We start from the raw sequence: 56,935 nt of genomic DNA on the forward strand, positions 1-56,935 counted from the left end.
TGACTGACCGAAGCGGATGCTCTTCGGCGCCTCAGCGGCCGAAGAGCGTCCGCGCGAGGCGCAGCATCTGCTTGCCCGCCAAGGACGGCCTGTCGAACGTCGCCATGTTGATCAGCGACTTGAACTTCAGCTTCGTCACGGCCTTGGCGTAGGCGAACTCGCGCAGCCCGTCCTCACCGTGGATGCGCCCGAACCCGGAGTCGCCGACGCCACCGAACGGCAGCCCGGGAATCGCCGCGTAGGTCAGCACGGAGTTGACCGACACCATCCCGACCCGCAGCTCGGCGGCCAGTTCCTCGCCACGCGACTTCGAGAACACGGCGGCGCCCAGCCCGTACTTCGACTGGTTCGCGAGCCGCACGCCCTCCAGCGCGTTCGGCACCCGGTTGATCACCACGGTCGGCCCGAAGGTCTCCTCCGTGACGGCCAGCGAGTCCTCCGGCACGTCGACCAGCACCACCGGCTCGACGTACGGCGGCCTGATCGAGTCCGGCCCGCCCACCAGCGCCTTGCCGCCGCGGTCCAGCGCGTCCTGCACGTGCTCGCGGATGATCTCCACCTGCGACGGCATCGTGATCGGCCCGAGGTTCGCGTTCGGCTCGCCGCCCGGCTTGAGCTTCTTCGCGCGCTTCACCACGATCTCGGTGAACTCGTCGGCGACCTCTTCGGCCACGTAGATCCGTTCCACGCCCGCGCAGGTCTGGCCGGCGTTGGACACCGCTCCCCAGATCGCCGCCTCGGCGGCGGCGGTCAGGTCGGCGTCGGAGTCGACGATCAGCGCGTCCTTGCCACCGCACTCGACCAGCACCGGCGTCAGCGACGTCGCGGCCGCGGCCATGACCTTCTTGCCGGTCCGGGTGGAACCCGTGAACGCGATCTTGTCGACACCCGAGGCGACCAGTGCCGCGCCCGTCTCGCCGAAGCCCGTGACGACCTGGAACACCGGGTACTCCGGCACGGCCTCGGTGAACGTCGACGCGAGGAACGTGCCGACGCCCGGCGTGAACTCCGACGGCTTGAACACCACGGTGTTGCCCGCGGAGAGCGCGTACGAGATGGAACCCATCGGCGTGTGCGCGGGGTAGTTCCACGGCCCGATGACGCCGATGACGCCCAACGGCCGGTACTCCAGCGTCGCGCTGTGGTTGAACATCAGCATGCCCGAGGACACCCGGCGCTTGCCCAGCACACGACCGGCGTGCCGCGAGGCCCAGTGCAGGTGGTCCATCACCAGCGCGACCTCGACGCGGGAGTCGTCCGCAGGTTTGCCCGTCTCCGAGCTGATCAACGCGATGAACTCGTCCGAGCGCTGCGAGAGGATCCTGCGCCACGCGTCGAGCTTGGTCTTGCGGCCCTCGAAACCGAGGCCCGCCCACCACGCGGCGGCCTCGCGCGCCGAGGACACGGCGTCCTCGACCTCGGCGGCCGTGTGGATCGGGTGGTGCGCCACGACCTCACCGGTGCGCGGGTCCAGCGATGCGAACCGCCGCTGCTCGCCATCGGCCGACAGCGCGCTGTCCGAAGCGGTCTGCGTCATGAGGACTCCTCCCGGTACTCGCCAGTAACTTCGACACTAACGCGTACTCGGGGAACTTTCAGCCCCCGCCTGGTCCCGCACGGGACGGTCAGGCCTGGGGCAGTGAAGGAAGAACCGCCTTGGCGAACGCCTGCGCCGCCTGGCAGCGATCCAGTTCCTTCTCCTTCGAGCCCGCGACGATGAACTCCACGATCTCACCCGCGTCGGCCTGATCCCTCGTGCGGATCAGCACCAGCTCGCAGGTGGGGTACGCGCCGTCCCTGAACGACTGGTAACCCTTCAGCCCGCCACCGAGGTCGGTCTCGACGGACCTGCTGTCGAACTTGCCGTCCTTCGGGATGCGCGCCGTCTTGAACTCGATCTGCATCTGCGCGCTCTGCCCCGTCCACGAGCACTGGTGCAGACCGTACGGCAGCGCCCGCGGCGAGGCACCGAGCACCGGCGCGAGCACCGACTTCTCCACGATCGCGCACGGGTCGACCTCGACCGGCGAGCCCTTCGGCGGGCTGTACTTCTGCGGGTTGCCCTTGAGCTTGCGCACGGCGCCTTCGAGCACCTTGCGCCCCGGCTCGCACGCCTCATTGCCGTCGGTGCCGGTGCTCACCTGCAGTCGCACGGCCTGTGCCGGGCTCTCCTGCGTCACGGCCGAGATGAAGCACGAGGTGTTGTTCAGCTTCTGTTCGGCGCTCTTGAGGCCCGCGATCTGCTTGGTGGCCCTCTTCAGCTCGGTGGACGTCAGCGTGTAGCCGATGTCCAGCGTGAGGTTCAGCGTTTTGCCGGACTTGTCCTTCATGTAGTTGGAGCAGCGCGTGTAGGAGCTGCTCGAGTACCTCGAGGGCGTGCCGACCGTCTGCAGCAGTTCCTTCTCGATCAACGCACACGGGTTGACCAGGCGCAGCCGCTCCGCCGAGAACGCCGGATCGACCGGCTTGTTCGGCGGCGCGGTCTGCTTGACCGACGGGTCGGTCGACGTCGACGTGTCCGCACCCGCCTGCACGGTGCGGCGCGGCGAGTTGGTCTTGGCAAGACCGGGCCCGGTCGCACAGCCGGCCATCAGCAACGCGGCGGCGGCGACCACAGCGGTGGCACGAAAACGAGGCACGACGTGCACGGTAGCGACCTTTGCCCGCCTTCGTGGGCGGTACCCCGAGTTACCCCCGTGGCACATGTCACTCACAGCTACGGGAACGATTCAGAAGATCAACGCGCTGTACTGGGTGAAGACCCCGACAGAAGGAGAGACGTGCGAAACCGAATTCGCCGCGCATTCAACTGGCTCGACGCGTGGACGATCGAGGCCTTCAACCCTGTTTACCCTGGTCGTCCGCAGTCATAGCTCCTTGATCGGCTGCTTGTCCGTGTCCGCGAACTGAGGGCGCAACATCGCCCACGCCGCGAACACCGCCGACAGCGCCACCATGGCGATGCCGGCCCACAGGTTGATGTTGACCCCTTCGGCCTTCTTCAGGTCCTCGTCGGTCGTGAACCCGAACCCGATGACGACCAGTACAACGCCGTACAGGCCGAAGAGGAAAGCGATGATCAGTCGCAGGTCGAACAACCTCATGGCAGCCTCCCTCAGCCGAAGATGAAGTAGAGAACGGTCGTCAGGGCCAGCACTCCGCCACCCAGCAGGGCGGGCGAGCGGTACCAGCCCGCGTCCTCACCGGTGGTGGCGTGCGCCCTGTCCTTCTTGGGCGTGAGGCTGTAGACCAGCCCGACGAGCTCGCTGTCCGGCTTGGGCCTCGTGACCATGGTGACCGCGACGCTCACCACGATGTCGACCACGAACGCGAGACCCGCGCCGAGGAAGCTCGCGCCCTGACCGGGCAGTTCCAGCAGCTCGATGCCGAACGACGGCTCCGAGATCGCGTAGATGAAGATCGCGGTGAACGTGCCCGCGAGCAGACCGACCCACCCTGCGGTCGGCGTCATCCGCTTCCAGAACATGCCGAGGATGAACGTCGCGAACAGCGGAGCGTTGAAGAACGAGAACAGCGCCTGGATGTAGTCCATGATGTTGGACCCGCCGAGCGCCGCCGCGATGAACGCCGTGCCGATCGCGAGGACGCACGCGCCGACCGTGGCGAGACGCCCGATGCGCAGGTAGTACTCGTCCGGCTTGTCCTTCTTGATGTAGTCCTGCCACAGGTCGTACGTGAAGACGGTGTTGAACGAGCTGACGTTCGCCGCCACACCGGCCATGAAGCTCGCCAGCAGACCCGTGATCGCGATGCCGAGGATGCCGTTGGGCAGCAGGTCGCGCATCAGCAACGGCAACACGTCGTTGTAGGCCACTCCACTGCTCGTGTCGCCGGCCTTGAGCTGCGCCATCTCCGGCACGATCAACGCTGCGATGATGCCGGGGATGATGATGATCGCCGGGATCAGCGCCTTCGGGTACGCGCCGATGATCGGCGTGCGCTTGGCCGCGGACATCGACTTCGCGCTCATCGCGCGCTGCACCTCGGCGAAGTTCGTCGTCCAGTAACCGAACGACAGCACGAAGCCGAGACCGAACACCAGACCGATGACACTCCACACCGGGTGGTCGATTCCGGTGAGTTCGGTCGCGGGCCAGGCGGACAACTGCTCCTTGTCGGTCACCTTCTCGACGATGCCCTGCCAGCCGCCGACCTTGATCAGGCCGACGATCGTCAGCGGCGCCAGCGCGGCCACGATGACGAAGAACTGCAGCACCTCGTTGTAGATGGCCGCACTCAGACCGCCGAGCGTCGTGTACGCGAGGACCACGAGCGCCGCGACGCAGATGGACACCGGCAGCGGCCACCCGAGCAGCGCGTCGATGATCACCGCGAGCGCGAACAGGTTGATGCCCGCGATCAGGATCTGCGCGACGGCGAAGCTGATGGCGTTGACCAGGTGAGCCGGTTTGCCGAACCGGCGGCGCATGAACTCGGGGACACTGCGCACTTTCGAGCCGTAGTAGAACGGCATCATCACCAGACCGAGGAACACCATCGCGGGGATGGCGCCGATCCAGTAGTAGTGCACGGTCGCCATGCCGTACTGCGCGCCGTTCGCCGTCATGCCCATCAGCTCGAGCGCGCCGAGGTTCGCGGAGATGAACGCGAGCCCGGTGACCCACGCCGGGAGCGATCGCCCGGACAGCAGGAAGTCGAGACTGGAGGAGACGGATCGTCGTGCCATCACGCCGATGCCGAGAACCACCACGAAGTAGATGACGAGCAACGCGTAGTCGATCGGTCCCGCGTCAAGCCGCAGGTCCGCCTCGGCCAGCACCGACATCGACACTGCCCACCTCCAAAGACTTCAACAAAGTCGAACACAACCGACCAGGAGAGGACAGTACTCCAGGTGAGCGAGTTCCTACCCGGTGTTGATGATCACCAAACCACGAGGTGACCTGAGTCGCTGGTTGAAGTCCGGAAGCAGGGAAATCGGGTGCACAGAGCTGCTGTCGCGCCCGAGACCGATCGCATGACCGACCGGTTGCGACGAAATGAGGCACACCACCGAGACTCGAGGAGCTGAGATGTCTCTCCCGCACTCCGGAAGTTGCGACGCGTGCGGTGCGACCTGGTCGAGCAGCGCCCCTGACTCGAACTGCACCCACTGCCCTGGGCTCGCGCTGCTTGACGATCTGACGACGAGACCCTCACCGAGCTCATGGACCTGGTCGTGGAAGGCAGGCCGGTGTGGGCGATCCGGCTGGCGCACCAGGCGTCCGGACCGGACCACTCCCTCGCTGCGGCGATCACCGCGATCGGCCTCTTCCACGGGCCCTAGAACAGGCGGAACTCGTCCGGCTCGATCCCGCGCAACGCGTCGTAGTCCAGCACCACGCACCGAATTCCGCGGTCCTCGGCCAGCACCCGCGCCTGAGGCTTGATCTGCTGCGCCGCGAACACGCCCTTGACCGGCGCCAGCAGCGGGTCGCGGTTGAGCAGTTCCAGGTACCGGGTGAGCTGCTCGACGCCGTCGATGTCACCGCGCCGCTTGATCTCCACGGCGACCGACTTGCCGCCGGAGTCGCGGCACATCAGGTCGACCGGGCCGATCGGAGTCGGGAACTCGCGGCGCACCAGGGACCAGCCGTCGCCCAGGGTCGTGACGTGCTCGGCGAGCAGCTTCTGCAGGTCGGCTTCGACGCCGTCCTTCTGCAGGCCCGGTTCGGGGCCGAGCTCGTGCTTGGAGTCGTGCATGACCTCTTCGAGGGTGATGATCAGCTTCTCCCCCGCCTTGTTCTGCACGGTCCAGATGTCCGGGTCCTCGATCAGCCAGCAGGGCGGGCTCATCCAGTTCAACGGCTTGTACGCGCGGTCGTCGGAGTGGATCGACACCGAGCCGTCGGCCTTGATGAGCAGCAAGCGCTGCGCCATGGGCAGATGGGCGGTGAGTCGGCCTACGTAGTCGACCTTGCAGCGAGCGATGACGAGACGCACCGCGACAGGCTACGGGGTGTGTCCAACCACCGGGCGTTAGGTACGGTCCGTGCCGTGGAAAGCCTCGGCACCCGTCAGGTGTACGCAAACCCGTGGATGACCGTTCGCGAGGACGAGATCAAACGCGCGGACGGTTCGAACGGCATCTACGGCGTGGTCGACAAGCCCGACTTCGCGCTGATCATCCCGCTCGACGGCGAACGCGTGCGGCTCGTCGAGCAGTTCCGGTACCCGATCGGCCTGCGCCGCTGGGAGTTCCCGCAGGGCACCGCGCCGGACCGCGCCGCCTCCGACCCGCTGGAGCTGGCCCGCCGCGAGCTCCGCGAGGAGACGGGACTGCGGGCCGGCCGGATGATCGAGCTCGGCGTGCTCGACGTCGCGCCCGGGATGTCGTCGCAACGCGGCCGCGTGTTCCTGGCGACCAACCTGTCCGAGGGCTTCCACGAGCGGGAGCACGAGGAGCAGGACATGCGGTCGGCGTGGTTCCCGCGCGCCGACTTCGAGTCGATGATCTCCAAGGGCGAGATCAGCGACGCCCAGTCGATCGCGGCCTACACACTCCTGCTGCTGCACGAGCACTCCCAGCCCTAGGTGTATCTGGCCATCAGGTTGGTGCCAGTCGGCTGGTGGGTGGGTGGCCTCCGAGTGCGCTGTGGCGGCGTTGAGTGTTGTAGTGCTCGAGCCAGGGGGTAAGGGCGGCGGTGCGGTCGGTGTTGCTGGTGAAGGCCTGCCGGTAGGCCCACTCGGTTTGCAGGGTGCGGTTGAGTCGTTCGACTTTGCCGTTCTGCCAGGGGCAGTGGGGCTTGATGAACTTCTGCCGGATGCCGTGCCGGGCACAGACCTCGCGCAGTGACCAGCGGTAGGCCCAGGCGTTGTCGGTCATGAGCCGTTCGATGCGGGTGATGCCGTGGCCGGCGAAGTAGCCGATGGCCCTGGCCAGAAACCCTGCGCAGGTGGGGCCTTTCTCGTCGGGCAGGATCTCGGAGTAGGGCAGTCTGCTGTGGTCGTCGACCAGCGAGTGGACGTAGTCGAACCCGATCCGGGTGGTGCGGTCGCGGGTGGCTTCCTGCCCGGCTCGGCCGTGCACGCGCCAGCCGCCGCCGTCGGGGATGCGGCCGATCTTCTTGACGTCCATGTGGACCAGCTCGCCCGGCCGGTCCCGTTCATAGCGCACAGCGGTGGCCTTGTTCGCCCGGATCACCTGCCCGGTGATCGGGTCGAGCAAGGCCAGCCGCGGGACCTGGTGGCGGGCCAGCACCCGCGACACCGTCCGGGTCGGTACTGCCAGCTCGGCGCCGATCCAGTCCGGGCCACGCCGCTGCTCCTGCCGTAGCGCGAGGATCCGCCGCTCGAGCTCGGCGCTGGTGCGCCGCGGTGAATGGTGCGGCCGCGACGACCTGTCGCGCAGGCCGGCCTCGCCCTCGCGGTCGTATCGGCCCAGCCAGGTTCGCACACACTTGCGTGAGATCCCCATCGCGGCCGCGATATGGGCCTGCGGCCAGCCGGCCTGATACCGCTGGACGATCAACAGCCTGCCCAGGAACGTGGTCCGGGCGTTACGGTGGGACACGAGAGCCTCCGGCTGGCGTGGGTCCTAGACAAACCACACCCCAACCGGAGGCTCTCCCCACGTCAACACCTATCCGCCGCTACCAACGTCCCGGCCAGATACACCTAGTGCTGGCTGCCCTGGAAAGCCGCCCGGTAGCTCTGCGGTGAGGTCCCGGCGATCCGCTTGAACCTGTCGCGGAACGCCGTGGCCGACCCGAAGCCCACGCGGCTCGCGATCAGCTCCACCGGGTCCCTGGTCGTCTCGAGCAGGTGCTGCGCCTGCCGAACCCGCGCGCGGTGCAGCCACTGGAGCGGCGTCGTGCCGGTCTGCTCGCGGAAGCGCCGGTTCAGCGTCCGCGTGCTCATGCCCGCCTGCTTCGCCAGGTCCTCCAGCGTCAGCTCCCGCGGCGCGTTGGCCTCCATCCACAGCAGCAGGGGTTCGAGCTCCGCACCTTGAGGCGCCACGGGCGGTGTCACGATGAACTGCGCCTGCCCGCCTTCTCTCTCCAAGGGCATCACGGCGAACCGCGCCGCGTCGGCCGCCACCGCCGAGCCGTGATCGCGCCGGATCATGTGCAAGCACAGGTCCAGCCCTGCCGCGGCACCCGCGGACGTGAGGAACTGCCCGTTGTCGACGTAGAGCACGTCCGGGTCGACCTCCAGCGCCGGGAACCGCGCCGCCAGCTCCTCGGCTCCCAGCCAGTGCGTGGTCACCCGCAACCCGTCGAGCAGACCGGTCGCCGCGAACACGAACGCCCCGGTGCAGATCGACGCGATCCGCGCACCCCTCGCCGCCGCCTGCCGCAGCGCGTCGACCAACGGCTTCGGGACGACCATGTCCGGGTCGTGGCCGGGAAGGACGATCGTGTCCACTTCGGACAGCAACTCCAAGCCGTGCGGGACCTTGATCTCGAAGCAGCCCGCGTCGACAGTCCTCTTCGGACCGCAGACCCGCACGCGGTACCGCCCGACCCAGTTGAACGCGTCGACCGGTGTCGCGAAGTCGAACGGGACGACGCTGTCCATCGCTACCACTGCCACCTGGTGCACGTCGTCCACCGTAGCTGGCGAGAATCCGTTGGAACATGGCATTCCAGCCAGTTCTCGACGGGTTCCGGCCCTCCTACGGTTTGATCACCGACGCGAGGAGGCGCAGTGAAAGCCCAAGTGGTGTTGTTCGACGGTTTCGACCCGTTGGACGTGATCAGCCCGTACGAAACGCTGACCGCGGGCGGGATCCGGACCGAACTGGTGGCGGTGGAGGGACCACGCGAGGTCCCCGCCGGGATGAACCTGCTGTCCCTCGACGCGACCGCCCGGCTCGACCCCGGCACCGGCCTCATCGTCGTGCCCGGCGCGGCGGCCATGCAGGAGGACGAGGTGTTCGCCCTGCTCAGCGCGGCGGCAGCCACACTCGGGCCGGTGCTCAGAGACTCGAAGGCGATCATCGCCACCGTGTGCGGGGGATCGCTACTGCTGGGCATCGCCGGCCTGATCAAAGGCCGCAACGCCACCACGAACCACCTCGGCCTGCACGCGCTGGAGTCGATGGGGGTGAACGCCGTCCGCGCCCGCATCGTCGACGACGGCGACCTGGTCACCGCCGCCGGTGTCACGTCCGGCGTCGACCTGGGTCTCTACCTCCTCGAACGCGAGGTCGGCGCCCAGCAGGCCCTGGAGGTCGAGACGCTGTTCGCCCACGAACGCCGCGGCACGGTGTGGAGCGCGGCGTGAGCAAGTTCTTCCTCTCGCTGCACGTCCTGGCCGCCATCATCGCGATCGGCCCGGTCACCGTCGCCGCCAGCATGTTCCCGAAGGCCGTGACCACGGACGGCGATCCCGAACTGCTGCACCGCATCTGCCGCGTGTACGCGCTCATCGGCATCTCGGTGCCGGTCTTCGGGTTCGCGACGGCCGGCGTGATGGGCGTGACCGGTCACCCCTGGGTGGTCGTGTCGATCGCGCTCACCACCGCCGCCGCGTTCGTGCTCGCCCTGAAGATCCTTCCCGGCCAGGAGAAGGCCATCAAGACCAAGGACATCAGGCACCTGGCCGTGTACACGGGCGTCTTCAACCTGTTGTGGGCGACCGTGACGGTGCTGATGATCCTCCGGCCGGGCTCGACGACCGGCGCCTAGCGCTGCGAGACCGGCCGCACGACGATCTCGTTGACGTCGACCTCCGCCGGCTGCGAGATCGCGTAGGCGATGGCGTCACCGATGGCGGACGCCGGCAGCGCGAGCTTGCGGAAGTCCTCCATCAGCGACGCCGCGAAGCCCTCGGTGATGGTGTCCGCCAGCTCGGACTCCGTGACACCGGGCGAGATCACGGTGACGCGCAGGTCGTCACGCTCCTGCCGCAGCCCTTCGGACAACGCCCACACCGCGTACTTCGTCGCGCAGTACACGGCGGCGGTCGGCATGACCATGTGCGCACCGATCGAGGCGACGTTCACGACGTGCCCGCCGCCGGTGAACCGGGGCAGCACGGCGGCGATGCCGTTCAGCACGCCCTTGATGTTCACGTCCACCATGCGGTCCCACTCGTCGACCTTCAGCGACTCCATGAGGGACAACGGCATCACGCCCGCGTTGTTCACCAGCACGTCGACCCGCCCGTACCGTTCCACAGCGGCGTCCACAAAGGACTTGAAGGACTCGCGGGACGTCACGTCGAGCGGCGCGTACGCACCGCCGATCTCGTCCGCCAGCGCCGCCAGCCGGTCCTCCCGCCGTGCCCCCAGGAACACCTGGTGCCCGGCCTTGGCGAGGACCCGGGCCGTCGCCTCGCCGATGCCGCTGGAAGCTCCGCTGATCACCACAACTTTTTCGCTCATGGCACCAACGATCGGCGTGCGGCGCCGCCCCTACCAGGACACCTTCTCCCCAGGAGTGGCACACCCAGGCAGAAACCCAGGCCGCGTAATAACCTCGGCACCGTGCTCGGAGAGTTCCTGAAAGCCCACCGTGCCCGCGTCGACCCTCAGGCCGCGGGCCTGCCGAGCCACACCCAGCGCAAGGTCAAGGGCCTGCGCAGGGAAGAGGTCGCGGTGCTGGCCGGCGTGAGCGCGGACTACTACGCCCGTCTCGAACAGGGCCGTGAGACCAACCCGTCGGCGCAGGTCCTCGACGCCCTGAGCCGCGCCCTCCAGCTCGACACCGACGCGCGGGCGCACATGCACCGCCTCGCCGGAGTCGTCGCGGACGAAGGCCATTCGACCGACAAGGTCAGCCCGGAACTGATGCGGCTCATCGCCGGCATGCACGACATGCCCGCGTTCGTGATGAACTCGCTGCTCGACGTCCTCGCGATGAACCCGCTGGCCGAGGCGCTCTACGAGCCGTTCACGCCCGCCGACAACGTCGCCAGGATGACGTTCCTCGACCCGGCCGCCGCGAGCTTCTACCCGCGCTGGAACTGGGTCGCGCAGAGCACCGTCGCGCACCTGCGGCAGACCGCAGACCCGAAGTCCCCGCGCCTGCGGCAGATGGTGGAGGCGCTCAGCGAGAGCTCGACGTTCCGCGAGCTCTGGGAACAGCACGAGGTGCGAGGAAAGACCCAGGACGCCAAGGAGTTCGTGCACCCGGCCGTCGGCGCGCTGAAACTGAACTACCACTCGTTCGACGTCCGCGAGGCGCCCGGCCAGTTCCTGGTGGTCTACCAGGCGGAGCCGGGCCCGAACGCGGACGCGCTGCGGCTGCTCGCGACTAGTCGGGCCACACGGGCGGCCGCTTCTCCAGGAACGACGCACGTCCCTCTTTGGCTGACGGGGACTGCGAGGTCTCGGCCATGACGGACAGCGCGATCTCGTACCCGTCGATCTCGGGCCGGTCCAGCTGCGCGTAGATCGTCCGCTTGCCGATCGCCTTCGAGGCCCTGCTGCCCCGCGTGGCGCGCGCCAGCAGGTCGTCCGTGGCGGCGTCCAGCTCGTCCGCGGGCACCGCGCGGTTGATCAGCCCCCACTCGACCGCGGTCGCCGCGTCGATCACGTCGCCGGTGAGCACGAGCTCCATCAGCCGCTTGCGCCCGATCGAGCGCGCCACCGGCACCGCGGGCGTGTGGCAGAACCACCCCGCCTTGCCGCCCGGCAACGAGAACCCGGCCGTGTCCGCCGCGACCGCGAGGTCGCACGAGGCCACGAGCTGACAGCCGGCCGCCGTCGCCAGGCCCTGCACGCGGGCGATGACCACCTGCGGTGCGGACTGGATCGTCTTCATCAGCACGGTGCACAGCTCCAGCAGCAGCCGCACACCTTCCTCGTCACGGGCGTGCACGTCCGCGAAGTCGTGCCCGGCGGAGAAGACAGGCCCGTCGGCGGCCAGCACGATGCCGGCCGCGTCCGACGTGCGTGCCTCGCGGAACGCGTCCAGCAGCTCCGTGAGGTGCTCGGCGGACAGCGCGTTGCGCTTGGCCGCGCGGTTCATCGTGATCCGGACGACGGACCCGTCCCGCGAAACGTCAACCATTCCGCGACACTAAGGCCCTACGGGAGGGAGCGCACCTCTCGGATCACGGTGACGATCTCGTCCATGATCTCGGTCAGCTCGTAGTCCTTGGGCGTGAACACCCGCGCCACGCCACGCTCGCGCAGCTTCCGGGCGTCGTCCGGCGGGATGATGCCGCCGACGATGACGGGGATGTCCCCGGCACCGGCCGCGCGCAGGCCGTCGACCACGGCGGGCACGACCTCCAGGTGCGAGCCGGACAGGATCGAGAGGCCCACGACGTGCACGTCCTCCTGCACGGCGGCAGAGACGATCTGCGACGGTGTGAGGCGGATGCCCTGATAGACGACCTCGAAACCGACGTCGCGGGCGCGCACGGCGACCTGCTCGGCGCCGTTGGAGTGGCCGTCGAGACCCGGCTTGCCGACGAGCATGCGCAGACGTTCGCCCATTTCCTCGCCGGTCGACCGCACCCGTTCGCGCACACGTGCGATCTCCGAGCCCGCTTCACCGGAAGCCGACGCACCGGAAACGCCTGTGGGAGCACGGTATTCGCCGAACGTCTCCCGCAACGCCTGCGACCACTCGCCGGTCGTCACGCCGGCACGCGCGCACGCCAGCGTCACCTCGACGAGGTTCCGGTCGGTCTTCGCGGCCTCGCGCAGGGCGTCCAGGGACGCCTCGACCGCGGCGTTGTCGCGGTTGGCGCGCCACTGCCTGATCGCCTCGACGGCCTGCGCCTCGACGACCGGGTCGATGGTCTCGATCGAGTTCGCGCCCTCGGCCTGCAACGGTGACGGCTCGGTCGTGTCGAACTTGTTGACGCCCACCACGACGTCCTCGCCCGCCTCGACGCGGCGGCGGCGATCCGCCAGTGAGGACACGAGGTTCGACTTCATGTAGCCGGACTCGACGGCCGCGACGGCGCCACCCATCGCCTGCACGCGGTCGATCTCCTCGCGAGCGCCGGCCAGGATGTCGTTGACCTTGGCCTCGATGACCGGCGAGCCGTCGAAGATGTCCTCGTACTCCAGCAGGTCGGTCTCGTAAGCGAGCACCTGCTGCATGCGCAACGCCCACTGCTGGTCCCATGGGCGCGGCAGGCCGAGTGCCTCGTTCCACGCGGGGAGCTGGATGGCGCGCGCACGGGCGTTGCGGGACAACGAGACCGCGAGCATCTCCAGCACGATGCGCTGGACGTTGTTCTCCGGCTGCGCCTCGGTGAGCCCCAGGGAGTTGACCTGCACGCCGTAGCGGAACCGGCGGTGCTTCGGGTTCTGAACGCCGTAGCGCTCCAGCGTGATCTCGTCCCACAGCTGGGCGAACGCGCGCATCTTGCACATCTCCTCGATGAACCGCACACCGGCGTTCACGAAGAAGGAGATGCGGGCGACGACCTCACCGAACTTCTCCTGCGGCACCTGACCGGAGTCGCGCACCGAGTCGAGAACGGCGATCGCCGTGCACATCGCGTACGCGACCTCCTGCGCCGGCGTCGCGCCGACCTCCTGGAGGTGGTAGCTGCAGATGTTGATCGGGTTCCACTTCGGCACGTTCGACACGGTCCACGCGACCATGTCGGTGATCAGCCGCAGCGACGGCCCCGGCGGGAACACGTAGGTGCCGCGGGACAGGTACTCCTTGATGATGTCGTTCTGCGTCGTGCCGGCGAGCGCCGACGGGTCCGCGCCCTGCTCCTCGGCCACGGTGACGTACATGGCGAGCAGCCACATGGCCGTCGCGTTGATCGTCATCGACGTGTTGGCGCCGGCGAGCGGGATCTGGTCGAAGAGCTGCCGCATGTCGCCGATGTGGCTGACGGGCACGCCGACCTTGCCGACCTCGCCCTTCGCGAGCTCGTCGTCGGGGTCGTAGCCGGTCTGCGTCGGCAGGTCGAACGCCACCGAGAGCCCGGTCTGGCCCTTCGACAGGTTGCGGCGGTAGAGCGCGTTGGAAGCCGTGGCCGAGGAGTGACCCGCGTACGTGCGCATCACCCAGGGCCGGTCACGCTCACGGTCAGCTGGGTACGGCACAGCAACCTCCCACGTCGTCGTTCTCCGGAGCGTACTGGCCGGTAACCATTGCCGCGCGTGCGATTGCTCACTGAATCGTGACCACTGGGAGCATGATGAAGAGGTGACGGGCTTCTACCAGACCGGGATCGTCTTCGCGGTTCTCGGCTTGCTGGCTCTGGTGCTGAGGTACTTCGCGGGCAACGACAAACGGCCCGTGCCGGATCTGGACGGCACGGACTTCGGGTTGCTGAGCGAGGTCGCGGTCGTGCCCACGGAGGAGGCCGCAAACGTTCTCGTGCAGAAGCTGAAGCGGAACGGAGTGCGTGCCACGCGTTCGCGACACGCGCCTTACCAGGTGATGGTGTTCCCGGCGGACGTCCCGAACGCGCGGCTCGTGCTCAAGAGCTGACGCGCTCCACGTTGGCACCCAGCTTGCGGAGGTTCTCCACGAACCCCGGGTACCCGCGCTCGATGTGGAAGATCTCGTAGACCTCGGTGGCCCCGTCCGCGCACAGACCGGCGAGGACGAGCCCCGCACCCGCGCGGATGTCCGACGCCCACACCGGCGCGCTGGACAGCTTCTCGATGCCGCGGATCACGGCGTGGTGGCCGTCCGTGCGCGCGTCGGCGCCGAGCCTGATCATCTCGTCGATGAACCGGAACCGTGACTCGAACAGGTTCTCGGTGATCATCGAGGTGCCCTCGGAGACCGTGGACAGCGCGATCGCGAACGGCTGGTTGTCCGTGGCGAAGCCGGGGTACGGCAGCGTCACGAAGTCGACCGCCTTGGGCCGCCCCTCCATGACGACGCGGAACCCCTCGTCCTCGCCCTCGTAGACGGTGACCTCGGCGCCCGCCATGCGCAGCTTCTCCAGCACCAGGTCGAGGTGGTGCGGGTTCACACCGCGCACCCGCACGTCGCCACGCGTCATGACGGCGGCGAAACCCCAGGTGGCGCCCACGATCCGGTCACCGATGACGCGGTGCTCGGTCGGCTTGAGCTCGGTGACGCCGTGGACGGTGAGGGTGGACGTGCCGGCGCCCTCGACCTTCGCGCCCATCTGGTTGAGCATCAGGCAGAGGTCGACGATCTCGGGCTCACGGGCGGCGTTGTCGATGACCGTCGTCCCGGTGGCGAGCACGGCCGCCATCAGGATGTTCTCGGTCGCGCCCATGCTCGGGAAGTCGAGCCAGATCTGCGTGCCGTGCAGCCCCTCGGCCTCGGCGACGATGCACCCGTGCTCGATCCACGTCCTCGCACCGAGCTTCTCGAGCCCGCTCTGGTGCATGTCCAGCGGCCGCGACCCGATCGCGTCACCACCGGGCAACGCCACGACGGCACGCTTGCACCGCCCGACCAGCGGCCCGAGCACGCAGATGCTCGCGCGCAGCTTGCCCATGGCCTCGGAGTCAGCCCGATGACTCAGCTCGGCGGGCGTCGTGATCCTCGCCACGTCACCTTCGAGCTGGACCTCGCACCCGAGACTCCGCAGCGCGTCCGCCATCAGCGGCACGTCGAGGATGTCCGGGCAGTTGGTGATGGTCGTGGTGCCCTCGGCCAGCAGGGCTGCGGCCATCAGTTTGAGCACGCTGTTCTTGGCGCCGACGACGTCAACGTCGCCGACCAGCCTTGCGCCACCGTGTACCCGGAAATGCTCGCTCACGCGGCAATCCTACGTACGGCTCTAAAGTGCCAGCCATGGCGGTACATCTCACCAAGATCTACACGCGGGTCGGCGACGACGGCACGACCGGACTGGGCGACTTCTCCCGCGTCCCCAAGACCTCGGCACGCATCGAGGCCTACGCGGACGTGGACGAGACGAACGCGTCCCTCGGCGTGGCCCTGGCACTCGGCCAGCTGGCACCAGACGTCTTCGACGTGGTGCGCAAGGTCCAGAACGACCTCTTCGACGTCGGAGCGGACCTCTGCACCCCGATCACCCCGGACCCGAAGTACCCACCCCTGCGCGTGACCCAGGCCTACGTGGACCGCCTGGAGACCTACTGCGACACGTTCAACGAACGCCTGGGCAAACTCGACTCGTTCATCCTGAACGGAGGCACGCCGGGAGCTGCCCTGCTGCACCAGGCACGCACCATCGCCCGCCGTGCGGAACGGCGCACGTGGTCGCTGATCGAAGAGGACGCCGAACACACCAACGTCCTCACGGCCAAGTACCTGAACCGGCTCTCGGACCTGCTGTTCATCCTGGCTCGGGTCGCTAACCCGGACGGCGACGTGCTGTGGCAGCCGGGCGAGAACGCCTGACGCACCCGCGAAGCGACCACCGCTGGAACCGGCGCCGGCTCTCGCGAGGCGACCCCTCCGCTGAAACCGGCGCCGGCCACCGCAAGGCGACCCCTCCGCCGGAACGGGAACCAGCCACCGCAACCCGACCCGCGCGGGGCCAACCGGCGCCCGCCCCCGCATGGTGACCACGCTGCCAACCTGGCGTGGCGATGCGAGTCGAGCCGTCTGAACCTAGGGCGCCGGGTTGCGATTCGGGCCCTTCAAGCCCCAATCGCAACCCCGCGCAGTTCCGTTCCGACCCCGCGCGCCCACCCTCGCAAGGGCGACCTCTCGCACGGGAACGCGAACAACCCCGCTGGGACAGGAACCACCCGCCAGCAAACGACCCGCACGCAAAACGACCCGCCGGGGAACCCCCGACGGGTCGTTCACACAATCTAAGAAGCCCAGGGAATCGATCGCCCCGGAGGCGAAGACTCGAGCCAGGACAAGAACCCGGTGAGAGCGTCCGGCCCCATGGCGATCTCGACCTCACCAGAGGCAGACCTGCATCGCAGCACGATCGCCCCGACCGGCATGGCGTAGGCCTCAGGCCCGGTGGGCTCGCGGCGGGCATCGATCTCGAGCCCGTCACGTGAGATCAGCTCGTTCGGGCCTGACCCGAGCGACAGCACCCGGAACCAGGCGAACGAGTCGCCCCGGTAGTGCCCCACGCCCAGGTGCCAGCCACGCCCGCGATCGTCGAACTTGCTGCGCAGGGCGACGTGCACACCGCCCTCGCGCAGCAGCCGGATGCGGCGCCAGGCGAAGCAGGTGATGACGATCGCCACCCCAAGAAGGATCAGGCCGGCAATCTCGGTGATCCCCACGGCTGCGGCCTCGTGCCCGGTCTCAGGCCGACTGTTCCACGGCCCGCACGCGCGCTGCCGCACGTGCGCGCTCTGCGTCGTCCGCGTCCTGCAGAGCAGTGCGCGCCTCGTTCACGTCGATCTCGCCCGCGAGCTCGGCGTCCTCGGCGAGAATCGATACGCCGGTGCCGGTCACGGAGAGGAAGCCACCGTGCACAGCGGCGGTGACAAGGCCACCGTCGGTCGTGCGCACCCGCACCACGCCACCCTCGACCAGCTGGCCGAGCACGGGCTCGTGACCGGGCAGGATGCCGATCTCGCCCTCGGTGGTCTGCGCCGAAACAGAGGTGGCCTTACCGGACCACAAACGGCGTTCAACGGCGACCAGTTCAACGGTCATCTCGGCCACGCGTATCTCCCTCGTCGTCTGGAGTCGAACTGAGTCTAAACGGTCGCCTGACGACCTTGCCGCCCCGCCCGGTGTCAGCACCTTCGACGACCGCCGAAGGGGAGACGTGCAGGACTTCGAGGGCTTCGTGGCGGTGCGGTCGCAGGCCCTGTCGCGCGCCGCCCGCTTGCTGTGCGGCGGCGACAAAAGCGACGCTGAGGACATTCTGCAGGACGTCCTCAAGACCATGTACGGCAAGTGGCGCCGAACCAGCTCCTCACCGGAAGCGTACGCGCGCACCGCGCAGGCCAACGCAGCCGCAGAGCCGGGTGAGCCCGTGACCGAAGTCTCACCGGAGCCAAACGTGTTCAGCTCCCCTAGGTGCCGTGCCAGGAACGCCACAGCGTCGCGTAGGTGCCGTCTCTGGCGACCAGTTCGTCGTGGGACCCCAACTCCACGACGCGGCCCGCGTCGACGACCGCGATCCGGTCGGCGTCGCGTGCGGTCTGCAGGCGGTGCGCGATCGCGATCACCGTGCGTCTCTCCCGCACGGCCGCGATCGCGCGTTCCGCGTGCCTGGCCGTGGCCGGGTCGAGCGAGGACGTCGCCTCGTCGAGCACCAACGTGTGCGGGTCGGCGACCTCGACGCGGGCGAGCGCCAACTGCTGGGCCTGCGCGGGATCCAGTTCGAGTCCGCCCGCGCCGAGCAGCGTGTCCAAGCCTTCCGACAACTCCTCGAACCACCCCGCGCCGACGGTGCGCAACGCTTCGAGCAACCGGCCGTCCGGAGCGTCCGGGGCCGCCATCGCCAGGTTCTCCCTGACCGTGCCGATGAACACGTGGTGTTCCTGCGTCACCAGCACGATCCGCTGCTGCCCGGCTGCCGTGAGGCCGGCGACGGGCACGCCGCCGACGAGCACCGACCCCTCCCCCGGCCGGTCGACGCCCGCGATCAAGCGGCCCAGCGTCGACTTGCCCGCACCGGAGACGCCGACGATCGCCAGCCGCTCTCCCGGCTGCACAACGAGGTCGACGCCGTGCAGGACCTCGTGGCCGTCCACATAGGAGTAATGGACTCCGCTGACCTCGATGCGGTCGCCGTCCGGTTCGCGGACGGCGGGAGCGGGTTCGACGTGGGCGCCGATCCCCTCGATCCGCGCGAACGACGCGCCGCCGCGCTGCAGGAACTCGACCCAGAACAGGATGCGGTCCATCGGCTCGACCAGCCGCCACACCCACAACACGGCGGTGACGACGACCTCGATCCGCACGCCGTCGGCCGCGTAGAAGAAGCCACCGACGAGCAGCACCAGCGCGGCCGGCAGCATGTTCACGAACGTGGTCACCGGGAACAGCACGTTCCTGAGCGCGAGCGTCCGCAGCCGCGCCCGGTACGACCGCGCGATCGTTTCGTCCGCCGCCGCCACCATCCGGGCCCTCAGGCCGTACGTCTCGATCGTCCGGCTGCCCTCGCCGACCGCCGCGGACATCTCCGCGACGTCGCCGTTGGCCTCGCTCTCCGCGAGGTACGCGTCGCGCGCACGGGCGAGGTACCAGCGCACCACCCACACCACGAACGGCATGCCCGCCAATGAGACGAGGCCGAGCACCGGGTCGAGCCAGAACACCGCCACGAACACGACCACGAGGTGCACGGCGCCCGCGAGCACCTCGGGCACGCTGTCCCGCAACGCCTGGCCGACCGTGCCGACGTCGCTCGTCACGCGGGTCAGCAGGTCGCCGGTGCTCAACCTGTCGACCACTCGGGCGGGCAACGCCAGCGTGCGCGTCACCGCCTCCTCCCGCAGCGAGGCCAGGAACCGTTCGCCGAGCCTCGCCGCCCGCAACGCGCTGTACCGCACCAGCACCAGGTGCAGCACCGCCGCACCGAGCACCCCGAGGGCGAGCTGGTCCACAGTGGACAGCGTCAGGGAACCGGCCTCCACGCCACCGACGATCTTGCCGAGCAGGTACGGCCCGACGAGCCCCGACAACGCCGAGAGCGCGGTGAGCACGAGCACTCCGGCCAGCGCACGCCGTTCGCCCCGCAGCAGCCGCGCCGCCGCCTGCCGCACCTCACGGCGGTCCGCGATCGGCAGCCTGGTCATCGGCTCTCCTCCAGGTGCACGACCTGATCCGCCTGGCCCGCCCACAACGGCGACGACGACACGACCACCGTGGTCCGGCCCGTCCGCCTCTCCCGCACCCTCTTCGCCACCGCCGCCTCGGTCACGGCGTCGAGCGCGGACGTCGGCTCCACCAGCACGAGCAGTTCCGGTTCGCTCAGCAACGCCCGCACGAGCCGCAGCCGTTGCCGCTGACCGCCGGAAACGTTGCGCCCCTGCGATTCCAGGTGTGAGTCGAGGCCGTCCGGCAACGCCTCCACGACGTCCACCGCGGCCGCCGCGTACAACGCCTCGTCCAGCTCGTGGTCGCCGTGCACCGCCACCGACACCGCCTCGCGCACGGTGCCCGCGAACAGGTAGTCGTCGTTGTCCGCCACCACCCCCGGCAACCGTTCGACGGCGGCCCTCGCCAGCGTCGCGTTCGCCGAGATGACCACGGTCAACGCGCCGGTCTTCACGTCCAGCGGCTCGGCGTCGCCGCCGTCCTCCTCACGCTGCAACCGCAGAACGTCGATGACTCGCCGCGCCGACACCAGTGCCCTGGGAATCGCGTCCGCCCCTTCCATGAAGAAGCCGACCGGCACGGTCAGCGTGGTGACGTACAGGTAGACCGCGAGCATCTCCTCGATCGAGATGGCACCGCTCACCACCATGCGCGCCACGATCCACGTGACCACGGCGAGGAACAACGCGGGCAGCCCCCACGTCAGCGCCTGCACCCAGCTCAGCCATGCCGACACCCGGTAGCCGTCTTCGAGGACCTCCCGCGACTGGGCGCGGAACCGCGCCTCGAACGCCGGCTTCCCGCCGATCCCGGACAGCACCCGCAGCCCGCCCACGATGTCGCCGGCCCGCGAACTCAGCTCGCCCTGCCGCTGCCGGTACCCGGCCTCCACGGCGTGCAGCCGGCTCAGGACGGGCCCGGTCACCACGGCGAGCACCGGCACCCCGAGCAACACCACCACGGCGACCAGCGGCGAGATCCGCACCAGCAACACCGCGGTGGCCACGTACGCGACCACGGCACCCACTCCGGGCCCGGTACTGGTCAACGCGTGCGCGATCCGCGCCGTGTCGCCGTTCTGCAGGTACGTGAGCTCCCCTGTGGACAGCTTCCGCCGCACCACCCCGCCGAGCCGGGTGACGTGCCGGACGACGATCTGCGCCGTGCGCAACGAGGCATCGGTCCGCACCAGCGTCATCGTGCGGTGCCGGGCGATGAAGACGAGGGCCAGCCCCACCGCCGTCGCGAGCAGAGCACCGCACCACCACAGCAACGCGACCCGGTCGCCGCCCCGCACACCGTCCTCGACGGCCCGCGAGATGAGGTACGGCGGCAGGATCAGCCCGCACATCGACAACGAGCCCCACCACGCCCCGGCGAGCACCCGCCCGCGCTGCACCAGCACGAGCCACCACAGGTACCGCCAGGGCGAGCGGACGTCCGGCGTCCCCGGGTCGTCGTACGGAACGTGTCGGGCCATGCACCCGACCTTGCCATCACCCGGCGGGCGCCACGACCGTTTTCGCCTTCAGCCCAATCGCACCAACGGCCGTTGCGCCCAACGCCGCTATGAACGCGAACGCGTAGAAGCCCCACGGGTGCGCCAATCCAGCCGTGAGCAACGCACCGCCGAGGAGCGGCCCGCTGATGGCACCCAGCCGCCCGATCCCAGCGGCCCAGCCGATGCCGGTCGCCCGGTTCTCCTGGTAGACCCGCCCCGCATAGGCGTAAACGAGCACCTGCGCGCTGAAGACGAAGCACCCGGCCAGCAACACGGCCACGTACACGCCCACACCCGGCAGCTTGATGCTCAGCAAGGCCAGGAACACCACGGCAGCCGCGAACCACCCGATGGCCGCGGGCCTGATCCCGATCCGGTCAGCGACCGCGCCGGCGATCAGAAGTCCCACCACCGCACCGATGTTGAGCGTGAGCAGCAACGCCAGCGCCGTCCCGAGCTCGTACCCGGCGCTGCGCATGATCTGCGGCAGCCAGGTGTTCAGCCCGTACACGAGCAACAAGCCCATGAACGACGCCACCCAGAACGCGATCGTCGCCCTCCGCAGGCCCGGCTTGAACAGCGATCCGACCGCCTCCAGAGCCGGAGCCCTGCGCGTCACCGTCTCCGGCAAGTGCTTGACCATCAACGGAATCAGCACCAACGCCGGCAGCGCCCCCACCACGAACAGCGAACGCCAGCCCAGCTGCGGGATGAGGACGATCCCCAGCAGCGCCGTGATGACCGCACCGACGTGGTACCCGGTCATGATGAGCGTGGTGGCCCGCCCGCCCTGCTGCGGCCGAGCCTCGTTGACCAGCGCGATCGCCGTGGGCAGACAGCCACCGAGGCCGAGTCCCGCGAGGAACCTGAGGATCCCGAACGTCGTCGCGTCCGGCGCGAACGCACAGGCGAGCGTGAACACGGAGAACCCGGCCACCGCGTAGATCATCACCTTGCGGCGCCCGATGACGTCGGTGATGGTCCCGATGATCAACGCGCCGAGCATCATCCCGACGAGGCCCGCCGTGGACACCGCGCTGGCGCTCGCCGTGGTGAGCAGCTTCTCCTGCAACAGCACAGGGATCACCGTCCCGAGCACCACGAGGTCAAAGCCGTCGAGCAGGACAGCGGTCCAGCACAGCGGCAACACCCATTTGTTCACGCGCTCTTCCTCCTCGCCGAGGCGCCTGGTGATGCCGAGCATCGTGCGACGTCAGGGCCCGCGATCGGGAGTGCGATTTCCATCCACCGGAAACGTCAAGTGCTCCGGACATGACGAAGGGCCGCCCCTCCACAAAGGAGGGACGGCCCTTCGAAAGTCAGCGAGCCTCAGTTACCGGCAAGCTTCTTGGCGTTGGCCTCGACGTCGTCCAGCCCGCCGCAGGAGAAGAACGCCTGCTCCGGGTAGTGGTCGAACTCGCCCTTGCACACGCGGTCGAACGCCTCGATCGTGTCCTTGATGGGCACGAAGGAGCCGGGCTGACCGGTGAACTTCTCGGCCACGATGAAGTTCTGGCCGAGGAAGCGCTCGAGACGACGCGCGCGACCGACGAGGACCTTGTCCTCCTCGGAGAGCTCGTCCATGCCGAGGATGGCGATGATGTCCTGCAGCTCCTTGTACTTCTGCAGGATTCGCTTCACCTCCTGGGCGACCCGGTAGTGCTCCTCGCCGACGATCGACGGCTCGAGGATTCGAGACGACGACGACAGCGGGTCGACGGCCGGGTAGATGCCCTTCTGGGAGATCGGACGGGAAAGCTCCGTCGTCGCGTCCAGGTGGGCGAAGGTCGTCGCCGGGGCGGGGTCGGTGTAGTCGTCCGCGGGCACGTAGATGGCCTGCAGCGAGGTGATCGACCGACCGCGCGTCGAGGTGATGCGCTCCTGGAGCTCACCCATCTCGTCGGCCAGCGTCGGCTGGTAACCCACGGCCGAAGGCATGCGGCCCAGCAGGGTCGACACCTCGGAACCGGCCTGGGTGAACCGGAAGATGTTGTCGATGAAGAGCAGCACGTCCTGGTTCTGCACGTCGCGGAAGTACTCCGCCATCGTGAGAGCGGACAGCGCGACGCGCATACGCGTGCCGGGCGGCTCGTCCATCTGACCGAAGACCAGGGCGGTGTCGCTGAGAACGCCCATCTCCTCCATTTCGAGGAGGAGGTCGGTGCCCTCACGGGTGCGCTCACCGACGCCGGCGAACACCGACGTACCGGAGAACTCACGCGCGATACGCGTGATCATCTCCTGGATGAGCACGGTCTTGCCGACACCCGCGCCGCCGAACAGGCCGATCTTGCCACCCTTGACGTACGGGGTGAGCAGGTCGATGACCTTGATGCCGGTCTCGAGGATCTCGGTCTTGCCCTCGAGCTGGTCGAAGGCGGGCGCCTTGCGGTGGATGCCCCACTGCTCGCCGTCGCGGCCGAGGCCGGGCACGTCGAGGCAGTCACCGAGGGCGTTGAAGACGTGGCCCTTGACGACGTCACCGACGGGGACCGAGATGGCCTTGCCGGTGTCGGTCACGGTCGCACCGCGCACCAGACCGTCGGTCGGCTGCATCGAGATGGTGCGGACCAGGTTGTCGCCGAGGTGCTGAGCGACCTCGAGGGTGAGCGTCTTGGCGACGGCCTCGAAGGTGATCTCGGCGTGGCAGGCGTTGAACAGCTCTGGCACGGCGCCGCGCGGGAACTCCACGTCGACGACCGCACCGATCACCCGGACCACACGGCCGGTGCGGGTGGTGGTGGCAGTAGCACTCATGTCAGTCATCACTTCCTGCGCCACCGGTAAGCGCGGAGGCGCCACCGACGATCTCGCTGATCTCCTGGGTGATCTGGGCCTGACGGGCCGAGTTCGCCGCCCGGCTGAGGTTGCGCACGAGCTCCGTCGCGTTGTCCGTCGCCGCCTTCATGGCCGTACGACGAGCCGCCGACTCCGAAGCCGCCGCCTCCAGCATGGCCGAGAACAGCCGCGTCTTCACGTACTTGGGCAGCATCGCTCCGAGCAGCGCTTCCGCACTGGGCTCGAAGTCGTACACCGCGCGCGGGCCCTTGGGGGTCTCACCGGTGTACTCGACGTCCATCGGCGCGATCCGCCTGGCGGTCGGCGTCTGGCTCAGCATGGACTTGAACTCCGTGTACACGACGTGGATCTCGTCCACGCCCTGCGCACCGTTCTCCGTGCCCTCCAGGAACGCCTCCACCAGCGCGTCACCGGCCTCGACGGCGTTGACGTAGTGCGGGGTCTGGGAGAACCCGCTCCACGACGCGGTGACCTCGCGACGGCGGAAGTTGTAGTACCCGATCGCCTTGCGGCCGGTCGCGTACAGCACCGGCTCCTTGCCCTCGGACTTGAGCAGCTGGATCAGCTGCTCAGCGGCCTTGAGCACGTTCGCGTTGTAACCACCGCACATGCCCTTGTCACTGGTCACGACCAGGACGGCGGCACGCTTGGGGTTCTCCCGTTCCGACAGCAGCGGGTGGTCGAGGTTCGCCGAGGCCTCGGCCAACGCGGAGAGCACGTTCGTGATCTCGTCCGCGTAGGGACGCGAGGCCGCGACCCTGGTCTGCGCCTTGGCGAGGCGAGACGTGGCGATGAGCTCGTACGCCTTCGTGATCTTCTTGGTCGAGTTGACCGTTCGGATCCGCTGGCGGAGCTCCCGAATCTGTGCGCCCATGGCTCAGATCACTTCTTGGTGGGCTCGGGCTTGTGGAGCTTCACCGATTCCTGGGCGACCTTGTCGGCGTCCATCGCCTTCTCGGGCGCCTCGTTGACGATCGTCGTGCCGTCCGAAGCGGTGAACTGCTTCTTGAACTCGGCAACGGCGGCGGCAACGCGCTTCTGCGAGTCCTCGGGGAACTTCTTGGTCTCGACGATGCTGCTCAGCACGTCCGCGTGGTTGCGGCGCAGCGAGTCCTTGAAGTCCGCGACGAACCGGCGGATGTCGGCGACGGGGACGTCGTCCAGGTGACCCTTGGTCGCGGCGAAGATCTCGACGACCTGCTCCTCGACGGGCACCGGGGAGTACTGGCCCTGCTTGAGCAGCTCGACCAGACGGGCACCGCGGTCCAGCTGGGCGCGCGACGCGGCGTCGAGGTCGGACGCGAACGCGGAGAAGGCCTCCAGCTCGCGGAACTGCGACAGGTCGAGGCGCAGCGAGCCCGCGACGTCCTTCATCGCCTTGATCTGCGCGGCACCACCGACGCGGGAAACGGAGATACCCACGTTGACGGCCGGGCGGACGCCGGCGTTGAACAGGTCGGACTCGAGGAAGCACTGACCGTCGGTGATCGAGATGACGTTGGTCGGGATGTACGCCGACACGTCGTTCGCCTTGGTCTCGATGATCGGGAGACCCGTCATCGAACCGCCACCGAGCTCGTCCGAGAGCTTCGCGCAACGCTCGAGGAGACGCGAGTGCAAGTAGAAGACGTCGCCGGGGTAGGCCTCGCGGCCCGGCGGGCGGCGCAGCAGCAGCGAGATCGCGCGGTACGCCTCGGCCTGCTTGGTCAGGTCGTCGAAGATGATCAGGACGTGCTTGCCCTGGTACATCCAGTGCTGGCCGATGGCGGAGCCGGTGTACGGCGCCAGCCACTTGAAGCCGGCGGAGTCAGAAGCGGGGGCGGCGACGATCGTCGTGTACTCGAGTGCGCCCGCCTCCTCCAGCGCGGCCTTGACGCCCGCGATGGTGGAGCCCTTCTGGCCGATGGCGACGTAGACGCAGCGGACCTGCTGCTTCGGGTCGCCCGACTCCCAGGCCTTCTTCTGGTTGATGATCGTGTCGATGCAGACCGCGGTCTTGCCGGTCTTGCGGTCACCGATGATCAGCTGACGCTGGCCGCGACCGATCGGCGTCATCGCGTCGATGGCCTTGATGCCGGTCTGCATCGGCTCGGACACCGGCTGACGCTGCAGCACGGAAGCCGCCTGCAGCTCCAGGGCGCGGGTGTCGTCGGCGACGATGTCACCGAGGCCGTCGATCGGCGTGCCCAGCGGGTTGACGACACGACCGAGGAAGCCGTCGCCGACCGGCACGGACAGGACCTTGCCCGTCCGGCGGACCTCCTGGCCCTCTTCGATCTTGTCGAAGTCACCGAGGATGACCGCACCGATGTTGCGGACCTCGAGGTTCAGGGCGACGCCGAGGACGCCACCGGGGAACTCGAGCAGCTCGTTGGTCATCGTGCCCGGAAGGCCCTCGACGATGGCGATGCCGTCGTAGGTCTCGGAGACGGTACCGACCTCTTCCCGGGAGACCTCCGGGGAGTAGCTCGAGACGTACTTCTCGATCGCACTGCGGATCTCGTCCGACGAGATCGTCAGCTCCGCCATGTCGTTCCTGCTCTCACTTCTTCGTTCTTGGGAAAGGGCTCGGGGGCTAGCTGGCGAGATTGCGGCGCAGTGCCGCCAACCGGCCGGCGACGCTTCCGTCGATGATCTCGTCGCCGATCTTGATCGTGAGGCCGCCGCCCAGCGAGGGGTCGACCTCGACGTGCAGCGCGATCGGGCGCGAGTAGATCGTGGTCAGCGTCGCGGTCAAGCGGTCGACCTGCTCCGCGGTCAGCGCCACGGCGGACCGGACGTGCGCGACGGAACGCTGACGGCGCTTGGCCGCCAGGTCGGCGAGCTCGGAGAGCCCGTCCGCCACACGCACTCCACGCGGGTTGCGAACCAGCTGGCCCACCAGCGTCTTGGTGACCGGGCTGACCTTCCCCTGGATCAGGGAGTCGACCAGCGCGACCTTGCCGGAGACGTCACCGGCGGGGTCCGCCAGCAGCAGCTCGAGCTCGTTCGAACCAGCCACGATGCGGCCGAGCCGGAACAGCTCGTCCTCAGTCGAGTCCAGCTGGCCGTCGCGCTCGGCACGCACCAGCAGCGTGGTGCGGGCGAGCGACTCGACACCGTCCACGAGCTCGCGCGGGCTGGACCAGCGCGCGGTCACGACGGCGACCAGGATCTGCAGGGTCGCTTCGCTCACCTTGCCCGCGAACAGGCCGCGAACCAGCTGCTCACGACCGGCGGCCTCGGACGAGGCGTCGGCGAGCGCGCCGCGCAGCGAGCGCTGACCGATCAGCACGTCGAGCACGGCGAAGAGCTCCTCGCCGAGCTTGGCGAGGTCGTCCGTCGACGTGGTGGCGTCGGCCAGCTCCAGCAGCCGCAGTTCCGCGGCTGCCAGAGCTTCACGACTTGCGGCATGCAACGTCATCGGCAGCCTCTACTTGCTCGCGGGCGCCGCGACGGCGTCCAGCTCGTTGAGGAAGCGGTCGACGGTGCCACGGCGGCGGGAGTCGTCCTCGAGGGACTCGCCCACGACCTTGCTCGCCAGCTCGACAGCGGTGCGGCCGAGGTCGGCACGCAGCTCCGCGACGATCTGGGCGCGCTGAGCGTCCAGCTGGTGCTGGCCCTGCGCGACGATGCGCGCGGATTCGGCCTGCGCCTGCTCACGCATCTCCTCGACGATCTGCAGGCCCTCGGCCCGTGCGTCGTCGCGGATGCGCGCGGCCTCGGCGCGAGCCTCGGCCAGCTGCTCCTTGTACTGCTCGAGAGCACGCTGAGCCTCGGCCTGAGCCTGCTCGGCCTTCTCGATGCCACCCTCGATCTTGGCCGTTCGCTCCTCGTACAACGCCTCGAAGCGCGGTGAGACGAACTTCTTGATGACGAAGAGGAGGAGCAGGAACGCGACGAGACCGAGGATGATCTCCGAGGTATGCGGAATGACCGGGTTGACCGGACCCTCCGCAGCCAGGATGAGGGTGTCCATCACCGTTTCTCCTAACGCGATCAGAGGTCGGTCAGGCAGTCGCGATGAAGTACACGACGAAGCCGATCAGCGCGAGGACCTCGACGATGGCGAAGGTGGTCCACGCCAGGCCGAGCAGCACGCCGCGGGCCTCGGGCTGACGGGCGGTGCCGCTGATGACCGAGGAGAAGATCAGACCCACGCCGATGCCCGGGCCGATGGCCGCGAGGCCGTAGCCGATGGCCGCGAGACCCTGGTTCAGGTTGACGGCGTCCTGGGCGATCTGGATAGCGCTCACTGTTGCTGTTCCCTTTCCAACTCGGTCCGCGAGATTTCGCGGATCGGAGGCTTTGCGTTTCTCAGTGCTCTTCTGCCAGCGCCATGCCGATGTAGCTGGCAGACAGCAGCGCGAAGATGTAGGCCTGCAGGCACATGATCAGCGCCTCCAGGAAGGTCAGCGCGATGGCGAAGGCGAAGGACACCGGCGCCACGATGACGGTCAGGCCGCCATTCAGCAGCAGGAACTCACCGGCCAGGGTGAACACCAGCAGCAGGAGGTGACCCGCGAACATGGCAGCGAAAACTCGGATCGCCAGCGTGAGCGGGTTCAGGATGAACTTCTGGAAGAACTCGATCGGGATCAGCAGCGGGAGCACGAACCACGGCGCGCCCGGCGGAATCGTCTGGTGCTTCAAGTAGCCCACGAAGCCGTGCCGCTTGAACCCGACGAAGTGGTACACCGGGTAAACGACGAGCAACGAGACGGCGAGCGGGAATCCGATGTGCGACATCGTGGGGAACTGGACGATCGGGATGAGCCCGAACAGGTTGTTCACCAGGATGAAGGTGAAGATCGTGAGGATCAGCGGGATGAAGGGCTTGAAGTCCTTCGCGCCGATCTGCTCCCTGGCGATGTTGTTGCGCCCGAAGTCGTAAAGCGACTCGGCGGCGAACTGGAACTTGCCGGGAACGACCTTGAGGTTGCGGGTCGCCGCAATGAAGAAGACGGCGATGATCACGATGGACAGCACCAGCAGGACCATCGGCTTCGTGACCGAGCCGAAGATCGGCGGGAGGAAGAAGTCCTTCACACCGGGAGCGACGAACTCGCCCCCCGAAGCCAGCAACTTGGTCACTGTGTTCCTTCCGGTTCTCCCGGCCGGCGTTCACTCCGCCGGGGGAATCGTCACGATCTGGACTTAACGTACCTTACGGTTCGCAAGCGACTGCCAGAGGCACCCCTGCTATCGGGTGTCCCTGGTCTGCGCGGACCATAGCAGCAGGTCTAGGCGCCTTCGGAGGCGGGGACCACCATCTGACTACGGCTGCGCTTGGAGGCTCTGGCCTCCAGGAACGACGTGACGAGCACCGTCGCCACCAGGGTGATTCCCAGCGCCTTGGGTTCGAGCCACGACTGGTTGCGCAGCAGGATCACCGCGAGCAGCAACACGATCAGCTTGCCCATGAATCCACCGAGTGCGGCGACCATCACGAACATCGGATCGAGTGCCGCCGTCTTGCGCATCAACAACAGCGTGGCAAGGCTCGAACCGATCGCGATCGCACCACCGATCAATGATCCGAAGAGACCAGCGGTCCCCCAGATCACAGTTGACACGACGACGCCGAGGACAAACGTGCCGAGCGCGGCCCACGCGGCCTCGCGGAACATTTCCCCGGCGAGTCGCTGGACGGTCAGCTCGTGCGTGACGGCCTTGTCCGCGTCGCTCATGTCCCGAAGTCTAGGAACCCGCATTCCGGCACCTGCGGGCAGCCCCTCGTTAACGGTGGTTAAGCGGCCCCAAACAAGATGGCACACCAATTCTCGGCGAACTTTCAGGACTTGCTGCGGGCGTCCCTGAGCCGGGGGATCACCGAGACCACGAACGTCACGATCAGCCCGATGACGAAGCACGTGGCCACGATGATCGGGTCGAACAGCGTGAGCGCGACCGCGCCGAACGCCAGGACGCCTGCCCACAAGTAGATGAGCAGCACGGCGCGGCGCTGTGAGTGCCCGATCTCCAGCAACCGGTGGTGCAGGTGCATCTTGTCCGGGGAGAACGGGCTCTCGCCGCGCCGGGTGCGGCGGATGATCGCCATCAGCAGGTCGAGCAGCGGCACGAACAGCACGGCGGCGACCACGATCAGCGGGGAGAGCAGACCGAGCAGGTCGGCCGCGCTGCCGGTGGCCTGGTTGATCTTGCCCGACGCGCTGGTGGTGGCGGCGGCGAGCATGAGGCCGATGAGCATGGAGCCCGAGTCGCCCATGAAGATGCGCGCGGGGTTGAAGTTGTGCGGCAGGAAGCCCAGGCACGCACCCGCCAGCACCGCGGCGATCAGGGCCGGCGGGTAGGCCTCGACGGCACCCTGGCGTTCGACGAGCAGTCCGATCGAGAACGCGGCCGTCGCGGCGGCGGCGATGAGACCGATGCCGGCGGCGAGGCCGTCGAGGCCGTCGACGAAGTTCATCGCGTTGATCATGGTGACCGCGAGCAGCACGGTCAGCAGCGCGCCCTGGTTCTGGTCGAGGGAGATGGTCGCGCCGCCGTCCCACGGCACCCACGCGATCATCCACTGGAGGCCGAACAGCACGAGGATGCCCGCCGCGGTGACCTGGCCGGCGAGCTTGGTGAGCGAGTCGAGCTCGAACCTGTCGTCGATCGCACCCACGAGCACGATGACGCCGCCCGCGACCATGACGCCCCACGGGTCGTTGGAGAAGTCGAACGCCGCCCGCAGCACCGGCAACTGGTGCGCCACGAACATGCCGGCCAGCACGCCGCCGTAGATGGCGACACCACCCATGCGCGGCATCGGCTGCACGTGCACGTCGCGCTGCCGCGGGTACGCCACCGCCCCGAGCCGGAACGCCATCGCGCGCACCAGACCCACGAGCAGGAACGTCACGACGGCAGCGATCAACGCGACGAGCAGGTACTCGCGCACGGGAAGGATGAACGAGGATGCGGGCCCCACGGGCCTACCAATCAATCGGGAGTGTTCGGGGTGCTCGCCACGGTACCCGCGGCGACCATGATCAATTCTGGCAGCCGCTCACTACCGAGCGACCTCGACCTCGATGCCGAGCACCTCGTTGACGTCTTCCTTGGTGACCGCACCCTCGCGGAGGATCAGCGCGTCGGGCCCGGTGAGGTCGACGATGGTCGAGGCGACGTTCTCGCCACTAAGTCCACCGTCGAGATACACGGGCACCGCGTCCCCGAGCTGGTCACGAGCCTCCTGCGCACTGGACGCGGGCGCGTGCCCGGTCTTGTTCGCGCTGGACACGGCCATCGGCCCGACGTCGCGCAACAGCTCCAGGGCCACAGGGTGCAACGGCATGCGCAGCATGACCGTGCCGCGCGTCTGCCCCAGATCCCAAGCCAGGCTGGGCGCGTGCGGCAGCACGATGCTGAGCCCACCGGGCCAGAACGCCTCGATGAGCGCCCGCGCCTGCCGAGGCACGCTGAGGACCAGCCCGTCGATCGTGGTCCAGGACCCGACCAGCACGGGCACGGGCATGTCAGGCCCACGTCCCTTGGCGTCGAGAAGACTCCGGACGGCTTCGGCGTCGAACGCGTCGCAGCCGATCCCGTAGACGGTGTCGGTGGGAAGGACGACGAGGCGTCCGCTCCGCACCGCTCCGGCGGCGGCGGCAAGTCCCGCCGTGCGGTTGCCCGGTTCGCTGCAGTCGTAGACCGTGCTCACCTCGGTGAGCCTAGCCAGCCTCCACGGCAGGGTGACGCAAGGCCTGCCCTATCCGACTGCGGCAACCGGGCAGGGACGGCGTCGGCGTCGTCGTTGAGCCCTTCGCGACGTGACCAGCTGTCCCGGACCTGCGCGTTCGTTCTCACTTCGCGCGGCCATGACCGCCCTGACCAGGTGAAGTTTCACCCCAAACAGGGTAAGTAGTTCAACGCATCCCCCAAACGGTCGCACAACTGTATGGTCATGAGTCGACCACGGAGCGCAATGGGGAGGGTCGAGCTTCTGTGTCCGAGGAAGCAACATCATGGGGGAAGCGCGGCAGTTTTCTGCCGAAGCAGAACGTGCAGTCCGTGCTCGGCACCGGTGTCGCGGACATCGCGGCTGCCAGCAACGCGGTGGCGGCGGCCACCGGATCCGGAGCGTTCTCCGTCGATCCGGCCGTCGTCGACAGCATGGTGAAGAAGCTGCGTGAGATGAAGGACGCGCTGGCCGAGGTCTTCGACGCGAAGCGCGAACTCACGGCCGACACCAAGCTCGGTGGGGGTTACGCCCAGCAGATGAGCCAGCTCAACAAGCAGTTCGGCGAGAACGCCACACAACAGCTGGTCGACATCACCAAGGTCATCCAGTCGCTCATCGAACAGGTGGAGAAGAGTCGGGCCTCCTACCAGAACGTGGATCAATCGCAAGCCGACTCCCTCAAGAAGCTGAACGGGAAGTAATGAAGCGAACCTTGATCGCCGCCGCCATCGGTCTCACGGCGTTGTCCGCCGGGTGCACCGGTACGGCGGGCACCCCACAGCCAGGACCGAGTGGCGGAGAGACTCCCACCAACACCTCCGGCGCGGCGTCCGGACTCGCGTCCGTCAAGTCGTGCGATCTCCTCAGCGAGGCGGAAGTGAAGGGGTTCGGACTCGAATACCCAGGGGAAGCGAAGAAGCTCGGTGCCGCCGACAACTGCCGCTGGAAGGTCAGCGGCGACGGCGGTGTGAGCGTCAGCGTCCGACCCGATGCCGGCGTCAAAGACCTGAACACCAAGGGTGACAAGGACGTCGAGACGAAGATTGGCAAGTTCGACGCGATCCGCTCCGAGGGGTTCGAGGGCGCGAAGAGCACGTGCGCCATCTGGATCTCCGTCACCGACAGCTCGACCGTTTCGGTGATCGGGACGGTGGACCTGGCGCGTGAAGACACCGCCGCAGCATGTGAACGTGCCGAGAAGGCCGCAGAGAAGGTCGCGGCGAAGCTGCCGTAACGCCGTCCGAGGGGGGAAATCTCATGGCGCCCGTCAAGCCCGTCGTCCAACCGTCGACGGAGAACTACCCGGCCCAGGAACACGACCACATGCAGGGCCTGGTCAATCAGAACTACGAACCGAATGCCGCGACGGGCGTCGTCGACGTCTGGGTCCAGTTCGGCACCAAGTTCCGCGAACTCGCGCACGACTTCAACAAGATCGTCAACGAGTCCCAGGGCGGCTGGAACGGCAATGCGGCCGAAGCGGTCCGGGCTGCGCTGACCAAGGTAAGCACGTTCGCGGGCGACACGGGCTCGGCGTTCCACGCCACGGCCGGGGCCATCGCGACGCAGCGGGACGCGGCGGTGCAGGCGCACCACAGCATGCCGAAGCCCGTCGACTACAACCCGCTGCAGATCGCGGGCAAGTGGGGTGCGGCCGCGATCATCGCTCCGCCGGCGATGATCGGTGGCGCCATCGAGATGTACAACACGCACAACGAGAAGGTCGAAGCGAAGCAGGAAGCCGTGCGCGTCATGCAACAGCGTGACACCACGATGATGTCCGCCGCGCAGTCGATGCCCACCATGGAAGCGACTCCTGAGGTCACCAAGGACCAGGGCGTCACGCAGCCGAGCAGCACCACGCACTCGCAGACCCTGAACAACTCCAGCACGTTCCAGCCGCGCAGCAACAACACGGGCATGCCGGGCATCCCGTCGCAGAACGTCGGCAACAACACGACGAACCCCGCGTGGGTGGCGCCCGGACTCACTCAGCCGGGCAACCCGAACAACACGCCTGGCGGCCAGAACCGGCCTCCCGTCGGTCCGCCCGGAGCGCTTCCCCCGGGGATGCTTCCGCCCGGCGTGCGGCCGCCCGGCGGCGGTCTGCAAGGACGACCTCCCGGCGGCGGTCCAGGCATCCGTCCCGGAGGCCCCGGAGGTGGCGGTCCCGGTGGCGGCGCGGGTGGTCGCGGCGCCGGCGCGGGCGGTATGGGTCCAGGTGGCATGGGTGGTGCCGGCTCCGGGCGCGGCATGGGCAGCTTCGGTCCCGCCACCCCCGGCGGTAGCGCCGGAGTCATGGGCAACGGCCCAGGCGGAGCAGGCGCGGGAGCGGGTGCCGGTGCCGCGGGCCGTGGCGGCGCGGGTGCCGGCGGCATGGGCGCCGGGGGTGGCGCTGGTGCGGGCCAGGGCGAGGAGGACAAGGAGCACAAGTCCAACTACCTGCTCCCGACCGACGAGTTCTTCGACGACGATCGCATGGTCGCGCCGCCGGTGATCGGCGGATGAAGCAGATCGCGCAGCTCTCCCTGCCCGCGTTCGAGGTCCTCTGGGAGGACCTGCGGGCGGGGAGCGTCCCGTACCCCTTCGACGTCAGCCAGCACGGCGAGACGCTCGACGAGCGTGCCCGGATCAAGGCCGCCGTGCACGCGGACCTCGAGCGCCGGAACCTGGTCCGGCGGGGCAGGCCGGAGCCTGACCTCGAGGACGCGCTGAACCTGTTGGCGCGGCCCGAACTCCGCGTCGTCGCGCTTTGCATCCCGGACATGAACCAGCAGAGGCTCGTTCGCGCGAGCGTGGTGGCGCGCGGGGGTTACGCGGTGCTCGTGACCCAGGAGGACACGAGCATCACGCTGAAGTCGTTGCAGCCCAACGAGATCGCGACGAGCCTCGCCAACGCCATGCCGCCTGGCAGGCCGGGTCCCGGCAAGCTCGTGACGGTGCCGGCGCAGGCGTTCGAGAACCAGCCGCAGCAGGAAGGCTTCCGGCAGGCGGTTCGCTCGGCGGAGAACGACGACGTCCGCATCGCCAAGCAGATGCTGACCGGCCCCGCCATCGGCAACGGCCACTTCCTCGTGCAGCTGGGGCAGGGCCGCACCAAGCGCGACTTCCCGCCGGTCACGTGGATCGACACGAACCAGGGCCGCTACTCCAACATCGAGACCCGCAGCGGCTGGTTCACGATCAGCCCCGCCGACAACATGGGCCTCGCGCGGCACCTCGGGCAGGTTCTCGCGATGACGAGCGAGCGATGAACCCCGAACAGATGATCGCGGACCTGGAGTCCAAGGCACAGCAGCTCCAGCAACGCTCGCAGCAGATGCAGGAGCAGATCCAGCACGCCAGCAGCACCATCACCTCGCCCAACGAGGCGGTGACGGTCCAGGTCGCGCCGAACGGCGCGTTGCAGCACATCGAGTTCTCGGCCACCGCAATGCGCCTGACGCACGTGCAACTGGGCCAGCTCGTGATGCAGACCGTGCAGAGGGCCCAGATCCAGGCCGCCGAGCAGGTCGCGTCCATCGTGGAGCCCGAGTTCGGCGGTACCGAGGCGATGGACTTCCTGCGCAGCTTCATCCCGCAGCCGGAGGAAGAGGAAGCGCCGCCTCCGCCCGCGGAGGGTCAGGTCATGCGCGAGGTCTCGTGGAACGAGCCCGCGCCGAAGCCCCAACCGAAGCCGCAACGTCCGGCGGACGATGACGAGGACGGCTTCGGGAGCGTGCTCCGATGACCGGCTTCGGTGTAGATCCCGGAGAACTGCACAAGTTCGCGGAAGGTCAGTTCCGCCGGCAGAACGCCTTGGCAAGCGCGGCGAACACCGCGTCTGGGGTCAACCTCGGCGGCGAGACCTTCGGACAACTGCTCCAGTGGTTCGCCGACGATGCTCAGGACAAGGCGCGCGAGACCGTCGACAACCTCAAGAAGCTGGCTGAAGGCGTTGGACAGGCCGCAGCCGACACCAAAACCACAGCGTTGACCTACGAGACGCACGAGGACTCGAACAGAAATCGGTTCGGAGGTGAGCGGTGAACTTCTGGACCGGATGGGACTCCGACGGCAAGATCGCAGGCCCTGACAACTTCGCGGGCGCGGGTGCGCTGGAGTCCGTCGCTCAACTCGCGGACTCGGTGACGCGCGCGGGGGAAGGCGACTTCGCGGAGATCGGCCTCAACCTCGGTGCGGCAGGTCTCGACCTGCTCGGGACCTTCCTCGACCCCCTGGGTTCCCTGGCCACCGCGGGCATCGGGTGGTTGATCGAGCACGTCAGCTTCCTCCGCCAGGGGTTGGACTGGCTCGCGGGCAACGGTGACGCGATCAAGGCTGCCGTCGCCACCTGGAACCAGGTCGCCGTTCAGGTCCAAGACGTTGCCGAAGAGCAGCGCACCGCAGTCGATCGTGAGGTGCGCGGCTGGTACCAGTCAGCTGCCGACGGGTTCAAGCAGAGCCAGAGCAGGCTCGCCGACGAGATCGAAGCGATGAGCAAGACCTGCGTCGCCACCGCTCAGGAGATCGCCACCGCGGGCACGATCACCGCGGCGATCCGTGGCATGATCCGCGACCTCGTCGCCATGTTCGTCTTCGAGGTCATCCGCAACGCCGTCATCGCACTCAGCGCTTCTTACGTGTCCCTGGGCAGTTCGATCGCAGCCTTCGCAGCATGGGCAGTCGGCCGCGGCGCCGCCGTGCTGGGCAAGATCACGCAGTACCTCGCCAAGCTCATGCGGGTCATCACTCGCATCTCAGGCCGGTTGAAGGGTCTGTTCAGCGAGGTGAGCGACATGCTCAAAGGCCTGGGGCGGTTCGGAAAGGGCGGCAGAAGCACGGACGCTCCGAGCACACCACGCGTTCGTGACACCCCGGACACGACCACCACTCCCAGCCGCGCGGATGGGGTCGAGAACGCCGGCAAGCGACTCGAGGACTGGGGCAACGCCCGCCCGGCGTTGGGCGATGCCGCGACAAAGGGCAAAGAGGGCCTGCGCGAGGGCTGGGACGCGTACAAGGACGCCGGCAACACTTACAACCGCGCCTACGCCGACAAGAGGCCGAGCAATGCCGCGGTCGACGCATACGCCCCCTTCAAACCGATCACACGCGCTGATGGCGGCGTCACGCCGCATTCGGTTCCCGATGTGATGGGCGGCGGCTTCCAGACCAAGTTCGGGGCAGACGTTCTGCGCGAGACGGCCAAGCAGGACGAGTTGGAGGGGCAGTTGGGCAAGGACCCGACCCCGGAACAGAAGCGCACGTTCGAGAAGATCAAGGGCAGCCTCGACCTGTGACCACGACATCCCGCGCACCACTGTGGATCTCGCTCGCGGGACTCTGCCTGCTGCTCATGGGGCTCGGCGGGTTCGTCTTCAACGGCGCGGGTCGCTGGGCGATCGCGGGCGCGCCAGTGGTGCTCCTCAGCTGGCTCGCGCTGATGCCGTGCCTCGAGCGGCTGCGGCCGAAGAGCTCTTTGGACGCATGGGTGGGCTTCATGGCCATCTTCATCCCGCTCTTCCTTTACATGGGCGGTCATTCGCTGTGGCTCACGGTTCTGGGCGAGCGGCTCGACGCCTGTGAGGTCACCGCCGTCAGCACCCACGCGAATCGGCGGTCGCCGGACACCGTCACCAACGACGTGACCTGCGGCGACCGAAAGCTCGTCTACACGCCGAGCTGGGGTGTGGAGGCCAAGGAGAAGGGTGAACGGGTCGACCTCGTGGTCGACCGCATCGGGTTCACGCTCGACCTGGAACCGGCCAAGGTGTCGACCGGCAGGAACCTGCTGGTCCCGCTGGCCGTCGCCTGGGGCGTCGGCTCCGTCCTCCTGGTGCTCAGGGCGCCTCGAAGGGAGCCGAAGAAGAAGCGGCAGGCGACGCTGCGAAAAGACTTCATGTGACCGCGTTCGACCGGCGAGCCATACCGCAACGGCCGGACGGTCTGGGCCGCGCTCCTGACCTGGCGCTCGCCGGCGCGATCGCAGCGCCGCTTCTGGCGATGAAGGGCGACCTGACATCGCTTGTCGCCATCGCCATCGCGTTGGTCAGCGGAGGTGCCGCCTGGTTCGCGACGGAGAGCCCGTGGACGGATGCATGGTGGCCAAGAAATCGGCCCACACGCCTCGTCGATCGCCAACCTACTTCTGGAACAAGTTGAACTGCGGCTCGTCGCAGGTCACCTATCGCCGAGCCCTGGCCACTCGGCGAAGAAGACCGGCGAACGGATCGACCTGGTGATCGACTCCACCGGGCTCGCGAGGTACGCGTCACAGCATCGACCGGGGCTTTCTCCAGGTAGGCGCACACGCGGTCACGCGCGAGGCGGCGGATCCTCGTAGCGCGTGACCGCGTGCCCTCCCCGCGGAGAACATACGACCGTTCGGCCGCACGGTGACCAAACGTCGTGTTATTGGCCAGGATTTGGCCACTCCCCGCCACGAGCGGATCGGTGGCGCGTCCGGCGTGCGAGTCGTTTGCCCTCTTTCGGCGCATTGACAATGCACGTTTGCGCCGTCTTCGCCCCATTCCGATCAGGAACGACTATTGTTCCCACCGCAGAGTTCAATTAGGTGTTGTTGTTGTCTCACCATGTCCCTGACCAGCACGAACACAGAGTGCTCGATTCAATGACAGAAAGTGGACAGGACGATGTCAACTCCCGCGCCGGCGACGGGAAACGATTCTCCGAAGTTGCGCGACGACACGACCCGCTTCCTCTGCGGAGCCGCTCACCGCGACGAGGAGTTCGCGGATTCCGCCATTCGCGAGTACCTCGTGGAGGCCACTCGGTCGATTCCGCGTTCGCCGGGCGTCAACTCCGGCGCGGTGTTGCGGGAGGCGGTGGCGGCGCGTACGCGGCGCAAGGTGCGCGACGGGGTGTTGCTGGTGCTGGCGCTGGTGGTGCTGTTCGCCGCCAGCGGGACGTTGCTCACGGCGTGGCTGGTGGTCGCGTCGATCGCGGCGGTCGGGACCGGGGCGCGCCTGGCGTTCACGCGGCCGCGGCGGGTGGTCTCGCAGCGCGGGCCGGCCGTGCTCGGCTCGATCGCCAGCGTGATCGCGCTCTTGTTCGTGCTGTACAAGCTCATGGACGAGCTCGCCGCCTCCAGCGAGTACTGCAGGCCCAGGTACGAGGAGTGCGGGACGGAGAGCAGCGGCGGCGCGCTCGCGGCGTTGATCATCTCGATCGCGCTGGTCTTCGCGGTGCTGTTCGCGGATCGGGTCGTGACGTGGCTGCTGGTCACGAAGAGCTTCCGGCGCGCCGGTTTCCGCACCAGCAAGGGCGCGCAGGAGCTGTGGCGCAACGAGTGGGCGTTCCGGGGGCTTGGGCACGCGAACTACGCCGAAGCGCTCGCGCTCTACCCGGTCGAGGAGAGCGACGAGCCTGACGACGGGGACGGCGCGCAGGTGATCGTCTACCACGGCTATCGGCCGTTCGTCGGCTCCGGCACGATGTTCGAGCCGTGGTCCATGGCGCTGCCTCTCAAGCCCGCCGAGGACGAGCTCGACGCGCCGCTGCCCGGGTTCGCCCTCCAGGAGCTGTACGAACGCATCACGAGCGAGCTGGTCAAGACGGGCCGTTCGCCGTCGCTCTCGCCGGGGCATCGGCTGAGCGGTCTCAAGGCCGGCGACCGCGTCGTCATCTCCTCGGTCGAGCTGATCGACCACATCGACGACGACGAAGCCCGGATCGTGTTGCCCGACAAGGACTACTCGCCAGAGGACACCGTCAGCAGGACCGTTGTGGACGACCTGATCGCCAGGCCGATGGAGTGGATGCGCTACTTCCGCTCGTTCCAGGTCGAGACGTGGGACCGGGACGTCGTGATCTCCGCGTACCTGACGTTCGGGCTCGACGACGAGATGCTCTACGTCGAGTGGACGCCGTGCATCCTGCACCCGATCAACGCCGAGCACCGGACGATGGACGTGTTGCCGGAGCAGTCGCTGCGACCACTCGGCGAAGCGATCTTGGACCTGCTGAAGTTCCCGGCGTCGATACCGAAGCGGTTCGTCTCGGCGCTCGGCTGGATGAACCCGATCCCCCAGGCCGAGGGCACCTACGTCGCGGAACGCTACGGCGCCAGCAACAGCCTGCGCGAACTCGCGAGCAGGAGCCAGGTCGACAACTACTTCCAGCTCACCGATGTCGAGCGCTACATCAAGGTGCTGGAGTCACGGCTGCTGCGCACGCTTGGGGAGTTCCTCGAGAGCAAGGGCATCTCGGTCACCGAGTTCATGGAGCAGGCCATGCAGGTGACGAGCAACAACGTGCACATCACCGGCCCGGTGATCTCCAGCAACATCGGCACGTCGGGCAAGGCACGCACCGGGAAGACGAGCGTCGGCAAGGGAAGCTCATGAACGAACGCAACTTCGAGGTCCGGGGACCGGTGATCGGCAGCAACATCGGCACCAGTGGCCGCGCCAGGACCGGGGACGTCCACATCGGACACATCAAGGACGTGGCCACTGTGCTGCGGCTGCTCGACGAACTGCGCGAGGACCTGAACGAGGCGCAGGCGCCCACGTCCGCGATCGAGGCGGTGGACGACCTCCGCGCCGAAGCCCGCAAACCCAAGCCCAGCAGGGACGTCGCGGACCACCTGATGGACAAGCTGGCGGACCGCGGTCTGGGCGAGCAGGTGAAGGACCTCTCGAAGGCCTTCGACGCCCTGTTCTGAGCTGCTACCCGACCTTGCGGGCGGTCGCGAACCTGGGCCGTCCCGCGAGGTCGGCGTGGCCGGTCACCTCGGTGAGCACCCGGCGCGCGGCCAGCAGCGCCGGCACGGACTCCCCCTGCGTGTCGTCGTGCTCGATCCCGACCGACCCACCGGGCTTCAGCCACCGCGCGGCAGCCCGCACGACGTGCCGGATCACGTCCAGCCCGTCGGCACCCGAGAACACCGCGTGGTGCGGGTCGTGCACGCCCACCTCGGGCTGCACCGGAGTTCCCTCCGGCACGTAAGGCGGGTTGCACACCACGAGGTCCACCGCACCGTCCAGATCGGACAGCAGTGACGGGTCGGTGGCGTCACCGGAGTGCAGCCGGATCGGCGTGTCCCCGGCGGCCACGCGGGCGTCGGCGTTGCGCCGCGTCCACGACAGCGCCTGCGGGTCGATCTCCACCGCGTGCACCACCGCGTCCGGACGGGCGGCCGCGATCGACAACGCCAGCGCGCCCGTTCCCGTGCAGAGGTCCACGACAACGGGCGAAGAAACGCCGGCCAAAGACTTCAGGCCCCACTCCATCAGCAGCTCGGTCTCGGGCCGCGGCACGAACACCCCAAGCCCTACCTCGACGGAGATGGCGCCCATGGGCGCCCAGCCGAGGATGTGCTGCAACGGGATGCGCGAGGCGCGGACCAGGACGAGCTTGTGCAGCTGGTCGATCACCGACGGATCGACCAGCGGGATGAGCGGCAACCGCCCGCGCTCGACCCCGAGCACGTGCGCGGCCAAGTACTCCGCGTCGACGCGCGGACTGTCCACACCCGCCTCGGCGAGGATCTTGGCCGCCTCGGAGACGGCGAGGCGGAGCGGTTGCCGGTTCATCATCAGAGGAGAAAACTACCTCAGAAGTTGATCATGTGCCCGGCCAGGCCGTGCACCGCTTCCTTGACGGCCTCGCTCAGGGTCGGGTGCGCGTGGACGTTGCGCGCGACCTCGTGGACGGTGAGGTCCCACTGCTGCGCCAGCGTGAGCTCGGGCAGCAGCTCGGTCGCCTCGGGGCCGATGATGTGGCCGCCGAGGAGTTCGCCGTGCTTGCCGTCGCTGATCAGCTTCACGAACCCGCCGGGCTCGGCCAGGCCGTGCGCCTTGCCGTTCGCGGTGAACGGGAACTTCGAGACCTGGACGTCGAAGCCCTTCTCGCGTGCCTGCTTCTCCGTGTAGCCGAACGAGGCGATCTGCGGCTGGCAGAACGTCGCCCGCGGGATCATCACGTAGTCGAGCTCCATCGTCTCGGCACCCGCGATGGTCTCCGAGGCGATGATGCCCATGGACTCGGCGGTGTGCGCGAGCATCAGCTTCGCGGTGACGTCGCCGATGGCGAAGATGTGCGGCACGTTGGTGCGGCCGCGGCCGTCGATGTCGATCGCGCCGCGCTCGGTCAGCTTCACGCCGGTCTTCTCGAGGCCGTAGCCCTCGACGCGCGGCACGAACCCGATGGCCTGCATGACCTTGTCGGCCTCGAGGACTTCCTCGGCACCGTTCTTCGACACGGTGACGCGGACCTTGGGGCCGGACTCGTCGATCGACTCGACGCGGGTGCCCAGGCGCACGTCGACGCCCAGCTTCTTGTAGCGCTTGAAGAGCTCGGCGGACACCTCTTCGTCCTCGAGCGGCACCATGCGGTCGAGGAACTCGACGATGGTGACCTTCACGCCGTAGTTGTGCATGACGTAGGCGAACTCGACGCCGATCGCGCCCGCACCGGCGATGATGATCGACTCGGGCAGGTCCTCGGTCATGATCTGCTCTTCGTAGGTCACGACGCGGTCGGACTTCTGCGTGTTCGGCAGCATCCGGGTCGTGGCGCCCACGGCGATGATCGCGTGGCCGAACGTGATCGTCTCGTCCCCGACGGTCAGCGTGTGGTCGTCGGTGAAGTCGGCCCACCCGTTGTACTCGGTGATGCCGTTCTTCTTCATGAGGAAGTGCACGCCCTTGACGCGCCCGTCGGCGACCTTGCGGCTGCGCTGCCACGCGGCGCTGTAGTCGAAGCTGACGGTGCCCTCGACCTTGATGCCGAACGTCTTCTGCTCGTGCGTGAAGAGGTGCGCGAGCTCAGCGTTGCGCAGAAGAGCCTTCGAGGGGATGCAGCCCACGTTCAGGCAGACACCGCCCCAGTACTTCTCCTCCACGATGGCGGTCTTCAGCCCGAGCTGAGCCGCACGGATCGCGGCGACGTACCCGCCGGGACCCGCACCCACGACGACGACATCAAAGTGTGCGCTCATAAGCACAACCTAGCTCCCGAGCTGCTCCCGCAAGAACTCAACCGTCCGTTTCCAGGCGTTCGCGCGGGCGTGCGCGGTGGCCTGCGGAGCACCACCACCCGAGAAGGTGACACCGGGGCCCGGATAGGTCACGTCGGTGGCCGGCCGGTGCGGCGGGCCGGCGATCAGGTGTCCTGCCTCGGGATACACGACGTGCTCGTACGGGAACGGGTGGTCGTGGTCCTTCAGCCGCCGCAGCGCGACCTCGCTGAGCTCGGTGCTGGGCCACCCGTCGTCCTGTCCGGACGAGATGAGCAACACACCCCCGCCGATCCGCTCGACGGGGATCTCGGTGTCCTCCGGGATGCCGTCCTCGGTGCTGAACGCGAGCCTGAGCGGCACCGGTTCACCGTTGACGATCCGCGCGCGCAGCTCGTCGCCGATCTCGTAGGGCAGGTAGGGCAGCGGCTCGCCCTTGAGGGTCCACGACGCCGCCTCGTACGAGAGCTTCTGCAGCAGGTTGGCGCCCGGTCCGATGCCCTGCGTCACCACACCGCTGCCGACCACGCTCACGACCGCGCTGACCTGGGAGTACGTGGAGCCGACGAGCAACGCCAGCTCACCGCCGCGCGATCCGCCGACGACACCGATCTCGCCGGCGTGCTCGGAGAGGAAGTCGATGGCCTTGCCGAAGTACTCGAGCGGTACGTCGACGAGGTTCTCCGGCAGGCCCTTCAGGCCGAAGTAGCCGAGGGCGAACGTGACGAACCCGTGCGCGGCCAGCAAAGCTGCGTCAGCCTCCTGAAGGCCGCCTTCGGACCCGCCCAGCACGACGACGCCCGGTAGCGCGCCACCGTCGTCCTCAGGGGCGAACAGCGTGCCGACCAGACCGTTCTCCCGGACCTCCAGCCGCACGACGCCCTCGGGGACGGACTGCCGGTCGAGCACGCGGTCCCCCACGCCCTCGACTGAGAGGACCGTGGGGCCGGCCTTGCCGCCGGTGCGTTCCAACGACCAGAACAGCCCCATCGGGTCGACGCCGCGATAGCTGCCATCGACTGGTGCGTGCCGCGTGAGATCTACGACTCCACGGTCGTCCGCCTCGAACACGGCACGAGAGGCGCGATCACCGGTGGAGAGCTGCACGGTGATCGACTGGCCGGGTTTCAGCCCGGCGACGACCACGTCGACCGGGTGGTCGAGGGGCGCTGTCTGCGGACTAACCAGGATCTCGGCCACAACGCGCCCCTCTCACGTCGGATTACCCGCCTGCGAGCCGTTCCGCCCGGTCCGCGGCGGCGAGTGCGTCCACCATCGCGTCCAGGTCCCCGTCGAGCACCTGGTCCAGGTTATGCGCTTTGTACCCAACCCGGTGGTCGGAGATGCGTGATTCGGGGAAGTTGTAGGTCCTCACCCGTTCACTGCGGTCGACGGTGCGGATCTGGGTGCGCCGCGCGTCCGACTGCTCCTGCGCCTTCTGCTCCTCGGCGAGGGCGACCAGCCGGCTCTGCAGCACCTGCATCGCGCGCGCCTTGTTCTGGAGCTGGCTGCGCTCGTTCTGGCAGGAGGTGACGATGCCGGTCGGCAGGTGCGTGATACGCACGGCGGAGTCGGTGGTGTTGACCGACTGACCACCCTTGCCGGACGACCGGTAGACGTCGATCCGCAGGTCCTTCTCGTCGATCTCGACGGCGGCGGTCTCCTCGGCCTCCGGGAAGACGAGGACACCGGCCGCGGAGGTGTGGATGCGCCCCTGCGACTCGGTGACGGGCACCCGCTGCACGCGGTGCACGCCGCCCTCCCATTTCAGCCGGCTCCACACCCCGTCCGGAACAGGGCTCTTGGTCTTGATGGAGACGGTGACGTCCTTGAACCCGCCGAGGTCGGAGTCGGTGCCGTCGAGCATCTCGACCTTCCACCCCTGGCGCTCGGCGTACCGGGTGTACATGCGCAGCAGGTCCCCGGCGAACAGCGCGGACTCCTCGCCGCCCTCGCCGGACTTGATCTCCAGCAGCACGTCGTCCCCGTCGTGCGGGTCGCGCGGCAGCAGGAGTTCGGTGAGCTTCTCCTCCAGCCTGGGGAGCTGCTCCTCGATCTTGTCGACCTCTTCCTGGAACGACCTGTCCTCGGCGGCGAGCTCCTTCGCCGCCCCCAGGTCGCTCTTGACCTGCTCGATCTCCCGCGCCGTCTGCACGATGGGCCCGAGCGCGGCGTACCGCTTGCCGAGCTTGCGCGCCCCCGCCTGGTCAGCGTGCACGGAGGGATCGGCGAGCTTCTTCTCCAGCTCGTCGTACTCGGCGAGCAAGCTGTCCAGCGACTGCGACACGTCTCCTGCTTTCGTTGTGTTTCCCCGGAAACGGCGACGGCGCCCGCCCCGGCCAGAAGGCCGAGGTCAGGCGCCGTGAAAGCAGCTACTTGTTGCGCTTGCCGTAACGCGCCTCGAAGCGCGCGACGCGACCACCGGTGTCCAGGATGCGCTGCTTGCCCGTGTAGAACGGGTGGCAGTTGGAGCACATTTCGACGCGAACCTCGGAGGCCGAGGTGCTGCGCGTCGTGAAGGTGTTCCCGCAGCTGCAGGTCACTTCGGTGGGGGTGTACTCGGGGTGGATGCCAGTCTTCAAGATCTTGTCCCTTTCAAGGATGGCCGCCGGGTCCCAGTTGGTGAACGGGTGAACCGGAGCCGGACTCGACCGTTTAGTTTGCCAGACCGTCCAACACGGGCGTGAACGCGGTTGTTCCCGAGGCTGATCGGTGGCTTATGTCACAACCGCTTAACCGCCGTGATACGCCGTTCGGCGCAAGGTGTCGCCGCTCGACCAGATACGGCTCCATGTTGTTGGACGGCGTCCATCAGACTGTGTGCCGTGTTCTGCACCGCTGAGCGGCCGATGAACCAGCCCATGTGGCTGGCACTGCCGTTCCTCTTCTCCGCCGCCGTGCTCGGCCTGATGGGGTCGGCAGGGCTGCTCACTGCTTCCTGGACCACGGTGCCGCTGTCGCCGGTCGTGTCGGGAGCCGGGGTGGCCGTGGCCGCCGCCGTCTCCGGCGGGGTGCGGTGGAGGCGGGGGTGGCAACGGGCCTGGCTGCGGTGGCCCTACCTGGCCGCGGTGCTGGTGCTGGGAGTCGTGGTGGGCGCGGTGGAGGTACCCGTGCTGGCCGCGACCGTGGTCGGGGTGCCGGTGCTGCTGGGGCTGGTGTTCCAGCTGCTGGTGCAGAGCGACGAGAACCGTCAGGCCGCCGGCTGCCGTTGAGGTGGCCCGGACCGGCATTCGAGTGAAGAGCGATGAAAAAGCCCCCGCTGACCTGCAGCGGGGGCTTTTTCACGTGAAACTCACACGGCGTCAGTCCTGCTCGGCGCCCGGCGTCGTCTTCGCGACCTGCATCAGGAACTCGATGTTGGTGCGCGACTTCCGCAGCCGGTCCAGCAGCAGGTCGATCGCCTGCTGACCGTCGAGCGCGTGGAGCACCCGGCGCAGCTTGTGCGTGACGGCCATCTCGTCCGGCGAGAGCAGCAGCTCTTCCTTGCGAGTGCCCGACGAGTCGACGTCGACGGCCGGGAACGTCCGCTTGTCCGCGATCTTCCGGTCGAGCTTGAGCTCGGCGTTACCCGTGCCCTTGAACTCCTCGAAGATCACCGAGTCACCGGCGGAGCCGGTCTCGACCAGCGCGGTGGCGATGACGGTCAGCGAGCCGCCGCCCTCGATGTTGCGCGCGGCACCGAGGAAGCGCTTCGGCGGGTAGAGCGCGGTCGAGTCGACACCACCGGACAGGATGCGGCCGGAGGCCGGTGCCGCCAGGTTGTACGCACGACCCAGACGCGTGATCGAGTCGAGCAGCACGACGACGTCGTGGCCCATCTCGACCAGGCGCTTCGCCCGCTCGATCGCGAGCTCGGAGATGGTCGTGTGGTCCGACGGCGGCCGGTCGAAGGTGGAGGCGATGACCTCACCCTTCACCGAGCGCTGCATGTCGGTGACCTCTTCCGGACGCTCGTCCACCAGCACCACCATGAGGTGGCACTCGGGGTTGTTCGTCGTGATCGCGTTCGCGATCGACTGCAACACCGAGGTCTTGCCGGCCTTCGGAGGCGACACGACCAGGGCGCGCTGGCCCTTGCCGATCGGCATCACCAGGTCGATGACACGGGTGGTGAGGATGTGCGGCTCGGTCTCCAGGCGCAGACGCTCGTTCGGGTAGAGCGGCGTCAGCTTGGTGAAGTCCGGGCGGTTGCGCGCCTCTTCCGGGTCCAGGCCGTTGATCTTGTCGACGCGGACCAGCGGGTTGAACTTCTGGCGCTGCTGCTCCCCGTCGCGCGGCTGGCGGACGGCGCCGGTGAGGGCGTCGCCACGGCGCAGGCCGTACTTGCGGACGAGCGAGAGCGAGACGTAGACGTCGTTCGAGCCGGCGAGGTAGCCGGAGGTGCGGACGAACGCGTAGTTCTCCAGCACGTCCAGGATGCCCGCGACCGGGAGCAGGACGTCGTCGTCGCGGACCTCGGTCTCGCGGTCGACACGACCGCCGCCACCCTGCTCGTCGCCGCGGCCACCGCGGCGGCGGCGGTCGCGGAAGCGGCCACGGCGCCCACCGTCGTCGTCCCCGTCGGGCTGGCCGCCACCCTGGCGGTCGCCTCCGCGGTCACCGCGGTCGGAACGCTCGCCGCGGTCGCGGTTGCGGTCACGGCCACCGCGCTCGTTGCGGTCGCCACGGTCACCCCGGTCGCCACGGTCACCGCGGTCGGAACGCTCGTTGCGCTCGCCCCGGTCCTGGCGTTCTCCCCGGTCCTGGCGCTCGCCGCGCTCGGAGCGCTCAGCACGCTCCGGCCGGTCGGTGCGCTCGGCGCGGTCGGTCCGCTCGGGACGCTCAGTGCGCTCGGGACGGTCGGTCCGCTCAGCACGCTCGGAACGCTGCTCCTGCTGCGGCTGGCTCTCGCCCTCGGCGTTGCCGCCGCCACGGCCGGAACGGCGGCGACGGTTTCCACGGCGCCCCCCGTCCTCGGACGAGCGGGAGTCGTCAGACGCGCCGGACTCGGCGGCAGCGGGCTTCTCCGCTACCTCGAGCTGCTGCTGAACAGGCTTCTCGGCGACCTTTTCGGTCACCTTCGCGGCGGGCTTTTCGGCGGGCGCCTCGGCCTTCGCGGCGACCTTCTCGGTCTTCGCGGGCTTCTCGGCTTTCGCCGGGGCTCCGGAGCCCTGCTTCTCCTTGATGGCCGCGATCAGGTCGCCCTTGCGCAGGCCTGCGGTTCCGGTGATGCCCATTTGGCCGGCGAGCTCGCGCAACTCAGCGAGCACCATGCCGGACAGACCCGCGCGGCGGCGCGGCGTCGTGCCGTTCGATGGGGTGGACAGAGCGTTCTCCTCGGCTCCAGAACCAGCGGCAGCTGCGACTTCGCTGCTCAGCAAATCGGTGTTGGTCACACAAGTCCTTCCTGACCAGGCCCCGCCTCCTACGTGGCCCAGCGGACCCGCCTTCCCACTTCAGCGGGGAACGGCGGTCAAGTCCGATGAAGACGGAAGCACGACGGCTTCCCTCGAGCACGGGACTTTTCTCAGATCACGGCGATCGGGTGCCTTTTCGCGTCCGCCCCGCCCGCACGGCACAGAGCCGGAACACAAAAGGATTGCGACCCGGAACGAATGTCCGAGCGCGACACCGGCGCCCGTGCGCGCAGTGACTGATCGCCCCCGAGGGTAGACGCAGGTCCCCCGGCATGCAACAACCGGGGTCGGGCGTGTCAGTCCAATGGACGAACGCGCACGCCGGCGGCGTCGACGTCGAGTCTGCGCACGTCGAAGCCGTGCGTGTCGACCTCGGCCGGAAGATCACCGAAGGCGATCACGGTGGGTCCCGCTCCGCTCACGCAGGCGGGAACTCCCAGCTTGCGAAGATCGTTGATCACCCGAACGGTGTCCGGCCATGCGGGCTCGCGGTAGTTCTGGTGGAGTCGATCCTCAGTAGCCGCAAGGAGAACCGTCGGATCGGACGTCAGCGCGTGCACCGCGAGGGCAGCCCGCCCCGCGGCGTGCGCGGCGTCGGCGTGCGGCACTTCGGCCGGGAGGAGGCCGCGCGTGGTCTTGGTGGACGACTCCTGCGAGGGGATCAGCACGACCGGACGCACGCGTGCGTCCGCATCCATCCGGACAGCGCGGTAGCGCTCTCCTTCGGACCACGCGACGACGACTCCGCCGAACAGGGAGGCCGCCGCGTTGTCCGCGTGCCCCTCGAACTCGGCGGCGATTTGCAACGCCGCCGTGTCCGGCTCGCGACCCTGCAGGGTGAACCCGGCTACGACACCCGCCACGATCGCGGCGGCCGACGAGCCCAGCCCCCGTGCGTGCGGGATGGTGTTGCGGCACCTCAGAGCCAGGCCACCGGTGTAGCCGGTGGCGCGGACGGCCCGCACGACGAGATGGGTCTCGTCGAGCGGGACATCGCCTGATCCGGCACCGTCCACGGTGACCGAGAGGCCGTCGACGCCTTCGCCGCCGGCCACCTCCACGTCGTCGTACATGCCGAGCGCCATGCCCAGCGCGTCGAACCCCGAACCGAGGTTCGCGGTCGACGCGGGGACGGAGACGAGGAACTTCACGCCAGCTCCAGCGCGTGCGCGACGGCGCCGGGGTCGACCGGGACCGGCTCGACCTCGGTGGTGCCGAGCAGTGCCGTGTCGGGGTCCTTCAGACCGTGACCCGTGACGGTGCACACAACGGTGGAGCCCTTCGGCAGCCTGCCGTCCTCGGCGGTCCTGAGCAGACCGGCGATGGACGCGGCCGACGCGGGCTCGACGAAGATGCCCTCGGACGAGGCCAGCAGCCGGTACGCGCTGAGGATCTGCTCGTCGGTGACGGCGTCGATCAGGCCGCCGGAGGAGTCACGGGCGTTGACCGCGCCCGTCCACGACGCCGGCGAGCCGATCCGGATCGCGGTCGCGATGGTCTCCGGGTTCGGCACCGGCTGACCGCTGACCAGCGGAGCGGCGCCCGCGGCCTGGAAGCCGAACATGCGCGGCAGGCCCTTGTCGTACGACGTGTAGCCCTTCCAGTACGCGGTGATGTTGCCCGCGTTGCCGACCGGCAGGCAGTGCACGTCCGGCGCCTGGCCGAGCACGTCGCAGACCTCCCACGCGGCGGTCTGCTGACCGACGAGGCGCACCGGGTTGACCGAGTTCACCAGCGTGACCGGGTACTCGGCCGCGGTCTTCGACGCCAGCTCCAGGCAGTCGTCGAAGTTGCCGTCGATCTGCAGGATCTTCGCGCCGTGCATGACGGCCTGCGCGAGCTTGCCCATCGCGATCTTGCCGCTGGGCACCAGCACGGCCGCCGTCAGCCCCGCCTTGGCCGCGTAGGCCGCGGCGGACGCCGACGTGTTGCCCGTGGAGGCGCAGATGACCGCTTTGAGGCCGGAGGCGAGCGCGTACGTCATGGCCACGGTCATGCCGCGGTCCTTGAACGAGCCGGTCGGGTTCGCGCCCTCGACCTTGACCCAGACGTCGGACCCGGTGGCGGCGGAGAGGCGCTTCGCGTGCACCAGCGGCGTGCCGCCCTCGTGCAGCGTCACGACCTCGGCGCCCTCGGGGATCTCGATGCGGTCCCGGTAGGCGTTGATGAGACCGGGCCAGCCAGCTCTAGAAGCGCTCACTCTTCGCCCTCCACCCTCATGACGCTGACGACGTCCCGCACCACGGGGAGGCCACCGATTTTGTCCACAGTGGACCGCAGCGCGGCGTCGGTCGCCGCGTGCGTGACGATCACCAGGCTGGCGTCCTCGATGCGACCTTCCTGGCGCACCGCGGCGATGCTCACGTCGTGCTCGGCGAAGACCGCGGCGACCTGCGAGAGGACACCGGGCTTGTCCGCCACGTCGAGGCTGATGTGGTAGCGGGTGGGCGTGTTCCCCATGGGCTGCGCGGTGAGCGCGGCGTAGGCAGACTCGCGCGGACCGTGCCCGCTCGCGACCATGTTGCGCGCCACGGCGACCAGGTCGCCGACGACCGCGCTCGCCGTGGGGGCGCCACCGGCACCCTGCCCGTAGAACATCATCTCCCCCGCCGCGTCGGCCTCGACGAACACCGCGTTGAACGCGCCGTTGACGCTCGCCAGCGGATGCGTCCTGGGGATCATCGCCGGGTGCACTCGAACGGCGACTGATTCCTGACCGGACGGACTGGTCACGCGCTCGCAGATCGCGAGCAGCTTCACCGTGCGGCCGAGGCCCTTGGCCGCCGCGATGTCCGCCGCGGACACCGCGCGGATGCCCTCGCGGTACACGTCCGACGCCGTCACGCGCGTGTGGAACGCAAGGGACGCAAGGATCGCGGCCTTCGACGCGGCGTCGAACCCGTCGACGTCCGCGGTCGGGTCGGCCTCGGCGTAACCGAGCCGCGAGGCCTCTTCGAGCGTCTCGCTGTACCCGGCGCCCGTGGCGTCCATCGCGGACAGGATGAAGTTCGTCGTGCCGTTCACGATGCCCATGACGCGCGTGATCCGGTCTCCCGCAAGGGATTCCCGCAAGGGGCGCAGCAACGGGATCGCGCCGGCGACGGCGGCCTCGAAGTAGAGGTCGGCACCGGACGCGTCGGCCGCCTCGAACAGGTCGGGGCCGTGCTCGGCGAGCAGCGCCTTGTTCGCCGTCACGACGGACTTGCCGCCCCGCAGCGCTTCGAGCAGCAGCCCGCGCGTGGGGTCGATACCGCCGATGACCTCGACGATGACGTCCACGTCGGCGCGCTTCACGAGCGCCTCGGCGTCCGTGGTCAGGAGGTGCTCCGGCACTTCACGGTGTTTGTTCGGCCTGCGCACGGCGATGCCCGCGAGCTCAACCGGCGCACCGATGCGCTGGGTGAGGTCCTCGGCCTGGTCCGTCAGCAGCCGGACTACCTCCGTGCCCACCGTGCCACATCCCAGCAAGGCGACCCGAATCGGTTTCACGGCTTTCATACCTCCAGACGGAACAGATCGTCCTCGGTCTCACGACGCAGCAGCAGCCGCGCCTCTCCATCGGTCACCGCGGCTAGCGCGGGCCGTGGAAGTCGGTTGTACCCGCTCGCCATCGAGTAGCAGTAGGCCCCTGTGGCAGCGATCGCAACCAGGTCGCCCGGCGCCAGGTCGTCGGGCAGCCAGCAGTCGCGCACGACGATGTCGCCGGACTCGCAGTGCTTGCCCACGACACGGCACAGCACGGCCCTCGACTCGGGCTCGGAGGCGCGCGACACGAGCTTGCAGTCGTAGACCGCGTCGTACAGAGCAGTGCGGATGTTGTCGCTCATGCCGCCGTCGACGCTGACGTACCGGCGCCGCGCGCCACCGTCGAGCTCGATGTCCTTGATCGTGCCGACCTCGTACACGGTGACCGTGCCGGGGCCGACGATCGCGCGGCCGGGCTCGACCGCGATGCGAGGCATGCTCAAGCCGTTGTGCTCGCACTCCTTCTGCACGATGTTGTGCAGCTGCCGCGCGAGCTCGGCGGGAGGGGGCGGGTCGTCGTCCGGCGTGTAGGCGATGCCGAGACCGCCGCCGAGGTCGACGACGTTCAGCGACGGGACCTCGCCGTGCTCGGCGCGGATCTCCGCGAGCAGGCCGATCACGCGGCGCGCGGCGACCTCGAAGCCGGACGCGTCGAAGATCTGCGAGCCGATGTGGCTGTGCAGGCCGACGAGCTCGAGGCCACTGGCCTTCAGCACGCGGCGCACCGCCTCGGCCGCGTCACCGGAGGACAGCGAGAAGCCGAACTTCTGGTCCTCGTGCGCGGTCGCGATGAACTCGTGCGTGTGGGCCTCGACGCCGACCGTCACGCGGATCAGCACCTTCTGCACCACACCGCGGTCGCGCGCGATCTGGTCGAGGCGCGCGATCTCGTGGTACGAGTCGAGCACGACCCCGCCGACGCCCGCCTCGACGGCCGCGATCAGTTCGGGAACGCTCTTGTTGTTGCCGTGCAACGCGATGCGCTCGGCCGGGAACTCGGCGCGCAACGCGATGGCGAGCTCGCCGCCGCTGCAGACGTCGATGGAGAGGCCCTCTTCGGCCACCCACTTCGCGACCTGCACGCTCAGGAACGCCTTGGAGGCGTAGTGCACGAGCGTCGGGTCGCCGAACGCCTCGGCGTGCTCGCGGCAACGCGCACGGAAGTCGTGCTCGTCCATGACGAACAACGGGGTGCCGTACTGCTCGGCGAGCCCGCGCACGTCCACGCCCGCGAGCTCCACGACACCCGAATCGTTGCGCTGCGCGTTGCGCGGCCACACGTTCGGGTGCAGGAAGTCGAGCTGTTCGGCGGTGGAAGGGCGGTCGCCGGCGGTGGTGCCGGATGCCATGACGTCGGCGTGCCGGGGTCCGGCCGGATGCGCGCGCATCACATGCGCTCCGGGGCGGTCACGCCGAGCAGGCCGAGGCCCGCGGCGAACACGCGCCTGGTCGCGTTGACGAGTTGAAGCCTGACCTGGTGCAACGGAGTCGTCTCCTCATCGCCGCGCGGAAGGACGCGGCAGTCCTGCTGGAAGCGGTGGTACGTGCCCGCGAGCTCTTCGAGGTAGCGGGCGACGCGGTGCGGTTCACGCAGCTCGGCGGCGGTGGCCACCACTCGCGGGAACTCGCCGATGGTGCGGATGAGGTCGCCCTCGCGCTCGTGGGTGAGCAGCGCGAAGTCCTCACCCGGGGTGATGCCGAGATCAGCGGCGTTGCGCAGGATCGACGACGTGCGCGCGTGGGCGTACTGCACGTAGTAGACCGGGTTCTCGTTGCTGTGTTTGCGCAGCAGGTCGAGGTCGATGTCGAGGCCGGAGTCGACGCTCGAGCGGATCATGGCGTAGCGGGCGGCGTCGACACCGACCGCGTCGACCAGGTCCTCCATCGTGATGACGGTGCCCGCGCGCTTGCTCATCCGGACGGGCTGGCCGTCGCTGACGAGGTTCACGAGCTGGCCGATCAGCACCTCGACGCTGGCGGGGTCGTCGCCCAGGGCGGACGCGGCGGCCTTGAGGCGTGCGATGTAGCCGTGGTGGTCCGCACCGAGCATGTAGATGCACAGGTCGAAGCCGCGGCCCCGCTTGTCGACGAGGTACGCGATGTCGCCCGCGATGTACGCCGGGTTCCCGTCGCTCTTGATGACGACGCGGTCCTTGTCGTCACCGAAGTCCGTGGACCGCAGCCACCAGGCGCCGTCCTTCTCGTACAGCGAGCCGTTCGCCTTCAGCTTCGCGATCGCCTCCTCCACGCGGCCGCTCCGGTGCAGCGAGTCCTCGTGGAAGTAGACGTCGAAGTCGGTGCCGAAGTCGTGCAGGCTGCTCTTGATCTCCTCGAACATGAGCCCGACGCCGATCCTGCGCACCGTCTCCGGGTCGCTGAGCGCTCCCGGCTCGCGGCGCAGCACCTCGGCGGCGATGTCGCTGACGTACGTGCCCGCGTAGCCGTCCTCGGGGGCGAGCTCGCCCTTCGCGGCGGCGATCAGCGACCGGACGAACCTGTCGATCTGCGCGCCGGCGTCGTTGAAGTAGTACTCGCGGGTGACCTCGGCACCGCGGGCCTGCAGGACCTTGCCCAGCGCGTCGCCGACGGCCGCCCAGCGGGCGCCGCCGAGGTGGATGGGGCCAGTGGGGTTCGCCGAGACGAACTCCAGGTTGATCCGCTTGCCGCCGAGTTCGGCGCCGGTGCCGTAGCCGGGCTCCAGCGCCGCACGAACGATCGCTCCCTGGGCCTCGGTGGCGATGGTGAGGTTGAGGAAGCCGGGACCGGCCACGTCGGCCTTCGCGATGGCGTCCTGGGCCAGCAGGGCCTCGGCGAGCCACGTCGCGAACTCGCGCGGCGCGACACCCGCTTTCTTGGCGAGCTGGAGCGCGACGTTCGTGGCGTAGTCGCCGTGTTCGGGGTTCCTGGGTCGCTCGACCGTCACCTGCTCGGGCAGAGCAGAGGCGTCCAGACGTCGGTCGGCCAGCAACCGGGCAACCGTGGTCCGGACCAGATCGGCGAGCACTTCAGGAGTCACGCCCCGAGAGTCTAGAGAAGCGTTGTCGCAGGTCTCGACCGGGTTACCGGGTCTCGGAGGGTGAGACGGCAAGTGTTAACGCGCACGTGGTATCGCACTGCGCTGACAGTGATCAGACACGATGTCCCTACACTGGCGCCGGTTGACCAGGACGACATCTGAGGCGGACATGACCAGCGGCAAGAAGACGAAGGCCACACGCAACAGCGTGGCCGCAGCCCGTTCCTCGGTGGTGGCGAGCAAGCCGAAGCCGTGGGGCACGATCCTCGCGGTGATCGCTGTGCTGGCCCTCGCGGGCGGTGTTTTCGGATATGCGTACATGCAGATCCACGAGAACAACGTCAAAGAGGCCGCCCTGGCCAAGTGGAAGCCCTCGGACACGAACAAGGACCCGTCGACCGCGCTCGCGGGCATCGTGACCAAGGAGTACAAGGGCTCCCGCCACGTCGAGCCGACCCAGCGCGTCGCGTACGACCAGACTCCGGCCTTCGGCGGCCCGCACGACGCCCAGTGGGCCGACTGCACCGGCGTCGTCTACGACAAGGCCGTGCGCACGGAGAACATGGTCCACGGCCTGGAGCACGGCGCCGTGTGGATCGCGTACAACCCCGACCAGGTCAAGGACGACGCGCTCACCAAGCTGAAGGCCAAGGTCGAGGGCATCCCGTACATGATGCTGTCGCCGTTCCCCGGCCTCGACAAGCCGATCTCGCTGCAGTCCTGGGGCCACCAGCTGAAGCTCGAGAAGGCCGACGACGAGCGCGTCGACCAGTTCATCTCGTCGCTGCTGCGCAACCCGAACACGTACCCCGAGGTCGGCGCGTCCTGCGAGAACACGGCGTTCCTGTCGAACCCGGCCCCGTTCGTGGCCGAGAAGCCGGGCGCCGACGCCGTGCCGATGGACGGTGGCAAGGACGACTCCGTCACCGAGGGCCAGCCCCAGACCCCCAGCACGCCGCCCGCGTCGGGCTCCGCCTCGACGCCGCCGTCGAGCTGATGACCCTGCCCGAAACCGGCGAGGTGTCCGGCCGCCCCTCAGGGGTGGTCCGGACCCTCGTCATCGGCGCAGCGGTCCTCGCCGTGCTCCTGCTGGGCGCGGCCGTGGGCCTGCTCGTGAAGCTCCCCGGCTCCACCTCGACCGCCGCGGCCCCGGCCTCCGGCTCCGTGGACGTCGGGTTCTGCCAGGACATGTCCATGCACCACCTGCAGGGCATCCAGATGGCGAACATCGCCAGGGACCGCTCGGCCAGCCCGGAGATCCGCCAGCTCGCGTTCGACATCTCCTCCACCCAGCTCGAACAGGTGGGGCGGATGAAGGGCTGGCTGATGATGTGGAACGAGCACGAGCAGAACCTCTCCGGCGTCTACATGAAGTGGATGGACGCGGCGGGAGTGCACGGCCACGGCGCCACCACGCCCGAGGCCGGCAAGCCGATCATGCCCGGCATGGCCACGACGGACGAGCTGACCAAACTGCGGACCATGCCCGCCGGGGACGCGTTCGACGTGTACTGGCTGCAGCTGATGCTCCGCCACCACATGGGCGGAGCCCCGATGGCCGAGTACGCCTCGTCCGCCGGCGGTCAGACGTTCGTCCGCACACTGGCCGACAACATGCTGAAGTCGCAGTCCGCCGAGACCGACCTGATGAAGGACTACCTGGCGAAGCGCGGAGCCGCCCCGCTGCCGTAGCCCGGTGCCGCCGATCAGTCCGCGAGGGCCGTTCCCACTGGTGTGGGGCGGCCCTTTCGCTTGTCCGCGGCGGGGGACCGCCGACGCAAGCCGAACACCCTCGCAAGGCAACGGCCCGCACGGCAGGCGACCCCTCCGCTAGAACCGGCGCCAGCCACCGCAACAGGCCCCGCGCGGTGCCACCAGACACCCGCCAACGCAAAGCAGCCACGTACGAGTCCTGGCGTGGCGATGCGAAGCGAGCCGTCCGAACCTAGGGCGCCGGGCAGCGGTTCGGGCCCTTCAAGGCGATTGGGGCTTTACCTTGAGTGGGCGGGATGCTCCCCTCATGGGCACGGCCAGGCGCCTTTCAGCCCGGCCTTTTCCGGCCGTCTAAGCATCCCGCCAGAGGCTCAAGGTCAAGCCCCAATCGCAACCCCGCGCAGTTCCGTCACGACCTGACGGACCACCCTCGCAAGGCGACCTCTCACACGGGAACGCGACCAACCCCGCTGGAACGCGACAACCGCACGCAAGCCGACCCGCACACCTCCGTTCACCCATGGACAACCGCCTACCTCCGAGTAACGTAGGTCACACCTACTGGGAGGTAACCCATGACCGTCGACGAGCGCGCGGCCAGGCAGGTCGCCGAACAAGCACGGGAAACCCGCTGGCAGCGACCGAGTTTCGGCAAGGAGCTCTTCCTCGGTCACTTCCGCATCGACCTCATCCACCCGCATCCGAGTGGCACCGCCGAGGACCGCGAACGCGGCGAGGCGTTCCTCGAGAAGCTCCGC

The 56,935-nt window shown here is 68.5% G+C and carries 58 protein-coding genes (2 of these 58 running past the window's edge); 21 read left to right on the forward strand and 37 right to left on the reverse strand.

Going from position 1 to position 56,935, the window contains the following annotated elements:
• Positions 1–3: the final stretch of an ABC transporter substrate-binding protein gene (locus DFR72_RS07430; protein WP_090066598.1), read on the forward strand. 990 nt of this gene lie to the left of the window's left edge; only the last 3 of its 993 coding nucleotides appear in the window; its start codon lies beyond the left edge, outside the window; it ends in the stop codon at positions 1–3.
• Positions 4–31: 28 nt separating this feature from the next.
• On the opposite strand, the gene DFR72_RS07435 is transcribed toward DFR72_RS07430, so the two are convergent.
• The 5 genes from DFR72_RS07435 to nucS all read right to left on the reverse strand — a co-directional run bounded on the left by DFR72_RS07435 (position 32) and on the right by nucS (position 5,964).
• Positions 32–1,537 carry an aldehyde dehydrogenase family protein gene (locus DFR72_RS07435; protein ID WP_090066599.1) on the reverse strand — a complete coding sequence of 502 codons (1,506 nt, stop codon included), beginning with the start codon at positions 1,535–1,537 and terminating at the stop codon, positions 32–34.
• 88 nt (positions 1,538–1,625) lie between these two features.
• On the reverse strand, positions 1,626–2,639 hold the full coding sequence (locus DFR72_RS07440; RefSeq protein ID WP_143086743.1) for a DUF3558 domain-containing protein: 1,014 nt from the start codon (positions 2,637–2,639) through the stop codon (positions 1,626–1,628).
• A 228-nt stretch (positions 2,640–2,867) separates the two neighbouring features.
• Complete coding sequence (locus tag DFR72_RS07445) at positions 2,868–3,104, reverse strand: hypothetical protein (RefSeq protein ID WP_090066601.1); 237 nt, start codon at positions 3,102–3,104, stop codon at positions 2,868–2,870.
• 11 nt (positions 3,105–3,115) lie between these two features.
• A complete protein-coding gene (locus DFR72_RS07450; RefSeq protein ID WP_090066780.1) occupies positions 3,116–4,807 on the reverse strand; it encodes a sodium:solute symporter family protein in 1,692 nt (563 codons plus the stop codon).
• Positions 4,808–5,304: 497 nt separating this feature from the next.
• Complete coding sequence (gene nucS, locus DFR72_RS07455; RefSeq protein WP_090066602.1) at positions 5,305–5,964, reverse strand: endonuclease NucS; 660 nt, start codon at positions 5,962–5,964, stop codon at positions 5,305–5,307.
• Between the two features lie 96 nt (positions 5,965–6,060).
• Between nucS and DFR72_RS07460 the strand changes: the two genes are divergently transcribed.
• The gene (locus tag DFR72_RS07460) at positions 6,061–6,555 is read left to right on the forward strand and encodes an NUDIX hydrolase (RefSeq protein ID WP_307791875.1); all 495 of its coding nucleotides are present in this window, start codon (positions 6,061–6,063) and stop codon (positions 6,553–6,555) included.
• 13 nt (positions 6,556–6,568) lie between these two features.
• Here DFR72_RS07460 and DFR72_RS07465 read toward each other — a convergent pair whose 3' ends face one another.
• Positions 6,569–7,534, reverse strand: a complete 966-nt coding sequence (locus DFR72_RS07465; RefSeq protein WP_090066603.1) for an IS481 family transposase — start codon at positions 7,532–7,534, stop codon at positions 6,569–6,571.
• A 104-nt stretch (positions 7,535–7,638) separates the two neighbouring features.
• Positions 7,639–8,565: a GlxA family transcriptional regulator gene (locus tag DFR72_RS07470; protein ID WP_090066782.1), complete on the reverse strand. Its 927-nt coding sequence runs from the start codon at positions 8,563–8,565 to the stop codon at positions 7,639–7,641.
• A gap of 105 nt (positions 8,566–8,670) precedes the next feature.
• Between DFR72_RS07470 and DFR72_RS07475 the strand changes: the two genes are divergently transcribed.
• The gene (locus DFR72_RS07475; protein ID WP_090066604.1) at positions 8,671–9,249 is read left to right on the forward strand and encodes a DJ-1/PfpI family protein; all 579 of its coding nucleotides are present in this window, start codon (positions 8,671–8,673) and stop codon (positions 9,247–9,249) included.
• Complete coding sequence (locus DFR72_RS07480) at positions 9,246–9,653, forward strand: hypothetical protein (RefSeq protein ID WP_090066783.1); 408 nt, start codon at positions 9,246–9,248, stop codon at positions 9,651–9,653. Before DFR72_RS07475 ends, DFR72_RS07480 begins: the two co-directional genes overlap by 4 nt.
• Here DFR72_RS07480 and DFR72_RS07485 read toward each other — a convergent pair.
• A complete protein-coding gene (locus tag DFR72_RS07485; RefSeq protein ID WP_090066605.1) occupies positions 9,650–10,351 on the reverse strand; it encodes an SDR family oxidoreductase in 702 nt (233 codons plus the stop codon). The genes DFR72_RS07480 and DFR72_RS07485 overlap by 4 nt on opposite strands.
• A 102-nt stretch (positions 10,352–10,453) precedes the next feature.
• Between DFR72_RS07485 and DFR72_RS07490 the strand changes: the two genes are divergently transcribed.
• Positions 10,454–11,308 (forward strand): helix-turn-helix transcriptional regulator, encoded by an 855-nt coding sequence (locus tag DFR72_RS07490; protein ID WP_090066606.1) that lies wholly within the window; start codon positions 10,454–10,456, stop codon positions 11,306–11,308.
• Here DFR72_RS07490 and DFR72_RS07495 read toward each other — a convergent pair.
• Both DFR72_RS07495 and DFR72_RS07500 read right to left on the reverse strand, forming a co-directional pair.
• On the reverse strand, positions 11,223–11,981 hold the full coding sequence (locus tag DFR72_RS07495; protein WP_090066607.1) for an enoyl-CoA hydratase-related protein: 759 nt from the start codon (positions 11,979–11,981) through the stop codon (positions 11,223–11,225). The two genes, DFR72_RS07490 and DFR72_RS07495, sit on opposite strands and share 86 nt — an antisense overlap.
• Before the next feature lie 17 nt (positions 11,982–11,998).
• Positions 11,999–13,993 (reverse strand): protein meaA, encoded by a 1,995-nt coding sequence (locus tag DFR72_RS07500; protein WP_090066608.1) that lies wholly within the window; start codon positions 13,991–13,993, stop codon positions 11,999–12,001.
• Positions 13,994–14,096: 103 nt separating this feature from the next.
• On the opposite strand from DFR72_RS07500, the gene DFR72_RS07505 reads away from it, so the two are divergent.
• On the forward strand, positions 14,097–14,384 hold the full coding sequence (locus DFR72_RS07505; protein ID WP_090066609.1) for a hypothetical protein: 288 nt from the start codon (positions 14,097–14,099) through the stop codon (positions 14,382–14,384).
• Here the strand turns inward: DFR72_RS07505 and murA are convergent.
• Complete coding sequence (gene murA, locus DFR72_RS07510; RefSeq protein ID WP_090066610.1) at positions 14,374–15,639, reverse strand: UDP-N-acetylglucosamine 1-carboxyvinyltransferase; 1,266 nt, start codon at positions 15,637–15,639, stop codon at positions 14,374–14,376. The genes DFR72_RS07505 and murA overlap by 11 nt on opposite strands.
• 35 nt (positions 15,640–15,674) lie before the next feature.
• On the opposite strand from murA, the gene DFR72_RS07515 reads away from it, so the two are divergent.
• On the forward strand, positions 15,675–16,247 hold the full coding sequence (locus DFR72_RS07515; protein ID WP_090066611.1) for a cob(I)yrinic acid a,c-diamide adenosyltransferase: 573 nt from the start codon (positions 15,675–15,677) through the stop codon (positions 16,245–16,247).
• Between the two features lie 419 nt (positions 16,248–16,666).
• Here the strand turns inward: DFR72_RS07515 and DFR72_RS07520 are convergent, their stop codons facing one another.
• From DFR72_RS07520 to DFR72_RS07590, 15 genes are all read right to left on the reverse strand, one after another.
• A complete protein-coding gene (locus tag DFR72_RS07520) occupies positions 16,667–17,098 on the reverse strand; it encodes a DUF2550 domain-containing protein (protein WP_090066612.1) in 432 nt (143 codons plus the stop codon).
• Between the two features lie 22 nt (positions 17,099–17,120).
• Positions 17,121–17,486: a F0F1 ATP synthase subunit epsilon gene (locus DFR72_RS07525; RefSeq protein ID WP_090066613.1), complete on the reverse strand. Its 366-nt coding sequence runs from the start codon at positions 17,484–17,486 to the stop codon at positions 17,121–17,123.
• A gap of 356 nt (positions 17,487–17,842) precedes the next feature.
• The gene (locus tag DFR72_RS07530; protein ID WP_090066614.1) at positions 17,843–19,573 is read right to left on the reverse strand and encodes an ABC transporter ATP-binding protein; all 1,731 of its coding nucleotides are present in this window, start codon (positions 19,571–19,573) and stop codon (positions 17,843–17,845) included.
• Entirely contained in the window at positions 19,570–21,075 is a 1,506-nt protein-coding gene (locus tag DFR72_RS07535) for an ABC transporter transmembrane domain-containing protein (RefSeq protein WP_090066615.1), read from the reverse strand. Before DFR72_RS07535 ends, DFR72_RS07530 begins: the two co-directional genes overlap by 4 nt.
• Positions 21,076–21,091: 16 nt before the next feature.
• Positions 21,092–22,300 carry an MFS transporter gene (locus DFR72_RS07540; RefSeq protein WP_090066616.1) on the reverse strand — a complete coding sequence of 403 codons (1,209 nt, stop codon included), beginning with the start codon at positions 22,298–22,300 and terminating at the stop codon, positions 21,092–21,094.
• Between the two features lie 125 nt (positions 22,301–22,425).
• Positions 22,426–23,862, reverse strand: coding sequence for a F0F1 ATP synthase subunit beta (gene atpD / locus DFR72_RS07545; RefSeq protein WP_090066617.1), 1,437 nt, complete (start codon positions 23,860–23,862; stop codon positions 22,426–22,428).
• Positions 23,855–24,769: a F0F1 ATP synthase subunit gamma gene (locus DFR72_RS07550; RefSeq protein ID WP_090066618.1), complete on the reverse strand. Its 915-nt coding sequence runs from the start codon at positions 24,767–24,769 to the stop codon at positions 23,855–23,857. Before DFR72_RS07550 ends, atpD begins: the two co-directional genes overlap by 8 nt.
• An 8-nt stretch (positions 24,770–24,777) precedes the next feature.
• Complete coding sequence (gene atpA / locus DFR72_RS07555; RefSeq protein ID WP_090066619.1) at positions 24,778–26,424, reverse strand: F0F1 ATP synthase subunit alpha; 1,647 nt, start codon at positions 26,422–26,424, stop codon at positions 24,778–24,780.
• Between the two features lie 46 nt (positions 26,425–26,470).
• Positions 26,471–27,304 carry a F0F1 ATP synthase subunit delta gene (locus tag DFR72_RS07560; protein ID WP_090066620.1) on the reverse strand — a complete coding sequence of 278 codons (834 nt, stop codon included), beginning with the start codon at positions 27,302–27,304 and terminating at the stop codon, positions 26,471–26,473.
• A 3-nt stretch (positions 27,305–27,307) separates the two neighbouring features.
• Positions 27,308–27,853: a F0F1 ATP synthase subunit B gene (locus DFR72_RS07565; RefSeq protein WP_090066621.1), complete on the reverse strand. Its 546-nt coding sequence runs from the start codon at positions 27,851–27,853 to the stop codon at positions 27,308–27,310.
• Positions 27,854–27,884: 31 nt separating this feature from the next.
• The gene (locus DFR72_RS07570) at positions 27,885–28,130 is read right to left on the reverse strand and encodes an ATP synthase subunit c family protein (RefSeq protein ID WP_090008758.1); all 246 of its coding nucleotides are present in this window, start codon (positions 28,128–28,130) and stop codon (positions 27,885–27,887) included.
• A 61-nt stretch (positions 28,131–28,191) separates the two neighbouring features.
• A complete protein-coding gene (atpB, locus tag DFR72_RS07575) occupies positions 28,192–28,968 on the reverse strand; it encodes a F0F1 ATP synthase subunit A (RefSeq protein ID WP_090066622.1) in 777 nt (258 codons plus the stop codon).
• Between the two features lie 149 nt (positions 28,969–29,117).
• Complete coding sequence (locus tag DFR72_RS07580; RefSeq protein ID WP_090066623.1) at positions 29,118–29,564, reverse strand: Cg1360 family ATP-synthase-associated protein; 447 nt, start codon at positions 29,562–29,564, stop codon at positions 29,118–29,120.
• A gap of 104 nt (positions 29,565–29,668) precedes the next feature.
• Positions 29,669–30,811: a glycosyltransferase family 4 protein gene (locus DFR72_RS07585; RefSeq protein WP_090066624.1), complete on the reverse strand. Its 1,143-nt coding sequence runs from the start codon at positions 30,809–30,811 to the stop codon at positions 29,669–29,671.
• Between the two features lie 81 nt (positions 30,812–30,892).
• Complete coding sequence (locus tag DFR72_RS07590) at positions 30,893–31,543, reverse strand: L-threonylcarbamoyladenylate synthase (protein ID WP_090066625.1); 651 nt, start codon at positions 31,541–31,543, stop codon at positions 30,893–30,895.
• Positions 31,544–31,827: 284 nt separating this feature from the next.
• On the opposite strand from DFR72_RS07590, the gene DFR72_RS07595 reads away from it, so the two are divergent.
• The 10 genes from DFR72_RS07595 to DFR72_RS07640 all read left to right on the forward strand — a co-directional run bounded on the left by DFR72_RS07595 (position 31,828) and on the right by DFR72_RS07640 (position 40,232).
• Positions 31,828–32,265: a type VII secretion target gene (locus DFR72_RS07595; protein ID WP_143086744.1), complete on the forward strand. Its 438-nt coding sequence runs from the start codon at positions 31,828–31,830 to the stop codon at positions 32,263–32,265.
• Positions 32,265–32,798, forward strand: a complete 534-nt coding sequence (locus DFR72_RS07600) for a DUF3558 family protein (RefSeq protein WP_090066627.1) — start codon at positions 32,265–32,267, stop codon at positions 32,796–32,798. Before DFR72_RS07595 ends, DFR72_RS07600 begins: the two co-directional genes overlap by 1 nt.
• 23 nt (positions 32,799–32,821) lie before the next feature.
• The gene (locus DFR72_RS07605; protein ID WP_090066628.1) at positions 32,822–34,072 is read left to right on the forward strand and encodes a hypothetical protein; all 1,251 of its coding nucleotides are present in this window, start codon (positions 32,822–32,824) and stop codon (positions 34,070–34,072) included.
• Positions 34,069–34,818: an ESX secretion-associated protein EspG gene (locus tag DFR72_RS07610; protein WP_090066629.1), complete on the forward strand. Its 750-nt coding sequence runs from the start codon at positions 34,069–34,071 to the stop codon at positions 34,816–34,818. Before DFR72_RS07605 ends, DFR72_RS07610 begins: the two co-directional genes overlap by 4 nt.
• Entirely contained in the window at positions 34,815–35,294 is a 480-nt protein-coding gene (locus tag DFR72_RS07615; RefSeq protein ID WP_090066630.1) for a YbaB/EbfC family nucleoid-associated protein, read from the forward strand. The genes DFR72_RS07610 and DFR72_RS07615 overlap by 4 nt, the downstream gene beginning before the upstream one ends.
• Positions 35,291–35,593, forward strand: coding sequence for a hypothetical protein (locus tag DFR72_RS07620; protein WP_090066631.1), 303 nt, complete (start codon positions 35,291–35,293; stop codon positions 35,591–35,593). Before DFR72_RS07615 ends, DFR72_RS07620 begins: the two co-directional genes overlap by 4 nt.
• Positions 35,590–36,846: a WXG100-like domain-containing protein gene (locus tag DFR72_RS07625; protein ID WP_090066632.1), complete on the forward strand. Its 1,257-nt coding sequence runs from the start codon at positions 35,590–35,592 to the stop codon at positions 36,844–36,846. The genes DFR72_RS07620 and DFR72_RS07625 overlap by 4 nt, the downstream gene beginning before the upstream one ends.
• Positions 36,843–37,451: a hypothetical protein gene (locus tag DFR72_RS07630; protein ID WP_090066633.1), complete on the forward strand. Its 609-nt coding sequence runs from the start codon at positions 36,843–36,845 to the stop codon at positions 37,449–37,451. Before DFR72_RS07625 ends, DFR72_RS07630 begins: the two co-directional genes overlap by 4 nt.
• A 790-nt stretch (positions 37,452–38,241) precedes the next feature.
• Entirely contained in the window at positions 38,242–39,912 is a 1,671-nt protein-coding gene (locus DFR72_RS07635; RefSeq protein WP_090066634.1) for a hypothetical protein, read from the forward strand.
• Entirely contained in the window at positions 39,909–40,232 is a 324-nt protein-coding gene (locus DFR72_RS07640; RefSeq protein WP_090066635.1) for a hypothetical protein, read from the forward strand. The genes DFR72_RS07635 and DFR72_RS07640 overlap by 4 nt, the downstream gene beginning before the upstream one ends.
• Before the next feature lie 4 nt (positions 40,233–40,236).
• On the opposite strand, the gene prmC is transcribed toward DFR72_RS07640, so the two are convergent.
• From prmC to rpmE, 5 genes are all read right to left on the reverse strand, one after another.
• On the reverse strand, positions 40,237–41,103 hold the full coding sequence (prmC, locus tag DFR72_RS07645; protein WP_090066784.1) for a peptide chain release factor N(5)-glutamine methyltransferase: 867 nt from the start codon (positions 41,101–41,103) through the stop codon (positions 40,237–40,239).
• A 20-nt stretch (positions 41,104–41,123) separates the two neighbouring features.
• Positions 41,124–42,509, reverse strand: a complete 1,386-nt coding sequence (lpdA, locus tag DFR72_RS07650; protein ID WP_090066636.1) for a dihydrolipoyl dehydrogenase — start codon at positions 42,507–42,509, stop codon at positions 41,124–41,126.
• A gap of 9 nt (positions 42,510–42,518) precedes the next feature.
• Positions 42,519–43,727 carry an acyl-CoA thioester hydrolase/BAAT C-terminal domain-containing protein gene (locus DFR72_RS07655; RefSeq protein ID WP_090066637.1) on the reverse strand — a complete coding sequence of 403 codons (1,209 nt, stop codon included), beginning with the start codon at positions 43,725–43,727 and terminating at the stop codon, positions 42,519–42,521.
• 22 nt (positions 43,728–43,749) lie between these two features.
• Entirely contained in the window at positions 43,750–44,814 is a 1,065-nt protein-coding gene (gene prfA / locus DFR72_RS07660) for a peptide chain release factor 1 (protein ID WP_090066638.1), read from the reverse strand.
• Positions 44,815–44,899: 85 nt separating this feature from the next.
• Positions 44,900–45,109, reverse strand: coding sequence for a 50S ribosomal protein L31 (gene rpmE, locus DFR72_RS07665; RefSeq protein WP_030480430.1), 210 nt, complete (start codon positions 45,107–45,109; stop codon positions 44,900–44,902).
• Positions 45,110–45,352: 243 nt separating this feature from the next.
• Between rpmE and DFR72_RS07670 the strand changes: the two genes are divergently transcribed.
• The gene (locus DFR72_RS07670) at positions 45,353–45,739 is read left to right on the forward strand and encodes a hypothetical protein (protein WP_090066639.1); all 387 of its coding nucleotides are present in this window, start codon (positions 45,353–45,355) and stop codon (positions 45,737–45,739) included.
• 90 nt (positions 45,740–45,829) lie between these two features.
• Here DFR72_RS07670 and rho read toward each other — a convergent pair whose 3' ends face one another.
• From rho to argS, 6 genes are all read right to left on the reverse strand, one after another.
• The gene (gene rho, locus DFR72_RS07675) at positions 45,830–47,902 is read right to left on the reverse strand and encodes a transcription termination factor Rho (RefSeq protein WP_090066640.1); all 2,073 of its coding nucleotides are present in this window, start codon (positions 47,900–47,902) and stop codon (positions 45,830–45,832) included.
• Positions 47,903–48,219: 317 nt separating this feature from the next.
• On the reverse strand, positions 48,220–49,074 hold the full coding sequence (gene thrB / locus DFR72_RS07680; RefSeq protein WP_090066641.1) for a homoserine kinase: 855 nt from the start codon (positions 49,072–49,074) through the stop codon (positions 48,220–48,222).
• Positions 49,071–50,123, reverse strand: a complete 1,053-nt coding sequence (gene thrC, locus DFR72_RS07685) for a threonine synthase (RefSeq protein ID WP_090066642.1) — start codon at positions 50,121–50,123, stop codon at positions 49,071–49,073. Before thrC ends, thrB begins: the two co-directional genes overlap by 4 nt.
• On the reverse strand, positions 50,120–51,421 hold the full coding sequence (locus DFR72_RS07690; protein ID WP_090066643.1) for a homoserine dehydrogenase: 1,302 nt from the start codon (positions 51,419–51,421) through the stop codon (positions 50,120–50,122). Before DFR72_RS07690 ends, thrC begins: the two co-directional genes overlap by 4 nt.
• On the reverse strand, positions 51,418–52,836 hold the full coding sequence (lysA, locus tag DFR72_RS07695) for a diaminopimelate decarboxylase (RefSeq protein WP_090066785.1): 1,419 nt from the start codon (positions 52,834–52,836) through the stop codon (positions 51,418–51,420). Before lysA ends, DFR72_RS07690 begins: the two co-directional genes overlap by 4 nt.
• Positions 52,836–54,464: an arginine--tRNA ligase gene (gene argS / locus DFR72_RS07700; protein ID WP_090066644.1), complete on the reverse strand. Its 1,629-nt coding sequence runs from the start codon at positions 54,462–54,464 to the stop codon at positions 52,836–52,838. The genes lysA and argS overlap by 1 nt, the downstream gene beginning before the upstream one ends.
• 169 nt (positions 54,465–54,633) lie before the next feature.
• Between argS and DFR72_RS07705 the strand changes: the two genes are divergently transcribed.
• The 3 genes from DFR72_RS07705 to DFR72_RS07715 all read left to right on the forward strand — a co-directional run.
• The gene (locus DFR72_RS07705; RefSeq protein ID WP_090066645.1) at positions 54,634–55,461 is read left to right on the forward strand and encodes a DUF3105 domain-containing protein; all 828 of its coding nucleotides are present in this window, start codon (positions 54,634–54,636) and stop codon (positions 55,459–55,461) included.
• Complete coding sequence (locus DFR72_RS07710; protein WP_090066646.1) at positions 55,461–56,156, forward strand: DUF305 domain-containing protein; 696 nt, start codon at positions 55,461–55,463, stop codon at positions 56,154–56,156. Before DFR72_RS07705 ends, DFR72_RS07710 begins: the two co-directional genes overlap by 1 nt.
• Before the next feature lie 596 nt (positions 56,157–56,752).
• Positions 56,753–56,935, forward strand: partial view of an acyl-CoA dehydrogenase family protein gene (locus DFR72_RS07715; RefSeq protein WP_090066647.1) — the 5' portion only. Its footprint extends 1,692 nt past the window's final position; the window shows 183 of its 1,875 coding nt (coding positions 1–183); the start codon lies at positions 56,753–56,755; the stop codon falls past the right edge of the window.

This window comes from Lentzea flaviverrucosa (assembly GCF_003350445.1).
GTDB classification, from domain to species: domain Bacteria; phylum Actinomycetota; class Actinomycetes; order Mycobacteriales; family Pseudonocardiaceae; genus Lentzea; species Lentzea californiensis.

Excerpts from the sequence above, each read along its gene's own strand:
- DFR72_RS07485 (WP_090066605.1), bottom strand. The coding sequence starts at position 10,351 with ATGAGCGAAAAAGTTGTGGTGATCAGCGGAGCTTCCAGCGGCATCGGC.
- DFR72_RS07605 (WP_090066628.1), top strand. The coding sequence starts at position 32,822 with ATGGCGCCCGTCAAGCCCGTCGTCCAACCGTCGACGGAGAACTACCCG.
- DFR72_RS07620 (WP_090066631.1), top strand. The coding sequence starts at position 35,291 with ATGACCGGCTTCGGTGTAGATCCCGGAGAACTGCACAAGTTCGCGGAA.
- atpA (WP_090066619.1), bottom strand. The coding sequence starts at position 26,424 with ATGGCGGAGCTGACGATCTCGTCGGACGAGATCCGCAGTGCGATCGAG.
- DFR72_RS07580 (WP_090066623.1), bottom strand. The coding sequence starts at position 29,564 with ATGAGCGACGCGGACAAGGCCGTCACGCACGAGCTGACCGTCCAGCGA.
- lysA (WP_090066785.1), bottom strand. The coding sequence starts at position 52,836 with ATGCGCGCGCATCCGGCCGGACCCCGGCACGCCGACGTCATGGCATCC.
- DFR72_RS07460 (WP_307791875.1), top strand. The coding sequence starts at position 6,061 with ATGACCGTTCGCGAGGACGAGATCAAACGCGCGGACGGTTCGAACGGC.
- DFR72_RS07435 (WP_090066599.1), bottom strand. The coding sequence starts at position 1,537 with ATGACGCAGACCGCTTCGGACAGCGCGCTGTCGGCCGATGGCGAGCAG.
- lpdA (WP_090066636.1), bottom strand. The coding sequence starts at position 42,509 with ATGAGCGCACACTTTGATGTCGTCGTCGTGGGTGCGGGTCCCGGCGGG.
- DFR72_RS07640 (WP_090066635.1), top strand. The coding sequence starts at position 39,909 with ATGAACGAACGCAACTTCGAGGTCCGGGGACCGGTGATCGGCAGCAAC.
- DFR72_RS07535 (WP_090066615.1), bottom strand. The coding sequence starts at position 21,075 with ATGGCCCGACACGTTCCGTACGACGACCCGGGGACGCCGGACGTCCGC.
- prmC (WP_090066784.1), bottom strand. The coding sequence starts at position 41,103 with ATGAACCGGCAACCGCTCCGCCTCGCCGTCTCCGAGGCGGCCAAGATC.
- DFR72_RS07550 (WP_090066618.1), bottom strand. The coding sequence starts at position 24,769 with ATGGGCGCACAGATTCGGGAGCTCCGCCAGCGGATCCGAACGGTCAAC.
- DFR72_RS07515 (WP_090066611.1), top strand. The coding sequence starts at position 15,675 with ATGGCGGTACATCTCACCAAGATCTACACGCGGGTCGGCGACGACGGC.
- DFR72_RS07690 (WP_090066643.1), bottom strand. The coding sequence starts at position 51,421 with ATGAAAGCCGTGAAACCGATTCGGGTCGCCTTGCTGGGATGTGGCACG.
- DFR72_RS07610 (WP_090066629.1), top strand. The coding sequence starts at position 34,069 with ATGAAGCAGATCGCGCAGCTCTCCCTGCCCGCGTTCGAGGTCCTCTGG.
- DFR72_RS07565 (WP_090066621.1), bottom strand. The coding sequence starts at position 27,853 with ATGGACACCCTCATCCTGGCTGCGGAGGGTCCGGTCAACCCGGTCATT.
- DFR72_RS07705 (WP_090066645.1), top strand. The coding sequence starts at position 54,634 with ATGACCAGCGGCAAGAAGACGAAGGCCACACGCAACAGCGTGGCCGCA.
- DFR72_RS07615 (WP_090066630.1), top strand. The coding sequence starts at position 34,815 with ATGAACCCCGAACAGATGATCGCGGACCTGGAGTCCAAGGCACAGCAG.
- DFR72_RS07450 (WP_090066780.1), bottom strand. The coding sequence starts at position 4,807 with ATGTCGGTGCTGGCCGAGGCGGACCTGCGGCTTGACGCGGGACCGATC.
- atpD (WP_090066617.1), bottom strand. The coding sequence starts at position 23,862 with ATGACTGACATGAGTGCTACTGCCACCACCACCCGCACCGGCCGTGTG.
- DFR72_RS07495 (WP_090066607.1), bottom strand. The coding sequence starts at position 11,981 with ATGGTTGACGTTTCGCGGGACGGGTCCGTCGTCCGGATCACGATGAAC.
- DFR72_RS07600 (WP_090066627.1), top strand. The coding sequence starts at position 32,265 with ATGAAGCGAACCTTGATCGCCGCCGCCATCGGTCTCACGGCGTTGTCC.
- DFR72_RS07540 (WP_090066616.1), bottom strand. The coding sequence starts at position 22,300 with ATGCTCGGCATCACCAGGCGCCTCGGCGAGGAGGAAGAGCGCGTGAAC.
- DFR72_RS07445 (WP_090066601.1), bottom strand. The coding sequence starts at position 3,104 with ATGAGGTTGTTCGACCTGCGACTGATCATCGCTTTCCTCTTCGGCCTG.
- DFR72_RS07710 (WP_090066646.1), top strand. The coding sequence starts at position 55,461 with ATGACCCTGCCCGAAACCGGCGAGGTGTCCGGCCGCCCCTCAGGGGTG.
- DFR72_RS07530 (WP_090066614.1), bottom strand. The coding sequence starts at position 19,573 with ATGACCAGGCTGCCGATCGCGGACCGCCGTGAGGTGCGGCAGGCGGCG.